Origin of the sequence: Streptococcus sp. AS14, from assembly GCF_000286495.1 — a bacterium.
GTDB classification, from domain to species: domain Bacteria; phylum Bacillota; class Bacilli; order Lactobacillales; family Streptococcaceae; genus Streptococcus; species Streptococcus sanguinis_P.
On sequence record NZ_ALKI01000016.1, the window covers coordinates 173,015 to 215,427 of the forward strand.

39 protein-coding genes, 1 tRNA gene and 1 rRNA gene (1 of these 41 cut by a window edge) are annotated in these 42,413 nt (G+C 42.8%); 37 read left to right on the forward strand and 4 right to left on the reverse strand.

Features of this window, described 5'->3' with window-relative positions:
• The 4 genes from HMPREF1150_RS03155 to HMPREF1150_RS03140 all read left to right on the forward strand — a co-directional run.
• Positions 1-197 carry the final stretch of an ABC-2 family transporter protein gene (locus HMPREF1150_RS03155; RefSeq protein WP_009660115.1) on the forward strand. It extends 622 nt beyond the left edge of the window, so 197 of the gene's 819 nt are visible here — the last part of the coding sequence; the start codon falls outside the window, past its left edge; it ends in the stop codon at positions 195-197.
• Between the two features lies 1 nt (position 198).
• Positions 199-984, forward strand: coding sequence for an ABC transporter permease (locus HMPREF1150_RS03150; RefSeq protein ID WP_002905302.1), 786 nt, complete (start codon positions 199-201; stop codon positions 982-984).
• Between the two features lie 50 nt (positions 985-1,034).
• Positions 1,035-1,493, forward strand: a complete 459-nt coding sequence (locus HMPREF1150_RS03145) for a GNAT family N-acetyltransferase (RefSeq protein ID WP_002902392.1) — start codon at positions 1,035-1,037, stop codon at positions 1,491-1,493.
• A gap of 51 nt (positions 1,494-1,544) precedes the next feature.
• A tRNA-Thr gene (locus HMPREF1150_RS03140) sits at positions 1,545-1,617 on the forward strand.
• Positions 1,618-1,669: 52 nt separating this feature from the next.
• Here HMPREF1150_RS03140 and HMPREF1150_RS03135 read toward each other — a convergent pair.
• Positions 1,670-1,933: a SemiSWEET family transporter gene (locus tag HMPREF1150_RS03135; protein WP_002902394.1), complete on the reverse strand. Its 264-nt coding sequence runs from the start codon at positions 1,931-1,933 to the stop codon at positions 1,670-1,672.
• 272 nt (positions 1,934-2,205) lie between these two features.
• On the opposite strand from HMPREF1150_RS03135, the gene HMPREF1150_RS03130 reads away from it, so the two are divergent.
• From HMPREF1150_RS03130 to HMPREF1150_RS03055, 16 genes are all read left to right on the forward strand, one after another.
• A complete protein-coding gene (locus HMPREF1150_RS03130) occupies positions 2,206-2,652 on the forward strand; it encodes a LytTR family DNA-binding domain-containing protein (protein ID WP_009660036.1) in 447 nt (148 codons plus the stop codon).
• A gap of 5 nt (positions 2,653-2,657) precedes the next feature.
• Complete coding sequence (locus HMPREF1150_RS03125; RefSeq protein WP_002893677.1) at positions 2,658-3,320, forward strand: hypothetical protein; 663 nt, start codon at positions 2,658-2,660, stop codon at positions 3,318-3,320.
• A gap of 126 nt (positions 3,321-3,446) precedes the next feature.
• Positions 3,447-3,635, forward strand: a complete 189-nt coding sequence (gene rpmB, locus HMPREF1150_RS03120; protein WP_001140948.1) for a 50S ribosomal protein L28 — start codon at positions 3,447-3,449, stop codon at positions 3,633-3,635.
• A 142-nt stretch (positions 3,636-3,777) separates the two neighbouring features.
• Complete coding sequence (locus HMPREF1150_RS03115) at positions 3,778-4,143, forward strand: Asp23/Gls24 family envelope stress response protein (protein WP_002893676.1); 366 nt, start codon at positions 3,778-3,780, stop codon at positions 4,141-4,143.
• A gap of 2 nt (positions 4,144-4,145) precedes the next feature.
• A complete protein-coding gene (locus HMPREF1150_RS03110) occupies positions 4,146-5,810 on the forward strand; it encodes a DAK2 domain-containing protein (protein ID WP_009660068.1) in 1,665 nt (554 codons plus the stop codon).
• Between the two features lie 110 nt (positions 5,811-5,920).
• The gene (locus HMPREF1150_RS03105; RefSeq protein ID WP_009660098.1) at positions 5,921-6,529 is read left to right on the forward strand and encodes an SP0191 family lipoprotein; all 609 of its coding nucleotides are present in this window, start codon (positions 5,921-5,923) and stop codon (positions 6,527-6,529) included.
• Between the two features lie 418 nt (positions 6,530-6,947).
• On the forward strand, positions 6,948-7,823 hold the full coding sequence (locus tag HMPREF1150_RS03100; RefSeq protein WP_009660034.1) for an ABC transporter ATP-binding protein: 876 nt from the start codon (positions 6,948-6,950) through the stop codon (positions 7,821-7,823).
• A 10-nt stretch (positions 7,824-7,833) separates the two neighbouring features.
• Positions 7,834-8,568 (forward strand): ABC transporter permease, encoded by a 735-nt coding sequence (locus HMPREF1150_RS03095; RefSeq protein ID WP_009660063.1) that lies wholly within the window; start codon positions 7,834-7,836, stop codon positions 8,566-8,568.
• Between the two features lie 4 nt (positions 8,569-8,572).
• Positions 8,573-9,673, forward strand: a complete 1,101-nt coding sequence (locus HMPREF1150_RS03090; protein ID WP_009660117.1) for a sensor histidine kinase — start codon at positions 8,573-8,575, stop codon at positions 9,671-9,673.
• Positions 9,670-10,269: a response regulator transcription factor gene (locus HMPREF1150_RS03085; RefSeq protein WP_032905608.1), complete on the forward strand. Its 600-nt coding sequence runs from the start codon at positions 9,670-9,672 to the stop codon at positions 10,267-10,269. The genes HMPREF1150_RS03090 and HMPREF1150_RS03085 overlap by 4 nt, the downstream gene beginning before the upstream one ends.
• A gap of 261 nt (positions 10,270-10,530) precedes the next feature.
• Complete coding sequence (locus HMPREF1150_RS03080; RefSeq protein WP_009660088.1) at positions 10,531-12,231, forward strand: acetolactate synthase large subunit; 1,701 nt, start codon at positions 10,531-10,533, stop codon at positions 12,229-12,231.
• On the forward strand, positions 12,224-12,700 hold the full coding sequence (ilvN, locus tag HMPREF1150_RS03075) for an acetolactate synthase small subunit (RefSeq protein WP_002898887.1): 477 nt from the start codon (positions 12,224-12,226) through the stop codon (positions 12,698-12,700). The genes HMPREF1150_RS03080 and ilvN overlap by 8 nt, the downstream gene beginning before the upstream one ends.
• Positions 12,701-12,764: 64 nt before the next feature.
• Positions 12,765-13,787 (forward strand): ketol-acid reductoisomerase, encoded by a 1,023-nt coding sequence (gene ilvC, locus HMPREF1150_RS03070; RefSeq protein ID WP_002916401.1) that lies wholly within the window; start codon positions 12,765-12,767, stop codon positions 13,785-13,787.
• Between the two features lie 99 nt (positions 13,788-13,886).
• Entirely contained in the window at positions 13,887-15,137 is a 1,251-nt protein-coding gene (gene ilvA, locus HMPREF1150_RS03065) for a threonine ammonia-lyase IlvA (protein WP_009660089.1), read from the forward strand.
• A 56-nt stretch (positions 15,138-15,193) separates the two neighbouring features.
• Positions 15,194-16,126 carry an SPFH domain-containing protein gene (locus HMPREF1150_RS03060; RefSeq protein WP_083842670.1) on the forward strand — a complete coding sequence of 311 codons (933 nt, stop codon included), beginning with the start codon at positions 15,194-15,196 and terminating at the stop codon, positions 16,124-16,126.
• A gap of 108 nt (positions 16,127-16,234) precedes the next feature.
• Positions 16,235-16,450, forward strand: coding sequence for a hypothetical protein (locus tag HMPREF1150_RS03055; RefSeq protein WP_002893653.1), 216 nt, complete (start codon positions 16,235-16,237; stop codon positions 16,448-16,450).
• A gap of 94 nt (positions 16,451-16,544) precedes the next feature.
• On the opposite strand, the gene HMPREF1150_RS03050 is transcribed toward HMPREF1150_RS03055, so the two are convergent.
• Together HMPREF1150_RS03050 and HMPREF1150_RS03045 are read right to left on the reverse strand one after the other, a co-directional pair.
• Positions 16,545-17,285: an amino acid ABC transporter ATP-binding protein gene (locus HMPREF1150_RS03050; RefSeq protein ID WP_002893646.1), complete on the reverse strand. Its 741-nt coding sequence runs from the start codon at positions 17,283-17,285 to the stop codon at positions 16,545-16,547.
• Positions 17,282-18,847, reverse strand: a complete 1,566-nt coding sequence (locus HMPREF1150_RS03045) for an ABC transporter substrate-binding protein/permease (protein ID WP_009660092.1) — start codon at positions 18,845-18,847, stop codon at positions 17,282-17,284. Before HMPREF1150_RS03045 ends, HMPREF1150_RS03050 begins: the two co-directional genes overlap by 4 nt.
• A gap of 131 nt (positions 18,848-18,978) precedes the next feature.
• Here HMPREF1150_RS03045 and HMPREF1150_RS03040 point away from each other — a divergent pair, with 131 nt between their 5' ends.
• The 9 genes from HMPREF1150_RS03040 (at position 18,979) to sufB (ending at position 29,232) form a co-directional block, all read left to right on the forward strand.
• Entirely contained in the window at positions 18,979-20,874 is a 1,896-nt protein-coding gene (locus tag HMPREF1150_RS03040) for a DUF2207 domain-containing protein (protein ID WP_002911765.1), read from the forward strand.
• Between the two features lie 139 nt (positions 20,875-21,013).
• Positions 21,014-21,856: an undecaprenyl-diphosphate phosphatase gene (locus HMPREF1150_RS03035; protein ID WP_002911766.1), complete on the forward strand. Its 843-nt coding sequence runs from the start codon at positions 21,014-21,016 to the stop codon at positions 21,854-21,856.
• Positions 21,857-22,031: 175 nt separating this feature from the next.
• A complete protein-coding gene (mecA, locus tag HMPREF1150_RS03030) occupies positions 22,032-22,784 on the forward strand; it encodes an adaptor protein MecA (RefSeq protein ID WP_002911767.1) in 753 nt (250 codons plus the stop codon).
• Positions 22,775-23,941 carry a glycosyltransferase family 4 protein gene (locus tag HMPREF1150_RS03025; RefSeq protein WP_002911768.1) on the forward strand — a complete coding sequence of 389 codons (1,167 nt, stop codon included), beginning with the start codon at positions 22,775-22,777 and terminating at the stop codon, positions 23,939-23,941. The genes mecA and HMPREF1150_RS03025 overlap by 10 nt, the downstream gene beginning before the upstream one ends.
• Positions 23,942-24,030: 89 nt before the next feature.
• Positions 24,031-24,801, forward strand: coding sequence for a Fe-S cluster assembly ATPase SufC (gene sufC, locus HMPREF1150_RS03020; RefSeq protein ID WP_002893635.1), 771 nt, complete (start codon positions 24,031-24,033; stop codon positions 24,799-24,801).
• 41 nt (positions 24,802-24,842) lie between these two features.
• Positions 24,843-26,105, forward strand: coding sequence for a Fe-S cluster assembly protein SufD (gene sufD / locus HMPREF1150_RS03015; protein ID WP_002911769.1), 1,263 nt, complete (start codon positions 24,843-24,845; stop codon positions 26,103-26,105).
• A 40-nt stretch (positions 26,106-26,145) separates the two neighbouring features.
• Entirely contained in the window at positions 26,146-27,378 is a 1,233-nt protein-coding gene (locus tag HMPREF1150_RS03010; protein WP_002911770.1) for a cysteine desulfurase, read from the forward strand.
• Positions 27,365-27,802 (forward strand): Fe-S cluster assembly sulfur transfer protein SufU, encoded by a 438-nt coding sequence (sufU, locus tag HMPREF1150_RS03005; protein WP_002911771.1) that lies wholly within the window; start codon positions 27,365-27,367, stop codon positions 27,800-27,802. Before HMPREF1150_RS03010 ends, sufU begins: the two co-directional genes overlap by 14 nt.
• 17 nt (positions 27,803-27,819) lie before the next feature.
• Positions 27,820-29,232 (forward strand): Fe-S cluster assembly protein SufB, encoded by a 1,413-nt coding sequence (gene sufB, locus HMPREF1150_RS03000; RefSeq protein ID WP_002893631.1) that lies wholly within the window; start codon positions 27,820-27,822, stop codon positions 29,230-29,232.
• A 139-nt stretch (positions 29,233-29,371) separates the two neighbouring features.
• Here sufB and pbp3 read toward each other — a convergent pair whose 3' ends face one another.
• Complete coding sequence (gene pbp3 / locus HMPREF1150_RS02995; RefSeq protein ID WP_009660110.1) at positions 29,372-30,640, reverse strand: D-alanyl-D-alanine carboxypeptidase PBP3; 1,269 nt, start codon at positions 30,638-30,640, stop codon at positions 29,372-29,374.
• Positions 30,641-30,935: 295 nt separating this feature from the next.
• On the opposite strand from pbp3, the gene HMPREF1150_RS02990 reads away from it, so the two are divergent.
• From HMPREF1150_RS02990 to HMPREF1150_RS02955, 8 genes are all read left to right on the forward strand, one after another.
• Positions 30,936-32,891, forward strand: a complete 1,956-nt coding sequence (locus HMPREF1150_RS02990) for a peptide ABC transporter substrate-binding protein (RefSeq protein WP_009660057.1) — start codon at positions 30,936-30,938, stop codon at positions 32,889-32,891.
• Positions 32,892-33,066: 175 nt separating this feature from the next.
• Entirely contained in the window at positions 33,067-35,037 is a 1,971-nt protein-coding gene (locus tag HMPREF1150_RS02985; protein ID WP_009660121.1) for a peptide ABC transporter substrate-binding protein, read from the forward strand.
• 232 nt (positions 35,038-35,269) lie between these two features.
• Entirely contained in the window at positions 35,270-37,255 is a 1,986-nt protein-coding gene (locus tag HMPREF1150_RS02980) for a peptide ABC transporter substrate-binding protein (protein ID WP_002902450.1), read from the forward strand.
• Positions 37,256-37,319: 64 nt separating this feature from the next.
• Positions 37,320-38,816 (forward strand): ABC transporter permease, encoded by a 1,497-nt coding sequence (locus tag HMPREF1150_RS02975; RefSeq protein WP_002902452.1) that lies wholly within the window; start codon positions 37,320-37,322, stop codon positions 38,814-38,816.
• The gene (gene oppC, locus HMPREF1150_RS02970; protein ID WP_002898857.1) at positions 38,816-39,742 is read left to right on the forward strand and encodes an oligopeptide ABC transporter permease OppC; all 927 of its coding nucleotides are present in this window, start codon (positions 38,816-38,818) and stop codon (positions 39,740-39,742) included. The genes HMPREF1150_RS02975 and oppC overlap by 1 nt, the downstream gene beginning before the upstream one ends.
• An 8-nt stretch (positions 39,743-39,750) precedes the next feature.
• Entirely contained in the window at positions 39,751-40,818 is a 1,068-nt protein-coding gene (locus tag HMPREF1150_RS02965; protein ID WP_002893620.1) for an ABC transporter ATP-binding protein, read from the forward strand.
• A 10-nt stretch (positions 40,819-40,828) separates the two neighbouring features.
• Complete coding sequence (locus HMPREF1150_RS02960) at positions 40,829-41,755, forward strand: ATP-binding cassette domain-containing protein (protein WP_004185480.1); 927 nt, start codon at positions 40,829-40,831, stop codon at positions 41,753-41,755.
• Positions 41,756-42,057: 302 nt separating this feature from the next.
• Positions 42,058-42,413: ribosomal RNA gene (locus tag HMPREF1150_RS02955) — 16S ribosomal RNA — on the forward strand; the annotation flags it as partial.

Genomic DNA, 42,413 nt, shown 5'->3' on the forward strand with positions numbered 1-42,413 from the left:
TTGTTTCAAATGTTCTGTCCTTTTTGCCTTTTTCATCCTTGATTTATACTCCAGTCATGATCATTGTTGGGAAATACGATACCAGTCAGATTCTTCAGGCTCTTTCCTTGCAGTTGTTTTGGCTTTTAGTGATGGTAGGCTTGTCTCAGTTGATTTGGAAAAGAGTCCAGTCGTTTATCACCATTCAAGGAGGTTAGTATGAAAAAATATCAGCGCATGCATCTGATTTTTATCAGACAATACATCAAGCAAATCATGGAATATAAGGTTGATTTTGTGGTTGGTGTTTTAGGTGTCTTCCTGACCCAAGGCTTGAACCTCTTGTTTCTCAATGTCATCTTTCAACACATCCCCTCGCTAGAAGGCTGGACCTTTCAAGAGATTGCCTTTATCTATGGTTTTTCCTTGATTCCCAAGGGACTGGACCATCTCTTTTTTGACAATCTCTGGGCACTGGGGCAACGATTGGTGAGAAAGGGAGAGTTTGACAAGTATCTGACTCGTCCTATCAATCCTCTCTTTCACATCCTAGTCGAGACTTTTCAGATTGATGCCTTGGGTGAGCTCTTGGTCGGTGGAATTTTACTAGCGACAACGTTCTCTAGCATTACTTGGACTATTCCCAAGTTCTTGCTTTTCCTAGTCTGCATTCCTTTTGCGACCCTGATTTATACTTCTTTGAAAATCGCGACAGCCAGTATCGCTTTTTGGACCAAGCAGTCAGGTGCTATGATTTACATTTTCTATATGTTTAATGATTTTGCCAAGTACCCGATTTCCATTTACAATTCGCTCCTTCGTTGGTTGATTAGTTTTATCGTTCCTTTTGCTTTTACAGCCTACTATCCTGCTAGCTATTTCTTGCAGGACAAAAATGGGCTCTTTAACATTGGTGGTTTGATTCTGATTTCCCTTGTTTTCTTTTTCATTTCGCTCAAACTCTGGGATAGGGGATTGGATGCCTACGAAAGTGCGGGTTCGTAAGATGGAAAATATGTTTAGTCCTAAAGCTTAAAACATGAAAGGATTTAAAGATGGTAGCGATTGAAGAAGTGAAGGAAGAAAAACAAAAGATGATAGCAGTCAGTGAAGTTTTAAAGGATCTACCAGAATGGTTTGGAATACCTGAAAGTACACAAGCTTACATTGAAGGAGCTAGGGATTTACAAGTTTGGGTTGCTTATCAGGAGAGTAAATTGGCTGGCTTTGTAAGCTTATCTTATTCTAGTGAAGATTGTGCAGAGATTGACTGCTTAGCTGTTAAGAAATTCTATCATAGAGCGGGAATTGGTAGTCAACTTCTAGAAGTTTTAGAAAAATCTGCTCGTCAAAAAGCATCCTATCTGCAAGTAAAAACGGTAGCACCAGGTTATTATCCTACCTATGACAGAACTAACGCTTTTTATCAGGCTCAGGGCTTTAAAAAGTTAGAAATTTTTCCTGAACTTTGGGATAAAAGCAACCCTTGTTTGATTTGGGTTAAGAAATTGTGAAATTCTAACTTGACAAAAAAACTCAAGATGCTAAAATAAAGGGGAAAAGACGCCGATTTAGCTCAGTTGGTAGAGCAACGCACTCGTAACGCGTAGGTCACAGGTTCGATCCCTGCAATCGGCAGAAAGAAAACCAGCAACTTTTTCATGGGTTGCTGGTTTTGTTTATCTAATTCTTATAAAGAAGTAAGAAAAGTTAGACCGCCTAATATCACTCCTGCCGCATTGGGAATGATAAGGATCCAGTCTTTTTTAGGTTCTTTGGTCCAACCATAGATTACCCAAATTAAACAAGAAACTGCTGCGAATAGTGGTTGGAATGGTTGAGCTTTTTCTCCTTGCAAGTTAGCGATAATTTGTGGAATATATGCAATAAAGACAAGAATCCCAATAAAAGCTCCAATAGATCCGACAAAGCGATTAATTTTTTGTTTAGACATATAGTACCTCCTGAGGTACTATTATATCAGAAGGAAAAAAGTTTTCAAATTTGTTTGATCATAAAATAAGACAGATATTCAATATGTGTAAGTCGTGCTTTTATACTAAACGAATCTATTGGAGAGTCTAGGATGAGAAATCAAATTTGCTTAACATTTTTTGAGAAGGGTAAGCTACCACTTAGTTATCAAAAATAACCACTTACTGAAAATGCCTTGTTTCTTTTTTGAAAATTGTTATAATGAAGTCAGAAGCAAGGAAAGGAGTGGCTATGAAGATTAGGATTGAGCTTGATACAGATATGGCAGAAACTGAAGTCGTTATCCGAACGGCTCAATATGGTGAAGAGGTGGCTCGGATTCAAGCAGCTCTTGAACAAGCCAACCGTCAACCGATAGCTTTCTATAAGGATACAAGTGAATATTTTGTCGATTTGAAGAATATTTTATTTTTTGAAACGGATGCTACCAAAATTTATGCTCATAGCAGGGATGATGCTTATGAAGTCAAATTGAAGCTATACGAATTAGAAGAGAGACTTCCGGCATATTTCTGTCGGATTTCAAAGTCCACTATTGCCAATATCAAGGCTATCTATGCTTTGGACAAGTCCTTTTCAGGAACAAGTACCGTCCAGTTTTACAATACCCATAAACAGGTGCATGTGTCTAGGCATTATTATCAGTTAGTAAAAGAAAAGTTAAGTGAAGTGAGGTAATTATCATGAAAAAAACAATTTTTGGAATCGGCTTTCTAGTCTTGGCAGCTTGGGTCCTGTTGCAGGGGAATTTTGGAATTCCTGCCTTCAATTTTAATATTTGGCCCATGCTAGTTGTTGCAATGTTCGCCTATTTTGCCTTGGAAAATTTCTTGGAAAGAGACTTTGGCACTGGGCTGATCATGGCAGTTATTGCGCTGATTATTGCCAATGCCGTTTACCACTTTTTAGCTATTTCAACAGGAACTTTGGTTTTGGGTGGTATTCTGGCTTGTATTGGTCTCAATATGATTTTCAAGCCCCAGCGAATTTTTAAGGGGCGTATCTTCTCGGCTGCCTCTTCTTCCTCAAAAGATGATATTGCTTTTGGCAGTGGCACGCGCTATATCAACTCAGATAACTTCACCTATGAAAAGTTAGACTGTGCTTTTGGCAGTGCATCGGTTTATTTTGATAATGCGACTATCGAAGGAGACTCAGCAACTTTTGAAGTGGATCTGTCTTTTGGCAGTGTGATGCTTTATGTGCCCAGTGACTGGCGTGTAGAGCTGGATGTAGATAATGCCTTTGGCTCTGTCTACAATCCTCGTAATGTCAATGAAAAGAGAAAAACTCTCTATGTCAAAGGCAACGTAGCTTTCGGTTCTTTGAAGATTAGCTATGTTTAAGAAAACGGATTAATTTCGAAAGTTTGGACAAATGTACTTGTCAAACGTCAAGTTTTTTGGTAATATAGGAAAGTATGTGGTGCTAGCACATCCGTAATATTAGATCTAATAGGAGGAAATACGATAATGGCTAAAGTATGTTACTTTACTGGTCGTAAGACTGTATCAGGAAACAACCGCTCTCACGCGATGAACCAAACAAAACGCGCTGTTAAACCAAATCTTCAAAAAGTTACTGTTTTGATTGACGGTAAACCTAAAAAAGTTTGGGCTTCAGCTCGTGCCCTTAAATCAGGTAAAGTTGAACGCGTTTAATCTTTATTTAAAAAGGATGGAATTTTCCGTCCTTTTTTTGCTTTGAAATTTCCGCCTAGACAGTTGATTTAGACCCTTCCTCTTTTACACCCTGTATAAAATATGGTAGAATAAACTATAAAATACTTTTGAGGTACAAATTATGACTGTGAAAATTAATACAAAAGATGGTCAAATTGAGCTGACTGATGATGTGATTGCGACAATCGTCGGCGGTGCAGCGACTGAAATTTTTGGTGTAGTTGGCATGGCCAGCAAAAATGCAATCAAGGATAATTTTCAAGCCCTTTTAGGAAAAGAAAACTATGCTAAGGGCGTGGTTGTGAAAGCGACTGATGAAGGTGATATCGCAGTTGATGTCTACACTGTGTTAAGCTATGGAGTCAAAATCAGCGAAGTTTCCAAAAACATCCAAGAGCGTGTTAAATTCAGTTTGGAAAACAAGCTCGGAATTACTGCCCATGCAGTGAATGTTTATATCCAAAATATTAAAGTCGTAGGAGAATAATCGTGGCAAATATTACTACTAGTTTATTCCAAGAAATGGTGCAGGCAGCATCTACTCGCTTAAATAAACAGGCTGAATATGTAAACTCTTTGAATGTCTTCCCGGTTCCAGATGGCGATACAGGGACCAATATGGGCATGACTATTGAAAATGGCGCCAAGGAAGTGGCAGACAAGTCTGCTTCAACAGTTGGCGAAGCAGCAGGTATCTTTGCGAAAGGCCTTTTGATGGGCGCGCGTGGTAACTCAGGAGTTATCACTTCCCAGCTTTTCCGCGGTTTTTCTCAAAGTGTGAAAGAGCATGAAGAGCTGACTGGTGAAGATCTAGCTCAGGCCTTTCAGTCTGGTGTAGAAGTGGCTTACAAGGCAGTTATGAAGCCGGTTGAGGGAACGATTTTGACTGTTTCCCGCGGTGCGGCTATCGGTGCCAAGAAAAAAGCTGAAGTCACTAATGACGCTGTAGAAGTTATGAAAGCAGCTCTTGAAGGAGCAAAGGCTGCTCTGGCTAAGACACCTGATATGCTGCCGGTTCTGAAAGAAGTCGGTGTTGTGGACTCTGGCGGTCAAGGGCTGGTCTTTATCTACGAAGGCTTCTTGTCTGCTCTTACAGGCGAATACATCGCTTCTGAGGACTTTGTGGCGACACCTGCGACCATGTCTGAGATGATCAATGCTGAGCATCATAAGTCTGTAGCTGGCCATGTGGCGACAGAAGACATCACTTTCGGCTACTGTACAGAAATCATGGTGGCTCTTAAAACAGGACCAACCTATGTAAAAGATTTTGATTATGATGAGTTCCGCAACTACCTCAACGATTTGGGAGATTCCCTGTTGGTAGTCAACGATGACGAAATCGTCAAAGTCCATGTCCATACTGAAGATCCAGGACTGGTTATGCAGGAAGGTCTCAAGTATGGTAGTTTGGTCAAGGTCAAGGTTGACAATATGCGCAACCAGCACGAAGCGCAGGTTGAAAAGGAAGAGCGCTCAGCTAAGCCGGCTCAAGAAAAAGAGTTTGCGATTATCGCTGTAGTGGCTGGTGATGGTCTGGCTGAAATCTTTAAGGCTCAGGGAGTTGACTACATCATCTCTGGCGGGCAAACTATGAACCCATCAACGGAAGACTTTATCAAAGCTGTGGAGCAAGTCAATGCTCGCAATATTATTATCTTGCCAAACAATAAAAACATCTTCATGGCAGCCCAATCAGCAGCCGAAGTGATTGAACAGCCTGCAGCTGTTATTGAGACTCGTACGATTCCTCAAGGCTTGACCAGTCTCCTGGCTTTTGATGGCGGCAAGACTATTGAGGAAAACCAAGAGCGTATGACTGCAGCCTTGGCAGAAGTAGTCAGCGGCAGCGTGACGACTGCGGTTCGTGATACGACGATTGATGGCTTGGAAATTCATGAAAATGACAACCTCGGTATGGTGGATGGTAAGATTGTTGTTTCTAATCCAGATATGCTGGCAACTTTGAAAGAAACGTTCAGCAAGATGCTCAATGAAGACAGCGAGATTGTCTCTATCTATATCGGTGAAGACGGCAGCGAAGAATTGGCTAGCAGTCTTGCTCAAGATTTGATGGAACAATTCGAGGATGTCGAAGTAGAAATTCATCAGGGCAGTCAGCCGGTTTATCCATATATTTTTAGTGTTGAATAGTATAAAAAGGCAATCGAAAGGTTGCCTTTTGTCATTTTGTAGAAAATACTTAGACAAGAAACTGGTATTATGTTATACTGTAACAAATAAAAAGTAAAAAAAGGTGAACTATGAAAAAATTTTTCATTCTTGTTATTTCTGCTTCGGTACTCTTGACGGGCTGTGTGTTTCCTAACTTCAGCAAGCATCGTCCTAGACATTCTTCTGAATCAGCAGCTTCTTCTAGGCGGACTAAATCCAGCTCTAGCTCCAGCTCTAGCAAGTCATCCAGTTCTTCTTCTGAAAGTACAGAGATTGTCTCTAAAACTTTAGTCGGAGACATTGAAGAAATCCATCATCGTGATACAATTACCTATCAGGGCAAGAAAATCTTGAATCTTCGGATGGAATTGCTCACTTCCTTGCCAGAAGAAGCTAGTGCGGCATCAGCTACTTTGACTCCAGAGGAAATGACGACTATCATTCGTGAAGGAATGCAGTCTGATTCAAACTATGTAGCAGCTAAGAGTTTGGAAGGTGTTAATATTGATTATTCAGTTACAGCGGATAAAAAACTGCAGACCTTGATTGAAATTGATTTGCAAAAGGTCAATGTCGAAGAGGTGGAAAAGAACAGTTTCTTCCAAGGCTTTGGACTAAAGGACATTAAGGATATTACACCTGAGATGTTCATTCTGAGTCTGAAGCTCAATGGTCTCAAAGAAGAGGTACAGAGCTAAATTTTAAAAAGCGTTGGTCACCTCATCTTACAAATTGAGTAGCTAGTCTATTGAAAAATTTTTTAGATTAGGCTGCTTTAATTCCAGCTTCTATCTAAATTGCAACAGACATACAATTAGTCGGCGCCTCTCAACGAGGGGGACCGGCTTTTTTGTGTCTTCATGCAGAAGGGATATAATCAGATTATTCAAGTATTTGCTAGCTTTGTGCTCTAAAAGCAGAATAGTGACATTTGTCATGTCAGCTGGTGACAAAATCAACTAGTAGGAAAAATTTCTTTGCCTTATAATATAGTTAACAACATGATAAAAGGTTGCTGTAAGAATTAAAAAAGCATTTGGCTTTCGTTCTTCTTTCGCCTTTGGAAAAATAAAGGAAAGATGCACATACGGTTTATCAAATCAAAGGAGGAGTAAAATGGAACTGATTGAAGTAAAGAAGCTTTCAAAAAGCATTCATGGTAAGGAGATTTTAAAGGATATTTCGTTTGAAATCTCCCAAGGTGATTGTGTGGCCTTGATTGGTCCCAACGGAGCAGGTAAAACGACTCTCATGGATTGTTTGCTGGGCGATAAGTTTCTGACAGCAGGTGAAGCAAGGATTCAGGGACTAAAGCCAACTGATAATCATCTCAAGCAGTCGGTAGCGATTTTACCACAGGAAAATACAGTGGTGGAGGATTTGAAGGTCAAGGAACTCTTGGCGTTCTTCCAAGCTATTTATCCAAATAGTCTGTCCAATCAAGAAATTGATGACTTGCTGCAATTTACAGATAAGCAAAAGAATCAGTTGGCCAGTAAGCTGTCTGGTGGACAAAAACGTCTCTTCTCTTTTGTTCTGAGTCTGATTGGCCGTCCTAAGATTCTGTTCTTGGACGAACCGACTTCAGCTATGGACACTTCCACTCGTCAGCATTTCTGGGAAATTGTTAATCAGCTCAAGCAGCAGGGAGTGACCATCGTTTATTCCTCTCACTATATCGAAGAAGTCGAGCATACGGCAGATCGGATTTTGGTGCTGCACAAGGGCGAGTTGATTCGGGACACGACGCCTTATGCCATGCGCAGTGAGGAGCAGGAAAAACACTTTACCTTGCCGCTGACTTATCAGTCTGTGCTGGAAAAGCTGGATAATGTGACTGATATAGAAATCAAGCAAAAGGCTTTATCTTTTGCTACTAGAGAAGCTGGTCAAGTCTGGCAGGTTCTTCAGGAAAACGGCTGTACAATCGAAGAGATTGAAGTACGTAACCGTACCCTCTTGGATAGTATTTTTGAAACGACACAAGAATAGGAGAGTAATCATGAAAAATATGGCAAGTCTTATGAAGATTGAGTTGATTTTAATGAAGCGGCAGGCTGCTTATTATCTCTTGTCTATTGGTCTGCCCAGCGTCTTTTACCTGATTTTCTCAGGAATGATGTCTGGAAGTGATACGTCTGAACTTGTGCTTCGAGGCTACCTCTTCTCTATGACTCTTTTTAGTATCATGTCTAGTGCCTTCTTTAGCATTCCAAGCACTTTGCAGTCTGATAAAAATAATAACTGGCAAAAAATGATTCAGCACTCGCCGATTTCTATGGTAAAATATTATATATCAAAACTTTGCAGTACGCTGTTGACTTTTATGCTTTCTATTATCGTAGTCTTCTCGATTGGGCATTTTGTTCGCGGGGTTAATCTGCCAATGGTGGACTGGTTTCTTATTGCCTTGATCCTTCTGGTTGGAAGTGTGGTCTTTATTGCCATGGGTGTATTGGTCAGCCTCTTGCCAAGTGCTCAACTCATGTCTGTAGTGGGTAATATTGTCTATATGGCACTGGCTGTTCTGGGCGGTCTATGGTTCCCTCTGACTATGTTTCCAAAATGGCTCCAGCCAATCGGTAAGCTGACGCCTAGTTATCAACTGATGCAGGTTGTGTCTTCTTATCTAGAACACCATCAGTTTAATGGCAAGGCAGCTTTGATTGTTCTGATTTATACGGTTTTGGTCAGCATTCTTGTGCTGCAGCTCAAAAAGCGAATTGAGGTAAAATAAAAGCATGTGGGAAAAACTTAAACAAGTCCACTATATGTTTCATATTGCGCTGGTCTTTATCATCTTTCCAGTGGCGGGAGTAATCAGCGGGGAATACCCGCTTTTCCTCTTGCTCTGGACAGCTATTTTTGTTGTGGCTTACTATGCGGTTTTGCTAAGTAACCATCGCCTTATTCAATTTTTTTCTTGGTGTTTTTTGGTTGCTTACATATACTATGGTTCGGTCTGGTTAAATACAGGATTTACCTGGTATATTTTTTATCTATCTAATCTGCTGATTTATGAGCTGGATGATGTCTCGTTTAAATCTTGGCGTTTTTGGACCTTTATTGATTTGCAGCCTGCTATTGTGCTGACTAATTATTTGATGGGTAATGTTGGTCCAGCAGAACTACTCTTCTTTATTGTCACTTTTCTCTTTTCGGATGGTTTGACTTTTGGTCTCCATCGAATTCAAACGACCGAGCGAATCAAGGAAGAAAAGACCAAACAAAATGCCCAGCTGAATCTCTTTCTAGCAGAAAATGAGCGCAATCGGATTGGCCGAGACTTACATGATAGTCTAGGGCATACCTTTGCTATGCTCAGTGTTAAAGCGGAGCTGGCTCAGCAGTTTTTGCAGATGGAAGCTTACGACAAGGCAGCAAAAGAACTGCAGGAAGTGCAAGAGATCAGCAAGAAGTCCATGGCTGATGTTCGGCGAATTATTAACGATCTAAAGAATCGGACGCTGGACGAGGAACTAGTGACTATTCGAGCCATGCTGGAGATGAGCGGTGTTCAGGTCGAGATAGATAACCAGCTCAATGTTGCCAGTATCCCACCGAGTCAGCAGTCAACGATTAGTATGATCTTACTGGAGGCGGCGACCAATATCATCAAGCATGCCAAGGCTAAAAAGAGTAATTTTTCTTTGGTAAAGAAAAACGAAAAGCTTGTTTTAGACATTCAGGATGATGGTTGTGGTTTTCAGAAGCTGACCGGACGGGAGTTGCATAGTATTCGAGAGCGGCTGTCTGCCTTATCAGGAAAGCTTGAGATTCTTAGCAGCCAAGATCCAACATGGATTCGGATTGAATTGCCATACGGAGGGAAGGAAGCATGAAACTTTTGTTAGCAGAAGATCAAAGTATGCTGAGAGATGCTCTAGCTCAACTCTTGCAGCTGCAGCCAGATGTCAAAGAAGTCTATCAGGCCGCAGATGGGCAGAAGGCTATTGACTGTCTCAAGTCAGAAACTCTTGATGTAGCTATTTTGGACGTGGAAATGCCCCACCAGACCGGCCTAGATGTTCTCGAATGGGTCAAGGCCAATCGACCCAATATCAAGGTCATCATTGTCACAACCTTCAAACGGCCGGGCTACTTTGAGCGAGCTGTTAAGGCGGATGTAGATGCTTATGTGCTCAAAGAGCGCAGCATTGCAGATTTGATGAAGACCATCCACACTGTTCTAGATGGGCAAAAGGAATATTCACCAGAATTGATGGAGGCACTGATGACCAGTAGGAATCCTCTCTCTCAGCAGGAGAGGCTAGTCCTGCAAGCTGCGGCGACTGGCCTGTCCAATAAAGAAATTGCTGAAAAACTCTACCTGTCAAATGGAACGGTTCGTAACTATATGTCTGCTATTTTGACCAAGCTAAATGCTGAAAATCGAACAGAAGCCGTCCGAATCGGGCAAGAGAAAGGCTGGTTATAGCTGGAAGATTCAGCTTCGTAGAAAAGGTAGAATAAGGTAGTTTTTAGCTAAAGTGAACATTTGTGTGAAGAACATTCCAATGAAGTGTCGGAACTATAAATATAGTTCTGACTTTTTATCTTTTATTAGAAAAAACATTCGGATTTAGAGAAAAAATCAAGAAAAAAATTAACTAGCGGCTTGCAATTTTTTTCAAAAATGTTATCATAGTAGAAAGCTTTTTGAATTTTTAGAAAATTGTAAATAAATGAAAGGGGAAGAATGGAGAAAATCAAATTAGAAACTTCTAAGACAGGTTCAGAGCTTGTTTTGGAAACCTTGAAAAATCTTGGTGTTGATACGATTTTTGGCTATCCCGGCGGCGCTGTACTGCCGCTTTATGATGCTATTTATAGTTTTGAAGGCATCCGTCATATTCTAGGCCGCCATGAGCAAGGCTGTGTTCACGAAGCAGAAGGTTATGCTAAGTCTACTGGGAAAATCGGAGTTGCAGTTGTGACCAGCGGTCCGGGAGCGACTAATGCCATTACCGGCATTGCTGATGCCATGAGTGATAGCGTCCCCCTTTTAGTCTTTACTGGTCAGGTAGCCAAGGCCGGAATCGGTAAAGATGCGTTTCAGGAAGCGGATATTGTTGGGATTACGACTCCTATTACCAAGTACAATTATCAGGTTCGGGAGACGGCTGAAATTCCGCGTATTATTACAGAAGCTATTCACATTGCGACGACAGGTCGTCCTGGGCCAGTCGTTATTGATTTGCCTAAAGATGTCTCAGCTCTGGAAACAGACTTTATCTACGATAGCAAGTTGCATCTGCCGAGTTACCAGCCGACTATTGAGCCCAATGAATTGCAGATTAAGAAGATTATCAAGCAGATTTCTAAGGCTAAAAAGCCGGTCCTTCTTTCAGGAGGCGGTATTAGTTATGCCGAGGCAGCAGAGGAATTGGTTGCTTTTGCGGAGCGGTATCAGATTCCAGTAGTCACTACCTTGTTGGGTCAGGGGACTATTGCGACAGACCATCCTTTGTTTTTAGGTATGGGTGGGATGCACGGTTCTTTTGCGGCCAATATTGCCATGACTGAGGCCGACTTTATGATTAGTATCGGCTGCCGCTTTGATGACCGTCTGACTGGTAATCCGAAAACTTTTGCCAAGAACGCTAAAGTAGCACATATTGATATCGATCCAGCGGAAATTGGAAAGATTATCAGTGTAGACATTCCTATCGTGGGGGATGCTAAGAAAGCCCTGCAGATGCTGTTGAATGAAGAGCAGGTGCATAACAATACCAGTAAGTGGATTGAAAAAGTAACGCAGGATAAGGAGCGGGTCCGCTCATATGATAAGAAAGAACGTGTCGTACAGCCTCAGGCTGTCATTGAGCGCGTAGGTGAGTTGACCAAGGGTGATGCCATCGTTGTAACAGACGTCGGTCAGCACCAAATGTGGGCCGCCCAATATTATCCGTATAAAAACGAGCGTCAACTGGTAACATCTGGCGGTCTGGGAACCATGGGCTTTGGTGTGCCTGCAGCGATTGGAGCTAAAATTGCCAATCCGGATAAGGAAGTAGTGCTCTTTGTCGGAGACGGTGGCTATCAGATGACGAACCAAGAGATGGCTATTCTCAATATCTATAAGATTCCGATTAAGGTCATCATGCTTAACAATCATTCGTTAGGCATGGTGCGCCAGTGGCAGGAAGCTTTCTATGATGGTCGTACCTCTGAGTCAGTCTTTGAAACTTTGCCAGATTTCCAGCTCATGGCTCAGGCCTATGGTGTTAAATCCTATAAATTTGACGATCCGGAGACTATTGTCCAGGATTTGGAAGTGCTGAAGGAAGATATACCAATGTTTATCGAGGTGGATATCTCTCGCAAGGAGCACGTTCTTCCAATGGTGCCGGCCGGCAAGAGCAATCATGAGATGTTGGGGGTGAAGTTCCATGCGTAGAATGTTGACAGCTAAACTCCAAAACCGTTCGGGTGTTCTAAACCGCTTCACGGGTGTCCTTTCCAGACGTCAGGTTAATATCGAGAGTATCTCAGTCGGAACGACGGAAAATCCAGAAGTATCCCGTATCACCATTATCATTGATGTGGCTTCGTTGGCAGAGGTTGAGCAGATTATCAAGCAGCTGAACCGTCAGATTGATGTGATTCGGGTTCGAGATATCACGGACCGTCCTCACTTGGAGCGTGAAGTGATTCTGGTTAAGGTCTCGGCTCCAGCTGATAAGCGGGCAGAGATTCTGTCTATTATCCAACCCTTCCGGGCGACAGTTGTAGATGTAGCACCTAGCTCCATTACCGTTCAGATGACTGGTGACGCGGAGAAGAGTGAGGCTCTGCTTCGGGTCATCCGCCCGTATGGTATCAAAAATATTGCTCGGACTGGAGCGACAGGCTTTACCCGAGATTAAATCAAACCTTTAATTTGTTAAAACCGCCTAATAGGCAATAAAAATAGAAAAGAGAGTAAAACTTATGGCAGTAACAATGGAATACGAAAAAGATGTAAAAGTAGCAGCACTTGACGGTAAGAAAATTGCCGTAATCGGCTATGGTTCACAAGGTCATGCCCATGCGCAAAACTTGCGTGATACAGGCCACGATGTGATTATCGGTGTTCGTCCTGGTAAGTCATTTGACAAGGCTAAAGAAGATGGCTTTGATACTTATACAGTAGCAGAAGCTGCTAAGTTGGCTGATGTTATCATGATTTTGGCTCCAGATGAAATCCAACAAGATCTCTATGAAGCAGAAATCGCTCCAAACTTGGAAGCTGGAAATGCTGTTGGGTTTGCTCATGGTTTCAACATCCATTTTGAATTTATCAAAGTTCCTGCCGATGTAGATGTCTTCATGTGTGCTCCTAAAGGTCCTGGTCACTTGGTTCGCCGTACTTTCGAAGAAGGATTTGGCGTTCCAGCACTTTACGCAGTATACCAAGATGCAACTGGTAATGCCAAAAACATCGCCATGGACTGGTGTAAAGGTGTTGGTTCAGCTCGTGTTGGTTTGCTTGAAACAACTTATAAAGAAGAAACAGAAGAAGATCTCTTTGGTGAACAAGCTGTGCTTTGTGGTGGTTTGACTGCCCTGATCGAAGCAGGTTTTGAAGTCTTGACAGAAGCAGGCTATGCTCCAGAATTGGCTTACTTTGAAGTGCTGCACGAAATGAAACTGATTGTCGACTTGATCTATGAAGGTGGCTTCAAGAAGATGCGCCAATCTATCTCAAATACAGCCGAATATGGTGACTATGTATCTGGTCCGCGCGTGATTACTGAGCAAGTCAAAGAAAACATGAAGGCGGTCTTGGCTGATATCCAAAACGGTAAATTTGCTAATGACTTCGTTGATGACTATAAAGCTGGTCGTCCAAAACTCACTGCTTACCGTGAGCAAGCTGCGAATCTGGAGATTGAAAAGGTCGGTGCAGAATTGCGTAAAGCAATGCCATTCGTTGGTAAAAACGACGACGATGCCTTCAAGATTTATAATTAAGATAAAGAGCAGATAAGACATTAGGGGTTGGAATGCGAATTCCCAGCCCCTTGTTTTGCTTGATAGAGAATAAACTGAAAAAACAGGGAAGGAAGAAACATGCTCAGAGCAAAAGATATCACGCATGCTCATAAAGTGTTAAAAGATGTGGTTGTCAATACACCGCTTGATTACGACCACTATTTGTCAGAGAAGTACCAGGCTAAGATTTACCTAAAGAAAGAAAATATGCAGCGGGTGCGCTCTTTTAAACTCCGCGGGGCTTATTACGCTATTTCTCAACTTAGTGAAGAGGAACGTCAGCGTGGGGTTGTCTGTGCTTCTGCGGGCAATCACGCCCAAGGAGTGGCCTATACATGTAAGGAAATGAAAATTCCAGCAACCATTTTTATGCCCATCACGACCCCTCAGCAGAAGATTGGTCAGGTCCGTTTCTTTGGCGGTGAATTTGTAGACATCAAGCTGGTTGGAGATACCTTTGATGCTTCGGCTAAAGCAGCGCTTGACTATACTAAGGCTGAAAATCGCACCTTTATCGATCCTTTTGATAATGAAGATGTCCAAGCAGGTCAAGGGACTGTAGCCTATGAAATCTTAGATGAGGCCAAGAGAGAAGCTATTACTTTTGATGCAGTTTTGGTACCAGTTGGCGGCGGCGGCCTGATATCAGGAGTCTCAACCTATATCAAAGAAAGTCAGCCAACTATCGAAGTTATTGGTGTGGAAGCCAACGGTGCCCGCAGTATGAAAGCAGCCTTTGAAGCAGGTGGTCCGGTCAAGCTTAAAGAAATCGATAAATTTGCTGACGGCATCGCAGTCCAAAAAGTCGGTGCATCAACCTATGAGGTCACACAAAAGAATGTTCAAAATCTTATCGGTGTAGACGAAGGGCTTATTTCAGAGACCATCATTGACCTATACTCCAAGCAAGGGATTGTCGCAGAGCCTGCTGGTGCGGCAAGTGTTGCTGCTTTGGAAGTGCTGAGCGAGTATATCAAGGGGAAGACTATCTGTTGCATTATCTCAGGTGGTAATAATGACATCAACCGGATGCCAGAGATGGAAGAACGGGCACTTATTTATGATGGTATCAAGCACTATTTCGTGGTTAACTTCCCGCAGCGTCCAGGTGCCTTGCGTGAATTCGTAAATGATATTTTAGGACCCAATGACGATATTACTCGTTTTGAATATATCAAGCGGGCAAGCAAGGGAACGGGTCCGGTTTTGATTGGTATTTCTCTGGCAGATAAGCATGATTATGCTTCTTTGATTAATCGTATTGAGCAGTTTGATCCGTCCTTTATCAATCTGAACGGGAATGAAACACTCTACAATATGCTTGTCTGATTGTAAATATATTTTAGCCTAATTTGTATGCTTTCGTTTGAAACTGCAAATTAAATATGTTAGACTATACTATAGTGAATCAAGGAGGCTTGAACATGTTTTTTATTCCATTTTTCTTTATCATATTGATCATAATCTTTATATTCTTGCTGCTTAGTGCAGTCTATGTGGTTCGTCAGCAATCTGTGGCAATCATTGAGCGTTTTGGACGCTATCACAAAACCAGCAGCAGCGGTATCAATTTCCGTCTTCCTTTAGGGATTGACAAGATAGCGGCTCGCGTTCAGCTGCGTTTGTTGCAGAGCGAGATTATCGTTGAGACTAAGACACAGGATAATGTTTTCGTAACCATGAATGTTGCGACCCAGTATCGCGTAAATGAGAACAACGTAATTGACGCTTATTACAAACTTATGCGACCAGAAGCTCAGATTAAGTCCTATATCGAAGATGCCCTTCGATCCTCCGTTCCAAAGCTGACCTTGGATGAGCTCTTTGAAAAGAAGGACGAAATTGCCCTAGAAGTCCAAAAGCAAGTGGCAGAAGAAATGTCGACCTATGGCTATATCATCGTCAAAACCTTGATTACCAAGGTTGAGCCGGATGCGGAAGTCAAACAGTCTATGAACGAAATCAATGCGGCGCAGCGTAAACGCGTGGCTGCTCAGGAATTGGCTGAAGCGGATAAGATTAAGATTGTGACAGCTGCTTCTGCAGAAGCTGAGAAAGACCGCCTGCATGGTGTTGGTATTGCCGAGCAGCGGAAAGCCATTGTGGATGGTTTGGCAGACTCTATCAAGGAATTGAAGGGAGCCAATATTGAGTTGACAGAAGAGCAGATTATGTCTATTCTTTTGACCAACCAGTACCTGGATACGCTGAATAATTTTGCAGATAGTTCGGGTAATAATACTATCTTCCTTCCAGCAAATCCAGAAGGTGTCGAAAGTATTCGGACTCAGATACTTTCAGCCCTCAAAGCTAAGTAAAGAAAATTCAGAATTATTTAATTTGTTCGAATTTGGTTTGTTTAAGTTGACAAACTGTATAAAAACAATTATAGTAGTTGATGTAGCTAGAATAGAGAGGAGTAAGAAATGGCTAAATCTAATTTCGAGAAAGTAGAATCTGTTGTTAGTTGGGTACGTGATAAGAAGATCACCGGTTACCGTATTAGTAAAGAAACAAATGCACGTGAAATGTCTATCATTGCTCTTGCTCAAGGACGTGCAAAAGTGAAAAATATCTCTTTTGAAACAGCTCTTGGCTTGATTGATTTCTACGACAAAAACCATGAAAAATTTGAAGACTAAACTTCAAAATCGTGCAACTGATATTGCTCATTAAATAAAAAAGGAATCTGGACTTAGTTCCAGATTCCTTTTTGCTTTTGAAAATAGAAGTAATTTAGCTGAGGAAGCGTTGCAAGAATTCTTTGGTTCTTTCTTCTTTTGGATTTGTGAAGATATCCTGCGGACTGCCAGCTTCAGCGATGACGCCCTTATCCATAAAGATGACACGGCTGGAAACATCACGGGCAAATTCCATTTCGTGGGTTACGACAATCATTGTCAACCCTTCCTGAGCCAGTTCTTTCATGATCTTCAGAACTTCACCAACCATTTCAGGGTCGAGGGCTGAAGTCGGCTCGTCAAAGAGGATAGCATCAGGATTCATGGAGAGGGCGCGGGCAATAGCGACTCGCTGCTTCTGACCGCCTGAGAGTTGCTTAGGCTTAGCCTGCCAGTATTGCTCGCCCATTCCAACCTTGTTGAGGTTTTCTTTGGCAATTTTTTCGGCTTCTGACCGCTCTTTTTTCAAAACGGTTGTCTGAGCGACGATGGTATTTTCCAGAACATTAAGATTTTCAAAGAGATTGAAAGACTGAAAGACCATGCCCAGCTTTTCACGGTAATGGGTCAAGTCGTAATTCTCGTCCAGGACATTCTTGCCGCGATAGAAAATCTGTCCGCCAGTTGGTGTTTCCAGAAGGTTGATGGAGCGCAGGAAGGTTGACTTTCCGCTACCAGAGCTGCCGATGATGGAAATCACTTCTCCTTTATGAACAGTGAGGGAGATGTCCTTGAGGACTTGGTTTTCACCGTAGGACTTTTTGAGGTTTTTAATTTCTAGAATAGTTTCTGTCATGATTTCACTTCTCCTGTCTGCATTTGATTGGCACCTGTCGTGTAGTTATCTGTGTCAAAGCGTTTTTCAACATAGCGCAGGATGCGTGTCACGCTGAATGTCAGGACAAAGTAGATTACAGCGATGATGGTAAAGGTTTGGAAGTATTGGTAGGTTTGGGTAGCGATGGTATTTCCAGAGAAATAAAGCTCAACTACCGAGATAACGTTCAGCACGGATGTATCCTTGATGTTGATGACAAATTCGTTACCAGTTGCAGGCAGAATATTGCGGACGACCTGAGGCAGAACAATCTTGCGCATGGTCTGGCCATGGGTCATACCCAGTGCTGTTGCAGCCTCGAATTGACCTTTATCAACAGCAAAGATACCACCGCGGACAATCTCGCTCATATAAGCTCCGGTATTGATGGAGACGATGAAAATAGCAGCGATAGTTCGGTCGATAGAAATTCCGAATGCCTGAGCTGTTCCGTAGTAGATAACCATGGACTGAACAATCATTGGAGTTCCACGGAAAATCTCAATATAGACATTTAAGAACCAGCCGAAGATTTTTTGCAGTGATGCTAATAATTTATTCTTAGAAGCTGGTGCCGTCCGATAAACGCCAATCAGCAGTCCGATGATGAGACCTGCGATGGTCCCTGTAATCGAAATGAGCAAGGTCAAACCAGCTCCGCGTAGGAATTGCGGCCAGTTTTCAGCCAGAATCTTCGCCACTTGACTGAAGAATGATTCATTCGTTGTTTCACTATCCGTATCAACAGGCTGTTTCTGAATCATCTCATCCATCAGCTTGACTTGGTCATTGGTAGAAATCTTAGCGATAGCTGCATTGGCTTGCTCGATACGACTGTCATCCTTGCGCATCCCAATGGCAATGGAAGCATCCTCTTCACCGACTTCAAAGCCTTTCTCAAACTGAATCATTTTGAAGTTGGAGTTGGCAGTCTCAGCAGTCAAGGCTTCTGGCCGCTCAGAGATATAGCCATCAATAACTCCTGATTCCAAGGCTTGACGCATCTGGGCAAAATCCCCCATAGCTGTTTCTTTTTTGGCGCCAGGAAGCTGGTCAATGAGATTGTAGAGATATACTCCTTGCTGGGAGGTGATTTTAGCGTCTTTGAAGTCTTCTAGAGTCTTAGCAGATGCATATTTTCCATCTTTACGAACTAGGAGAACTGGTTCGCTGGTGTAGTAACTGTTGGAAAAGGCGATTTCCTTTTTCCGCTCGGCAGTTGGGCTCATACCTGCAATAATCATGTCAATTTTGCCGGAGGTCAGAGCAGGAATTAAGCCATTCCAGGAAGTCTTGACAACTAGAGGTTCCTTGCCCATCTCTTGTGCGATTTTTTTGGCAATCTGCACATCGTATCCATTGGCATATTGGTTGGTGCCTTCGATTTTTACAGCACCATTGGAATCGTCATCCTGAGTCCAGTTGAAGGGAGCGTAGGCTGCTTCCATACCGATTCTCAGGTAGTCATCGGCCTGAATAACATGAACCGTTCCTAAGGCGACCAGGAGGGCTGTAAATAAAGTGAGTAATAATTTCTTCATGGGTTTCTCCTGCTTATCTAATAATAGTTCTTCCTATTCTATCGAAAATTGCTGTTCTTTTCAATCCTAGTAAGCCCTTACTTGATAAAAATGATATAATAGAACAAAATATCTGTAAAGAGAGGTTGAGTATGAAACGATATTTTTGTCTTCTGTTGGTTTTGTTTTCCTGCCTTTGTTTTGGTCGGGTTGTCTCGGCTGTTGACTATGATATTGAATCCTATCAAGGCGATCTGGCCTTGCGTGAGGACAATACAGCTACCTACACAGAGAAAGTGACCTACAAGTTTAATGACGACTATAATGGTCAGATTGTTTCGCTGGGCTCTGCTGGAAAGATGCCTAATGGTTTTGCCATTGATGGGAATCCGACGGTCTCGGTTCTGACGAATGGTGAGGTAGATATGGATATTAACCCCCAAGTCAGAGACTTAGGAGATGGCTATGAGGTCAAAATTTATAATTCAGGAAACGACGGTGACAGAGTTGTTGTCACTGTGACCTGGCAGCTGAGAAATCTCCTTTTTCTTCACAAGGATATTGCTGAGCTCAACTGGACTCCTATCAGCGATTGGGACCAGGGGATAGGTGAGGTCGTCTTGACAGTTTCTGGCTTGAGCAATCCAGATAAGAGCGAGCTTTTTGCTCATAGTGGCTACTTTGGTACTCAGCCTTTCGTGGATAAGAATGGCACCGACTATCTGGTCAAACTCAATGGAATTGGCTCGGGCGATAATGTCGAGCTCCACGGCTATTGGGATCGACAAGCGGTCTCTCTTGTGTCCCAGAACGAAGACGAGAGTGACTACTTGCCAACCTTTAAAGCTCAAGAAGAAAAAATTGCCCGCAAGACGATCTTTTACCGGCAGCTAGGAGAAATTTATATACCCTTGCTGCTCCTATGTGCCATCCTTGCAGCGGCTATTCTTTATTTTGTCTTTGCTAAGAAGATCAAGCCTAAGCAGTCTTATCCCCAGAATGCCCGTCTATACGAAGCTCCTCAGGACTTGGCTCCCCTTGTCTTGGCGGAAAATATTTACGCAGTAGACATGGAGGATGTCGATCCGACTAGGGGCGGCAAGGCAGTGCTGAACTTTGAAAATATGGTCCAGGCGACTTTGTTAGACTTGCTGGATAGGGGCAATCTCCTCCTGCAGGGAGATGCTGAAAATCCTGTTCTGCAAATAGCGACTTATGATGGGCTAGCGGACTTTGAGAGACGTTTTCTGGGCATGGCTTTTAACAAGCAATCCCAAGCCAGAGTGAAAGATCTCTTTTCAGCCTATCAAATTTCAGAAGATATTTATAAGCACAAGTCTTCTGCGGATGAGTCCTATATCCGTAACATTGGTAGCAATATCAAGTCCTTATTTACTAACAGTCTGCGCTCCTTATCTAAAGAAGTGCGCTCTGAAGGCAAGCGTTTGGGTCTCTTTGGTCACTACCGGCCTCTGAAAGTTCAGGAAAAGAGATTGCTGATTACTGCCATCATTCTAGCTAGTGCTGTTTTGTTGTTCTCTCTTGGAGTTTTGTTTGTCTATATGGCCGCTTTTGAAAGTCTTATCTGGATATATATTCCCTTAGCACTGGTGGGACTTGTTATGATTTGCATTTTTGCTAGTAAGGCGCAGCTTTATTGGCGAGATGGTGTCCTGAATGACGAAGGCGCGTATGATTACTATCTGTGGAGAAGTTTTTCCAATATGCTGCGAGATATTGCTCATCTGGACAATACAGAAATTGAAGGTATTATCCTTTGGAACCGTCTCTTGGTCTATGCGACCCTCTTTGGCTATGCAGATCGCGTCAGCCGTGTCATGGCTCTGCGTCAGATTCGCTTGCAAAATCCATCTATGGACAGCTATGTTCAGGCTAACTTGCACTATGCCTTCTATAGCAGTATGCACAGTTTCTCAAACTACGGCCATGTAGCGACCACAGCCAGCAATTTCTCTGTCTCTTCTGGCGGAAGTTCAGGTGGTGGGTTCTCCGGTGGCGGAGGTGGTGGAGGCGGTGGAGCTTTCTGATAGATAAGCTCCCTCCTAGCCAGAAAAGTCTTAGTACTGGCTTTTCCTAGCCTTTAAATTGTGATATAATAAGACCTAATACTCTTTGGGAATTTAATTGCGACTTTCCTTGAGTAGACCCTTGTTTCAGGAGTATTCTATGTTTATCATTGAAATTTTTATCTCTATTATTTTCGGTATCATCGAAGGAATCACAGAATGGCTGCCGATTTCTAGTACAGGCCACCTGATTTTGATTCAAGACTTTATCCAGTTTAAGAATCAAAGTCCAGCCTTTATGGAAATGTTTAATGTCGTTATCCAGCTGGGAGCTATTTTGGCGGTTGTCGTTATCTATTTTGACAAGCTAAACCCTTTTAAACCAGGCAAATCAGCCCGTCAGGTTCAAAAGACCTGGCAGCTTTGGGCTAAGGTCGTCGTGGCAGCCTTGCCGGCTGCTGTTATCGGCTTATTCTTGGATGATTGGTTTGAAGCGCATTTCTACAATCTAGTATCTGTATCAGTGATGCTGATTGTCTATGGGGCGGCTTTTATCTATCTGGAAAGGCGGGAGCATGAGGAGCCTGCTGTGACAGATTTAGCTTCTCTTCCTTACAAGACTGCCTTGCAAATTGGTCTCTTTCAGGTTCTAGCTCTCTTTCCTGGGACTAGCCGTTCTGGTGCCACCATTGTCGGTGGTCTCCTGAATGGTGTCAGTCGTTCTGTCGTGACAGAGTTCACTTTCTATCTGGGGATTCCTATTATGTTTGGTGCTAGTGGCTGGAAAATTCTCAAGTTTATCAAGAATGGGAACAGTCTGGGATTTGGGCAAATCTTCTTGCTCTTAGTTGCCATGGGGGTTGCCTTCGGTGTTAGTCTAGTCGTGATTCGTTTCCTGACAGACTACGTCAAAAAGCATGACTTTACAATTTTTGGGAAATATCGGATTGGCCTAGGCGGTGTGCTTCTGGTTTATGCAGCAATCAAAGCCTTGATGGGTTAAAAAGGTAATTTTAATGTTTCCCTGACTCTTTCTCATGTAATGAAATAATAAGCTCTCGGAATTTTCTGAGAGTTTTTTCTTGCAAATTCCATTTTCAAAGCGTTACTAGCTATTTTTTGAAATACGGGGGATTTTTTAGTATAATAGTAGGACTAGAAGTGTATGAGGTAGAGATATGGAAATGAAACAGATTAGTGATTCGACCATAAAAATCACGATTCAGCTGGAAGATTTGGAAGAGCGCGGCATGGAAATGGCTGATTTCTTGGTTCCCCAAGAAAAGACGGAAGAGTTTTTCTATACCATCTTAGATGAGTTGGAGATGCCGGATAATTTTTTGGACAGCGGTATGCTGAGTTTTCGAGTGACGCCTAAACCAGATAAGGTGGATGTGTTTGTTACCAAGTCTAAGTTGGATAAGAATCTGAGTTTTGAGGATTTGGCAGATTTGCCAGACATGGACGAGCTGTCTCATATGTCTCCAGATGAATTCCTCAAGACATTGGAAAAGAGCATTTTTGAAAAGAGTAAGGAAGACATAGAAGCAGTCCAATCTTTGGAAACAGCCGAAGCAGAGGAAAGGGAGCAGCTTTCTCAGGAGGCGGCTGATGAGCAGTCGGCGGAAAATGCAGAGCGTTACATTTACTACATCCTGCGTTTTGAAGATATTAAAGCTGCTGCGGCTTTTGCCCAGACGGTGGACTATAAGATTGACTTATCAGAGCTTTATAAGTATGATTCAGCTTATTATTTGACGATTTTAGTAGATGTTGAGGGCTTTCCAGAGCGCTATCCAGCTTGGCTCTTGGCCAAGATGCGTGAATTCGCAGATGATTCAGATATCACTCGGGCAGTGCTGCAGGAGCACGGTCATCTTCTTTTGGTGACAGATGCCGTCTCCGGCCTGCAGAAGGTTGAATGCCTATGATTACTTTTCCTTTAAAGTTTATCTTGGTATTGCTGGGAACTTTTTTTATCGGGGTGATTCTAACACCCTTGGTTCGGCTCCTAGCCTTTAAGATTGGTGCGGTAGATTATCCCAATGCTCGTCGCATCAATAAAAAGCCCATGCCTAGCAGTGGCGGGCTGGCGATTGTAGCGGCTTTTTCTATCTCTACTCTGCTCTTGATGCCGCAGATTGTTGCTGTAGATTTTTTTGGACAGACCTATTTTGATTATGTTTGGCCGGTCGTTCTAGGTGGTTTGATTATTGCCTTTACAGGGCTGGTCGATGATATCAAAGAACTATCGCCTATGTTGAAAATGGGTGGAATTGTTCTAGCAGCCAGCCTAATCTGGTGGCTGACTGATTTCCGATTGGATGATTTTAAGATTCCTTTTGGCGGACCTTTCCTGCATTTTGAGCCTTGGCTGTCCTATATTTTGACAGTGGTGTGGATTATTTCTATCACCAATGCGGTTAATTTGATTGACGGTCTGGATGGTCTGGTGAGTGGGGTGTCCATCATCTCCTTGGTGACGATGGGGATTGTTTCTTACTTCTTTTTGCCCCAGCACAATCTCTTTTTGACCCTGACAATTTTCGTCTTGGTCTTGTCAATTGCGGGCTTTTTCCCTTACAATTACCACCCGGCTATCATTTATCTTGGTGATACGGGGGCTCTCTTCATCGGCTTTATGATTGCTGTTCTGTCCTTGCAAGGACTAAAAAATGCGACAGCTGTTGCTGTGGTGACGCCTATGATTATCTTAGGAGTGCCGATTACGGATACTTTTCTGGCGATTATCCGCCGTACTCTATCTGGTCAGAAATTCTACACGCCTGACAAGCACCATCTTCATCATAGACTCTTGTCCTTGGGATTGACTCACCGAGGAACAGTACTGGTTATCTACGGGATTTCGCTGGTCTTTGCCATGATTTCTCTCTTGTTGAATGTTTCCAGTCGAATTGGTGGCGTGCTCTTGATGATTGGCTTACTTCTGGGTGTTGAACTCTTTGCTGAGCTGGTTGGAGTTTTGGGACCTAATCGTACTCCTTTGCTCAATATTCTCCGCTTTATTGGGAATTCCTCCTACCGAGAGGAAGTTCGGCGGAAATGGCGTCAAAAGCGGAATAAATAAGAATAGCTCTAAACAAAATAAAAGCCTTTTGGGCTTTTTTTTGGTATACTAAAGTGTGTAAATCAGCTAAGCAAAGAAAGGAAAAAGAAATGTCTGTCTTAGAAATCAAAGATCTTCATGTTGAAATCGAAGGGAAAAAAATTCTCAAAGGGGTGAATCTCACTCTGAAAACAGGAGAGGTTGCAGCTATTATGGGCCCAAATGGAACAGGGAAGTCTACCTTGTCTGCAGCCATCATGGGCAATCCTAACTACGAAGTGACTCAAGGAGAGGTGCTTTTTGATGGAGTCAATATCTTAGAGTTGGAAGTAGACGAGCGTGCTCGCATGGGGCTCTTCCTGGCTATGCAGTACCCTAGTGAAATTCCTGGTATTACTAATGCCGAATTCTTGAGAGCGGCTATGAATGCTGGCAAGGAAGATGAGGAAAAAATCTCTGTCCGTGACTTTATCATGAAGCTGGATGAAAAGATGGAACTGCTCAACATGAAAGAAGAAATGGCTGAGCGTTACCTTAATGAAGGTTTCTCTGGTGGTGAAAAGAAGCGCAATGAAATCCTGCAGTTGCTCATGCTAGAGCCGACTTTTGCACTCTTGGATGAGATTGACTCAGGTCTCGATATCGATGCTCTTAAGGTCGTGTCCAAAGGAGTTAATGCTATGCGCGGTGAAGGCTTTGGTGCTATGATTATCACCCACTACCAACGCCTGCTCAACTATATCACTCCAGATGTGGTTCATGTCATGATGGATGGTAAAGTCGTTCTTTCTGGCGGTCCCGAATTGGCAGTCCGCTTGGAGAAAGAAGGCTATGCCAAGCTGGCTGAAGAGTTGGGCTTCACCTATACCGAAGAAGCCTAGTCAAACATTCTTTTGACTTTGATAAAAGATAGGAGAATGACATGACTAAAGAATTAATTCAAGAATTTTCACAGCTACATGCGGAGCCAGATTGGCTCTTTCAACTGCGCCAGCAGGCCTTTGATAAAATTGACCAGTTAGAATTGCCGCGTATTGAGCGGGTTAAATTTCACCGCTGGAATCTGGGAGACGGCCGTATTTCAGAGAGTGAGCCGCTGACAAGTGTTCCAGACTTTACAGCCCTAGAAGACAATCTCAAGCTTGTTCAGGTGGGAACTCAGACTGTTCTGGAGCAATTGCCAGCTGACTTGGCAGCGCAAGGTGTGATTTTTACTGATTTCCACTCTGCTTTGGAAGAAATTCCAGAGCTGGTAGAAAAGCATTTTATGTCCGCGGTCAAGTATGATGAGGACAAATTGGCGGCTTATCACACTGCCTATTTCAACAGCGGTGCAGTTCTTTATGTGCCGGACAATGTTGAGATTGACCAGCCGATTGAAGGAATTTTTTATCAGGACAGCGAAAGCGATGTTCCTTTTAACAAGCATATTTTGATTATCGCAGGCAAGCATTCCAAGGTTAACTACTTGGAACGCTTAGAAACTTACGGCGAGGGCTCTGTTCCAGTAACAGCCAATATCACCGTCGAAGTTATTGCTCAGGCTGGAGCTCAGATTAAGTTTTCAGCTATTGACCGCTTGGGCGAAAATGTCACGGCTTATATCAGCCGTCGTGGCAAGCTGGACAATGATGCTATGATTGACTGGGCTATCGGTGTTATGAACGAAGGCAATGTCGTGGCTGACTTTGACAGCGATCTCTATGGTAAGGGTAGCCATGCGGATATGAAAGTGGTGGCTCTTTCAAGCGGTAAGCAGGTTCAGGGAATTGACACCCGCGTAACTAACTATGGCTGCAACTCTATCGGAAATATCCTGCAGCACGGGGTTATCTTAGAAAAAGGAACCCTGACCTTCAATGGTATCGGTCATATTATCAAAGGGGCTAAGGGAGCAGACGCCCAGCAGGAAAGCCGTGTTCTCATGCTATCTGACCAAGCGCGCTCAGATGCTAACCCCATCCTCTTGATTGATGAAAACGATGTGACAGCTGGTCACGCGGCTTCTATCGGCCAGGTGGATCCAGAGGATATGTATTACCTCATGAGTCGGGGTCTTGATAAGGCGACAGCAGAGCGCTTGGTCGTTCGTGGCTTCTTAGGCTCAGTGATTGTAGAAATCCCTGTTAAAGAAGTCCGTGATGAAATGATTGAAAATATCGATATTATTCTCGCAAAAAGATAAAAAGCTGGGCCTTGTCCCGTAAAAGTAGATAGGAGTCTTCATGTCTGGATTTAACGCAGAAGCAATCAAGCAAGATTTTCCCATTTTGGACCAAATTGTCAATGATGAGCCTTTGGTTTATTTGGACAATGCGGCGACAACCCAGAAACCCAAGCAGGTGCTGGCAGCTATCGAAAACTACTATCTTAGAGACAATGCCAATGTCCACCGCGGTGTGCATACGCTAGCCGAGCGGGCGACAGCGACCTATGAAGCAGCCAGGGAAAGAGTTCGTTCTTTTATCAATGCGGCTTCTAGCAGAGAAGTCCTCTTTACGCGAGGAACCACGACGGGCCTTAACTGGGTGGCTCAGTTTGCGGCTGAAAGGCTGCAGCCTGGAGATGAAGTGCTGATTTCGATTATGGAGCACCATTCCAATGTCATTCCCTGGCAGGAAGCTTGTAGGAAGACTGGAGCCAAGTTGGTCTATGTCTATCTCAAGGACGGTGTTCTGGATATGGAAGATTTCCGTGCCAAGCTCAATGAGCGGACAAAGTTTGTCTCTCTGGCTCATGCTTCCAATGTCCTCGGTGTCATCAATCCCATCAAAGAGATTGCCCAGCTGGTTCATCAGCAAGGAGCGCTTTTGGTGGTAGATGGGGCTCAATCCATTCCGCACATGAAGATTGATGTGCAGGATTTGGATGCGGACTTTTTCGCCTTTTCGGGACATAAGATGGCTGGGCCGACTGGTATCGGGGTTCTCTATGGCAAGGAAGAGCTGCTAGAGCAGATGTCGCCAGTTGAGTTCGGCGGCGAAATGATTGATTTCGTCTATGAGCAAGAAGCAACATGGAAGGAGCTTCCTTGGAAGTTTGAGGCCGGCACTCCAAATATGGCAGGAGCAATCGGTCTTGCGGCGGCTATTGATTATTTGGAAGACTTGGGTATGGATGCCATTGCCCAGCATGAGCAGGACCTGATTGCCTACGTATTTCCTAAGCTGCAGGCAGTGGAAGGTTTGACCATTTATGGCTCTCAGGATTTGGTCCAGCGATCAGGTGTGATTGCCTTTAACCTGGGCGGTCTCCATCCGCATGATGTCGCAACGGCTCTGGACTACGAAGGAGTGGCTGTTCGGGCGGGGCACCATTGTGCCCAGCCTTTGCTCACCTATCTGCAGGTGCCAGCGACTGTGCGGGCTAGCTTTTATATCTACAATACCTATGCGGATTGCGACAAGCTGGTAGATGCTTTAGAAAAGACAAAGGAGTTTTTCAATGGCACTTTCTAAGTTAGACAGTCTTTACAAGGCGGTTGTGACGGATCACTCGGCTCACCCCCATCATCATGGCAAGCTGGAAGATGTGGAGCAGGTAGTCCTCAATAATCCAACCTGTGGCGATGTTATCAGCCTGTCAGTGAAGTTTAATGCCGAAAGTCAGATTGAGGATATTGCCTTTGTGAATTCCGGCTGTACCATTTCAACGGCTTCGGCCAGCATGATGACGGATGCGGTTCTGGGCAAGACAAAAGAGCAGGCACTGGAGTTAGCGGAAGTTTTCTCACAGATGGTTCAGGGCCAGGAAGACAGTCGCCAGAAAGAATTGGGAGATGGAGCCTTTTTAGCAGGCGTTGCCAAATTCCCGCAGCGGATTAAGTGTGCGACCTTGGGTTGGAATGCCCTCAAGCGAGCAATTGAAGAAGATAAAAAGTAAGAATGTGAAAGGAAATTATGTCAGAAGAAAGAGTAGAACCAAAACCGATTGATCTCGGAGAGTACAAGTTTGGTTTCCATGACGATGTTGAACCTGTCCTCTCGACAGGGAAAGGGCTGAATGAAGCGGTCATTCGTGAGCTTTCTGCAGCCAAGGATGAACCAGAATGGATGCTGGATTTCCGCCTCAAATCCTACGAGGCTTTCAAGAAGATGCCAATGCAGACTTGGGGGCCGGATTTGTCAGAAATTAATTTCGACGACTTGATTTATTACCAAAAGGCCTCTGATAAACCTGCTAGAAGCTGGGATGAAGTACCTGAGAAGATTAAGGAAACCTTTGAGAAAATTGGAATCCCAGAAGCGGAGAGAGCCTATCTCGCTGGTGCGGCGGCCCAGTATGAATCAGAAGTGGTCTACCACAATATGAAGGAAGAGTTCCAAAAGCTAGGAATCGTCTTTACGGATACCGACTCAGCTCTTAAGGAATATCCAGAGCTCTTCAAGCAGTATTTTGCTAAGCTGGTTCCTCCGACAGATAACAAGCTAGCAGCTCTCAACTCCGCCGTCTGGTCAGGTGGTACCTTTATCTATGTGCCAAAAGGTGTCAAGGTAGATGTTCCTTTGCAGACTTATTTCCGGATTAACAATGAAAATTCTGGTCAGTTTGAGCGGACTTTGATTATCGTTGATGAGGGTGCTAGCGTCCATTATGTTGAGGGATGTACTGCTCCGACGTACTCTAGTAATAGTCTACATGCCGCGATTGTTGAAATTTTTGCCCTCGATGGGGCCTATATGCGCTACACCACTATTCAAAACTGGTCCGATAATGTCTACAACCTCGTGACCAAGCGGGCGCGAGCTATGAAAGATGCGACGGTTGAGTGGATTGACGGGAACCTTGGTGCAAAAACAACTATGAAGTATCCGTCTGTTTATCTGGATGGACCTGGAGCGCGCGGAACAATGTTGTCTATTGCCTTTGCCAATACCAATCAGCACCAAGATACAGGGGCTAAGATGATTCATAATGCTCCGCATACCAGCTCATCTATCGTGTCTAAGTCTATTGCTAAGGGTGGAGGTAAGGTGGATTACCGCGGTCAAGTGACCTTTGGAAAGAATTCACAGAAATCTGTCAGCCATATTGAGTGTGATACGATTATCATGGATGATATTTCAGCATCAGATACCATTCCTTTTAATGAAATTCATAACTCTCAGGTGGCTCTGGAGCATGAGGCCAAGGTTTCTAAGATTTCAGAAGAACAACTCTACTATCTCATGAGCCGTGGCTTGTCCGAGTCTGAAGCCACCGAAATGATTGTCATGGGCTTTGTTGAGCCTTTCACCAAAGAACTGCCTATGGAGTATGCTGTTGAGCTTAACCGCTTGATCAGTTATGAAATGGAAGGATCAGTTGGGTAAAGCTTCGTCTAAGCAAAATTTTGAATCACTGCTTGAAGAACCGCATTGCGAGTTAATATTAGAAGAAGTTTGCTAGTTCTAGTCCAACATTTAGAAAACATACAAAACAGCCACGAATCATTTGATTCGCGGCTGTTTTTTATAGTTTCTCGTTGACATAGCGGACGAAGTCATTCCACCAGACCTTGAAGAAAATACTTTTTTCCACCTCTTGGCCTGCCACCATTGTGACAGAAGGTGCTTTGTTTTCCAGATAGCCTTGGCCGATCGGTTCAGGGTCGGTATAGGTCAGGGTACCAAGTTCAGTATTTTTTTTCAGCGGAGCTTGGAAGCCTTTTTCGTTGGTTGAAAATTCTACCTTGTGCTCAGCCTGATTGGCAATGCGCTCAATGATGGTGAAATCCTTGCTGGCGACGGCTGGAACGGTCTTTTGCTTGCCGTCAATAACTGTTGAATGGCTTTTATTGTAGGCCTCCCCCTCAGCCACAATAGTCGTCTGGGTGAAGTTTTGCGAAACATAGTTCATTAAAGACGCTGTGGCTACAAAGCGTGCGTAGGGGTCGCCGTCAGTTTGCTCAACGTCCAGCACAACTGTAATCATGCGGATGCCATTTTCAGTAGTTGTCGCAACAAAGGAAGAGCCACCCTTATCCGAACTGCCGGCTTTGAGTCCGTCTACACCTGAGCGGAAGTTGGATTGGTTTTCCAGCATGAAGTTATAATTTTCAAGACTCGTCCCTGCGATTTTAGCTGTGGACTTGGAAGTGATCTCTGTCACTTGAGGGAAGTCCATAATCAGATGCCGGCTGATAACAGCCAAGTCGTAGGCACTGAATTTGTTTTCAGTATCCTTGCTTTTTTTAGCTGTGCTAGCTGAGGCGCTATACTCTGTTTCTTCAGTTGCGTATTCTAGAAGAAGAGTATTCAGCCCTGTGGAGTTCACAATAGTAGCATCTTTGATACCCCATTCTTTAAGCTTAGCCTTCATCATCTGGACGAAATTTTCTTCGCTGCCTCCAACCTTCTCAGCCAAGGCAATCGTGGCACTGTTGGAGCTGGACATCAAGGAAGCGGCAATCAAGTCCTTGACTTTGTAACGTTTGGCTTCCAAAGGGACATTGCTGATATTTGGATTAGATATTAGATTGTAGGCGTAGTCTGAGATATCAACATAGGTATCGGCAGTCAGGTCTCCTCTGTCAATGGCTTCATAGACCAGATAGACGGTCAAAAGATTGGTGATGGAGCCGACTTCGATTGGAGTATTAGCATCTTTTTCGTAGAGAATCTTTCCAGAAGTAGCGTCCACAGCTATTGCGCTCTTAGCGGCAATGTTGAAATCATCTGCTGCAACCTTGCTGGCGGTCATTCCGACCAAAACTAGTAAACATAGGAATAATCGTTTCATTTCTTTCCCCTAAAACAAGATATAACCATTGTATCATAAAAAGCTCTTTTCTTTCACAAATGAAGGATAATAAAAATATTACAGAATAGATGTAAAAAGGCGCTGATATTGACTTTAAACGCATTTTTATAAAGTTTAGCATAGAAAAATATGACAATAATTAAAAAATATTTGAAATAACACAGTTTATAAGGCTGAAAAATAGAAAATTATTACTTTTTTACATAAAGCGTTTACTTTTTTAGAAAAATATTGTATAATAATACAATATACTGAATTGAGAAGGAGAATGCTCATGAAAAAATCTAAATGGTTGGCCATTACTGGACTGACAGTCGTGTCAACACTGATTTTAGCTGCTTGTGGAAACTCTAGTGCCAGCAATACCTATTCTTATGTCTATTTGAGTGACCCTGATACTTTGGACTATGTCAATTCAAATCGGGCTACTACGTCCGATGTTATTACAAACTTGGTGGACGGCCTTTTAGAAAATGATAAATATGGCAATTTGGTTCCATCTATTGCGGAAGACTGGACTGTTTCAAAGGATGGTTTGACCTATACCTATAAGCTTCGTAAAGATGCTAAGTGGTACACATCAGATGGTGAAGAATATGCAGAGGTTAAAGCACAAGACTTTGTAGCAGGTTTGAAGCACGCGGCAGATGAAAATTCTGAAGCTCTTCCTATCGTCCAAAGCTCTATCAAAGGCTTGGATGCCTATGTCAAAGGAGAGTCTAAAGACTTCTCAACAGTTGGAGTAAAAGCAGTTGATGACCACACGGTCGAATACACGCTCAACCAGCCAGAAAGCTACTGGAACTCTAAGACGACCATGGGGATTCTGTTCCCCATCAATGAGGATTTCTTGAAGTCACAAGGCAAAGATTTTGGTACCGTAAAACCTTCTTCCATTCTTTATAACGGACCTTATGTTCTGAAAGCATTCACTTCTAAGTCTGTCATTGAATATGCTAAAAACCAGAACTATTGGGATAAGGACAATGTCAAGGTTGAAAATATAAAACTGACTTATTTTGATGGTTCGGATCAGGAATCCTTGATCCGCAACTTCTCAGACGGGGCTTATTCTCAAGCACGGCTTTACCCTACGAGCTCTAACTATGCTTCTGTAGAAAAGCAGTACAAAGACAATATTATTTACACACCACAGAATTCAACTAGTTTCTATTTTGCTTTCAATCTGAATCGTAAGACTTATAATCATTCGTCTAAGACATCAGATGCTCAAAAGGCATCAACTACAGCTGCTATTCAAAATAAAGACTTCCGTCAGGCAATCAACTTTGCCTTTGACCGGACATCTTTTGGAGCTCAGATGAATGGTAAAGATGGGGCGACTAAACTCATCCGTAGCTTACTTGTTCCTCCTAGCTTCGTGCAGGTTGATGGCAAAGACTTTTCAGATGTAGTAGAGAGCAAACTTCCTACATACGGTGATGAGTGGAGCGGTGTCAAACTGACAGATGCCCAAGACAGCATCTACAATGCTGATAAAGCCAAGGCGGAATTTGCCAAGGCAAAAGAAACCTTGCAAGCTGAAGGTGTAGAATTCCCAATCCATATTGACGTCCCTGTCGATCAGTCTGATAAGGTTATGGTACAACGGACGAATTCCTTCAAACAGTCTGTCGAATCAGCGCTTGGCCAAGAAAATGTTGTCATCGATGTTCAGCAAATGTCTACGGACGACTTTGATAACTCAGCCTACTTTGCAGAAACAGCAGCTCAGAAAGACTACGATCTCAACATGTCTGGCTGGTCAGCAGACTACCAAGATCCATCAACTTATCTGAATATCTTTAACCCTGAAACAGGTGATGCTGCAGATAATATTGGTATAGAAAAAGGGAAAAATGCTGATGTGGCAAATAAGGTTGGCTTGAATGAATACAAGGCTCTGCTGGATGAAGCTGATCAAGAAAAACAAGATACAGATGCTCGTTACACCAAGTACGCAGCAGCTCAGGCTTGGTTGACGGATAGCTCCATTGTTATTCCTAGTGTTTCTGGTGGTGGTTCACCAGTCGTTCAGAAGGTTGTGCCATTTACCAAGTCTTACTCTTATGTCGGAATTAAAGGAGATGCCTATGTCTTTAAGAACATGGAGCTCCAAAATGATATTGTGACAGCCAAAGACTATGAAGCAGCTCTTAAGAAATGGGAAAAAGAAAAGGAAGCATCCAATAAAAAAGCCCAAGAAGAGCTAGAAAAACATATCAAATAAGATTCTGAACAGCAAAAGTTTGACACTTTATTAGCTGTCTTGAATCAAGTTGTTTAGTTGAGAGAACATTTTTGTTCTCTCTTTTTTATATCGGCCTCCATTACATTGAAGCGTTTACATCCTGTCGCAGAAATGCTATAATGAAAGTAATCTTAATGAAAACTGGAGGAAGTTTATGAAAACATCTAAGTTAGCTGCAGCTGCTGGGCTTGTCATTCTCTCTGCAGGAATTCTGGCTGCCTGTTCGTTTGGTGGCTCCAATTCATCTGGGAAAAACTATAGCTATGTTTATACCGCAGATCCAGATACGCTGGATTACACTGTGTCCAATAAACGAGCAACCAATGAGATTATGGCTAATGTAGTGGATGGTTTGCTGGAAAGCGATAAGTATGGTAACTTAGTGCCTTCTTTGGCAGAAGATTGGACCGTTTCAAAAGATGGTCTGACCTATACTTATAAGCTTCGTGAGGGAGTGAAATGGTATACTTCTGATGGTGAAGAGTATGCAGATGTGACTGCTAAGGACTTTGTAACCAGTCTGAAGCATGCCGCTGACAGCAAGTCTGATGGTCTTTATATCGTTCAAAAATCCATTAAAGGCTTGGACGACTATGTCAATGGTAAAATAACTGACTTCTCCCAAGTGGGTGTCAAGGCGGTGGATGATTCTACTGTTCAATACACTCTCAATCAGCCAGAAAGTTTCTGGAATTCTAAGACAACCATGGGGATTCTTTTCCCGATCAATGAAGAATTTCTGAAATCAAAAGGTGACAAATTTGCTCAGGGAACGGATCCGACCAGTGTCCTCTATAACGGTCCGTTTATCTTGAAATCCATCACTTCGAAATCTCAAATTAGCTTAGAGAAAAATCCAAACTATTGGGATAAGGAAAAGGTAAAAATTGACACTGTCAAGTTCTCTTACTATGATGGTCAAGATACAGAATCTCTAGTGCGTGGCTTCTCTGACGGCAATTACACCATTGCTCGTCTTTTCCCAAATAGCTCCAACTTTGCCAGTGTGAAGAAACAGTATGGTGACAATATCGTCTACACTCCTCAAGGTTCAGGAACCTTCTTTGTTACAACTAATATCGACCGTCAGTCTTACGAGCATACTTCTAAGACAACGGATGCACAGAAATCGTCCACTAAGAAAGCACTGCTCAATAAAGATTTCCGTCAGGCTCTGCTTTTTGCCTTTGACCGTACTGCCTATTCTGCCCAAACCAATGGCGAAGAAGCAGCAGACAAGCAACTTCGTAATACCTTTGTTCCGCCAACCTTTGTTCAAGCTAATGGTAAAGAGTTCGGCAGCATTGTAGAAGAAAATCTAGCTAGTTACGGTGATGAGTGGAAGGGAGTCAAATTAGACGACGCTCAGGATGGCTTTTATAATCCAGAAAAAGCCAAGGCAGAATTTGCCAAAGCTAAAGAAGCGCTGCAGGCAGAAGGAGTGGAATTCCCAATTCATCTGGATATCCCGGTCAGCTCAGCAGATACCAATGGTGTTAAGAGTGTTCAGTCATTGAAGCAGTCTATTGAAGCCAACCTTGGCTCTGACAATGTAGTAATTGATATTCAGCAGATGACAGATGATGAGTTGAATAATATCACCTACTTTGCGACCTCTGCATCCCAAGAAGACTGGGATTTGAATAATAATCTCGGTTGGAGCCCAGATTATAACGATCCATCTTCTTATTTGGAAATCACTGGTTCTAAGACAGGTGAAAATGTTGACAGCTACTTTGGATTTGATCCTGGTACGGATAATGCAGCAGCTAAAGAGGCTGGCTTTGAAGAGTATGATAAACTCTTGGAAGACGCTGCTTCAGAAAACGAGGACATTAACAAACGTTACGAAAAATATGCAGCAGCTCAGGCTTGGCTGACAGACAGTGCCCTGTTGATGCCGGCATGGTCATCTGGTGCAACACCAAGTGTCCGTAAGGTTGTTCCATTCTCAGGACCATTTGCTTGGACTGGAAACAAGGGTGAATACAGCTTTAAATATGTTGAAATCCAAGATAAACCAATAACGACTAAAGAATATGAAAAAGCGCGTGAAAAATGGGCAAAAGAAAAGGAAGAATCCAATAAAAAAGCTCAAAAAGAACTCGCAGAACATATCAAATAAAGCAAGAAAATCCCATTGTAGCAACAGTGGGATTTTTGATGATTTTAGAGGCGGAATAGGCGAGACTAAAGTTGTCTAATCCTAGATGACAGACATGCGGGAAACCTAATTACATAAACATCTGAGGGTGCCAGTGAGCTAACTTAATATTCTGAAAATTTATTTTACTTTTAGTACTATCTATGCTATAATCTTAATTAAATCTAAAAATCTAAAAGATGGAGAAACCCATATGAAACAAAGTAAAGTCCTTGCGCTAGCAGGAGTTACTCTTCTTGCAGCTGGCTTTCTTGCAGCTTGCTCAGGCTCTAAGCCAAACACAAAGTCAGGCAGCTCAGACTCTTCTAACACCTTTAATTATATCTACGAGACAGATCCTGAAAACTTGAACTATCTCACTTCAAGTAAGGCTGCTACAACAGACTTGACAGCCAATGTCATTGACGGTCTTTTAGAAAACGACCAATATGGAAACTTGGTTCCTTCAATGGCAGAGGAATGGACTGTATCCCCAGATGGGAAAACTTACACTTACAAACTTCGCAAAAATGCTAAGTGGTATACTTCCGAAGGTGAAGAATACGCAGATGTCACAGCAGAAGACTTTGTTACAGGTCTTAAGTATGCAGCAGACAATAAATCTGAAACACTGTACTTGGTTCAGGATTCTGTCAAAGGGCTTAAGGACTATATTTCTGGGAAGATTGATTTCTCAGAAGTAGGGATCAAAGCGGTCGATGATCATACCGTTGAGTATACTCTTAATGAGCCAGAAAGCTTCTGGAACTCTAAGACTACAATGGGGATTCTCTACCCAGTAAACAAAGACTTTTTGGAAAACCAAGGCGATAAGTTCGCTCAAGCAACTGATCCAACAAGCTTGCTTTATAACGGACCTTTCTTGCTTAAATCATTGACTTCAAAATCTGAAATTCAATTTGAGAAGAATCCTAATTATTGGGACAAAGAAAATGTTCACGTAGATGCAGTTAAACTCTCTTTCTATGATGGACAAGATCAAGGGAAACTAGCTGAGCAGTTCAGCCAAGGCGCATTGACAACAGCCAGACTTTTCCCAACTAGTGCGACTTATGAAAAGGTTGAAAAAGACTTTAAAGATAATATCGTCTATACACCTCAAGATGCTTCAACTTTCTTGGTAGGCACAAACATTGATCGTCAGTCTTACAACCATACTGCTAAGACATCAGAAGCTCAAAAGACTTCAACTAAGAAAGCCTTGCTTAACAAGGACTTCCGTCAGGCTTTGACCTTTGCCTTCAATCGTGAGTCCTATGCATCTCAGATTAATGGTAAGGACGGAGCAGACAAACTTCTTCGTAACCTTTACATCCCACCTACATTTGTGCAGGCTGGTGACAAGTCCTTCGGTGACTTAGTTAAGGAAAAAGTAGTAACTTATGGCGACGAATGGAAAGACGTTGACTTCTCAGATGGTCAAGATGGTCTCTATAACGAGAACAAAGCAAAGGCTGAATTCGCTAAAGCAAAAGAAGCTTTGAAAGCTGATGGAGTGGAATTCCCAATTCATCTGGACATTCCGGTTGATCAAACAGCTACTTCTAAAGTACAGCGCGTTCAATCCCTCAAGCAATCCATTGAGAAGACTTTGGGAACAGATAATGTTGTGATTGATGTTCACCAATTGTCTAAGGATGAAGTGACTAACATTACCTTGTTTGCTCCTTCTGCTGCTGAAGAGGACTGGGATATTTCAGATAATGTCGGCTGGTCTCCGGACTATCAAGATCCATCTACCTATCTTGATGTTATCAAACCTGGTGGTGAAAACACCAAGACCTTCTTAGGATTTGATGGCACAGATAATGCCGCAGCGAAACAAGTTGGTTTGGATGAATATACCAAGCTGGTTGACGAAGCTGGTGCAGAAAAGCAAGATTTGAACAAGCGTTATGAAAAATATGCGGCTGCTCAGGCTTGGCTGACTGATAGTGCTTTGTTGATTCCGGTAACTTCTAGAACAGGTCGTCCAACCTTGACTAAGGTAGTGCCTTTCTCAGCACCGTTTGCTTGGTCTGGTGCTAAGGCGCGTGAAGCAGCAAGTTATAAATACATGAAATTGCAGGATGAGCCTGTAACGACAAAAGATTATAATAGCGCTCAGGAAAAATGGAATAAAGAACGTGCTGAATCTAATAAAAAAGCTCAAGAAGAATTAGCAGACCACGTGAAATAAGCTTGCTAAGAGAACTTTCTCTAATAGAGGAGAAAGTTCTTTTGGAATTTAAAGGAAACGATAAATGAAAAAATATATTTTTATGCGTATCTTACGCTCAATTGTGTCGATTTTCTTGGTGACGACCCTGACTTATGCCATTATCTATACTATGGTGCCAAGAAGGTTGATTTTCAAGCAGGATCCTAACTATAATAAGATAGCGACCAATAAAGATAAAAAGACTAACTATGAAAACACCATCTTTGAGCGGATGGGTTACATTGACTATTATGATACCAAGGAGCTGCAGGAGAAAGCCAGTAAGGAAGATTCTTCTGTTACCACAGAAGCTACTGAAGCAAACGAGAAGATTTATCAGAAGTATATTGATAAACTCGGTAATGGCTGGAAATTGCAGAAATTCCCACTGAGCGGAGAATTCTATGCTGTACGTGAAGTACCTGTTTATGAACGTGTCTTTGAGTTCTATGCTAATTTGATTCAAATTGACCATCCAAATGTTATCCAAGATGAGGAGAATCCAAACCTAGAGCGTTATATCCGGTTTGAAAATGATCCTTCTGTTGGCTGGTCTCTTGTGGGTTCTGGTACTAAGCATAAATATTTGCTTTACTTTAATGGTCAGTTTCCATTTGTCCACCAGAACTTTATTACCTTTAATTTAGGTAATTCTTATCCAACCTATGCCAATATCCCTGTTCTGCAGGTTATTACACAAGGGCAAGGACAAACTAAGTCTTCCGAAGTTCAATTCCCAACAGGTAAAAAGACATCGTCTGTTAATATTTATTCTCGTACTTACAAGACGCCAAGCAAAGCCGATTCACAGGACATTGCTAAGTTTGGTAAGGGAGATGCCTATACAGCGACTCAAAGCAACTATCAAAATCCATCCATGATTACCAGCTCAGCCATTATCGGTTTGATTGGTGTGGCTCTGTCTTATCTGATTGCTATTCCACTCGGTTCCTACATGGCTCGACTCAAGAATACATGGTTTGATAGCATTTCTACAGCGGGCTTGACCTTTATGATGTCACTGCCAACCATTGCCTTGGTTTACATTGTCCGTTTGGCGGGGTCTGCTGTTGGTCTTCCAGATTCCTTCCCAATCTTGGGTGCGGGAGATTGGCGTTCTTATGTTCTGCCAGCTGTCATTTTAGGGCTTTTGAGTGCTCCTTGGACAGCAGTTTGGATTCGCCGGTATATGATTGACCTGCAGTCTCAGGACTTTGTCCGCTTTGCGCGTGCAAAGGGACTCTCTGAAAAAGAAATTTCTAACAAGCACATCTTTAAAAACGCTATGGTGCCGCTGGTATCTAGTATCCCAGCTTCTATCGTTGGTGTTATTGCAGGTGCGACCTTGACAGAAACAGTCTTTGCTTTCCCTGGTATGGGTAAGATGCTGATTGATTCCGTCAAGGCATCCAATAACTCTATGGTTGTTGGTCTTGTATTCATCTTCACATGTCTGTCTATCTTTGCTCTCTTGCTGGGTGACATTCTGATGACTGTACTGGACCCACGTATCAAGTTAACATCAAAAGGAGGTAAATAATGGCTACAATTGATAAAAGCAAATTCCAATTTGTCAAACGTGACGATTTTGCCTCTGAAACGATTGATGCTCCAGCCTACTCTTACTGGAAATCAGTCATGCGTCAATTTCTGAAAAAGAAATCAACCATTACCATGCTGGGGATTCTGATTGCCATTATTCTTATGAGCTTCATTTATCCTATGTTTTCAAACTTCGACTTTAATGACGTGAGCAAGGTAAATGATTTTAGCATGCGTTATATCAAGCCAAGTGCCCAGTACTGGTTTGGAACAGATAGTAATGGTAAGTCTCTCTTTGACGGTGTTTGGTTTGGTGCCCGTAACTCTATTCTTATTTCGATTATTGCGACGGTTATTAATCTGGCTATCGGAGTTATCATTGGCGGCATCTGGGGAATTTCCAAAACAGTTGACCGTGTCATGATGGAAATCTACAATATCATTTCAAATATCCCAGCCCTCTTGATTGTCATTGTCTTGACCTACTCTATCGGTGCTGGTTTCTGGAATCTTATTTTTGCCATGACGATTACTGGTTGGGTCGGTATTGCCTACACTATCCGTGTGCAGATTATGCGCTATCGGGATTTGGAATACAACCTTGCCTCTCGTACTCTTGGTACACCAACTCTCAAGATTGTAACGAAGAACATTATGCCGCAGTTGGTATCTGTTATTGTGACCACCACTTCACAAATGTTGCCAAGCTTTATCTCTTACGAAGCCTTTCTGTCCTTCTTTGGATTAGGGCTTCCTGTAACAGTGCCAAGTTTGGGACGCTTGATTTCAGATTATTCACAAAACGTGACGACAAATGCTTACCTCTTTTGGATTCCACTCACAACTCTGATTTTGGTATCCCTTACTTTCTTCGTAGTTGGTCAAAACTTAGCCGACGCCAGCGATCCACGTACACATAGATAGGAGTAAATATGACAAAGAATGAAAATGTAATATTGACTGCTCGCGATATTGTCGTGGAATTTGATGTTCGCGACCGAGTTTTAACAGCCATTCGCGGAGTCTCTCTGGACTTGATTGAAGGCGAAGTACTGGCTATTGTTGGTGAATCTGGTTCAGGTAAGTCTGTCTTAACCAAAACCTTTACTGGTATGTTAGAAGAAAATGGCCGTGTAGCCCAAGGAACCATTGACTACCGCGGCAAAGATTTGACAACTCTTCGGAGTAATAAGGATTGGGAGCCGATTCGCGGTGCAAAAATTGCAACTATCTTCCAAGATCCGATGACGAGCTTGGATCCCATTAATACGATTGGGAGCCAGATTACAGAGGTCATTATCAAGCACCAAGGAAAATCAGCCAAAGAAGCTAAAAAAATGGCCATTGACTACATGAGTAAGGTCGGGATTCCAGATGCAGAAAAACGTTTCGAAGAATATCCTTTCCAATACTCAGGTGGTATGCGTCAGCGGATTGTAATTGCTATTGCCTTGGCTTGCCGCCCTGATATTCTTATCTGTGATGAGCCGACAACGGCCCTCGATGTAACGATTCAAGCGCAGATCATTGACTTGCTCAAATCATTGCAGCAAGAATATCATTTCACAACTATCTTTATTACGCACGACCTTGGTGTTGTGGCTAGTATTGCAGATAAGGTTGCGGTCATGTATGCCGGTGAAATTGTAGAATACGGTACAGTTGAAGAAATCTTCTACGAGCCAAAACATCCTTATACATGGAGTTTGCTATCCAGTTTACCTCAGTTGGCAGATGCGAATGGTGCGCTCTACTCGATTCCTGGTACTCCGCCGTCACTTTATTCACCAATCAAAGGGGATGCCTTTGCATTGCGTTCTGACTATGCCATGTCAATTGACTTTGAAGAAGAAGCACCAGCTTTCAATGTGTCAGATACTCATTGGGCTAAGACTTGGCTGCTGCACGAAGATGCACCTAAGGTTGATAAACCAGAGATCATCGAAAACCTGCATGAAAAAATTCGTTCAAAAATGGGCTTCAATCAATTAGAAGCTTAGGAGGAAGGAAATGACTGAAAAATTAGTTGAAATTAAAGATTTAGAAATTTCCTTCGGTGAAGGAAGTAAGAAATTTGTGGCAGTTAAAAATGCAAATTTCTTCATCAACAAGGGGGAAACTTTCTCTCTTGTAGGGGAATCAGGCTCTGGTAAGACTACTATTGGTCGAGCTATTATCGGCCTTAATGATACCAGTGCAGGCGATATCTTCTACGAAGGCAAAAAGATTAATGGTAAAAAGTCAAAAGCAGAAGAAGCAGACTTGATTCGCAAGATTCAGATGATTTTCCAAGACCCAGCAGCTAGCCTGAATGAACGTGCAACGGTTGACTATATCATATCTGAGGGGCTCTATAATTACCATTTGTTTGATAGCGAAGAAGATCGTCAAAGAAAAGTCAAAGATATCATCAATGAAGTTGGTTTGTTGGCTGAGCATTTAACTCGCTATCCTCACGAATTCTCTGGTGGACAGCGTCAGCGGATTGGGATTGCTCGTGCTCTGGTCATGCAACCAGACTTCGTTATTGCTGATGAGCCGATTTCTGCCTTGGACGTATCTGTTCGGGCTCAGGTTTTGAATCTTTTGAAAAAATTTCAAAAAGAGCTTGGCTTGACCTACCTGTTTATTGCCCATGACCTTTCGGTAGTTCGTTTTATTTCTGATCGTATCGCCGTGATTTACAAAGGTGTCATTGTAGAAGTGGCAGAGACAGAGGAATTGTTCAACCATCCTGTCCACCCTTATACACAATCCCTGCTCTCAGCTGTTCCAATTCCAGACCCAATCTTGGAGCGTAAAAAAGTGTTGAAGGTCTATGATCCTGAACAGCACGATTATTCTGTTGACAAACCAGAAATGTCTGAGATTCGTCCAGGACACTACGTCTGGGCTAATAAAGCTGAACTCGAAAAGTATAAACAAGAACAAAAATAGAAAAAATGTCCGAAAGGGCATTTTTTGCGCCTTTAAAAGAAAGAATGTAGGTCAATTTACCATCCTCAAAGGTATGTAAAACTATTCACCAATTTAAAAATAATAATTTTTTAATTTTTTTCAAAAAAGGTATTGACAGTTGGGTGGTATAGGTGATATACTAATATAGTTGTCGCGAAAGACAAAGCCCTTTGAAAACTGAACAAGACGAACCAAGTGCAGGGTGACATAGAGATATGTAACCTGTCAAAAAAACGAAAATAAATCTGTCAGTGGACAGTAATGAGTGCGAACTCAAACTTTTTAATGAGAGTTTGATCCTGGCTCAGGACGAACGCTGGCGGCGTGCCTAATACATGCAAGTAGAACGCTGAAGAGAGGAGCTTGCTCTTCTTGGATGAGTTGCGAACGGGTGAGTAACGCGTAGGTAACCTGCCTGGTAGCGGGGGATAACTATTGGAAACGATAGCTAATACCGCATAACAACAGTTGTTGCATGACAGCTGTTTAAAAGATGCAATTGCATCACTACCAGATGGACCTGCGTTGTATTAGCTAGTTGGTGAGGTAACGGCTCACCAAGGCGACGATACATAGCCGACCTGAGAGGGTGATCGGCCACACTGGGACTGAGACACGGCCCAGACGCCTACGGGAG

What these genes read in the sequence shown, in the direction of transcription:
- HMPREF1150_RS03150 (WP_002905302.1), top strand. Translation starts at nt 199, where the DNA reads ATGAAAAAATATCAGCGCATGCATCTGATTTTTATCAGACAATACATC.
- HMPREF1150_RS03145 (WP_002902392.1), top strand. Translation starts at nt 1,035, where the DNA reads ATGGTAGCGATTGAAGAAGTGAAGGAAGAAAAACAAAAGATGATAGCA.
- HMPREF1150_RS03135 (WP_002902394.1), bottom strand. Translation starts at nt 1,933, where the DNA reads ATGTCTAAACAAAAAATTAATCGCTTTGTCGGATCTATTGGAGCTTTT.
- HMPREF1150_RS03130 (WP_009660036.1), top strand. Translation starts at nt 2,206, where the DNA reads ATGAAGATTAGGATTGAGCTTGATACAGATATGGCAGAAACTGAAGTC.
- HMPREF1150_RS03125 (WP_002893677.1), top strand. Translation starts at nt 2,658, where the DNA reads ATGAAAAAAACAATTTTTGGAATCGGCTTTCTAGTCTTGGCAGCTTGG.
- rpmB (WP_001140948.1), top strand. Translation starts at nt 3,447, where the DNA reads ATGGCTAAAGTATGTTACTTTACTGGTCGTAAGACTGTATCAGGAAAC.
- HMPREF1150_RS03115 (WP_002893676.1), top strand. Translation starts at nt 3,778, where the DNA reads ATGACTGTGAAAATTAATACAAAAGATGGTCAAATTGAGCTGACTGAT.
- HMPREF1150_RS03105 (WP_009660098.1), top strand. Translation starts at nt 5,921, where the DNA reads ATGAAAAAATTTTTCATTCTTGTTATTTCTGCTTCGGTACTCTTGACG.
- HMPREF1150_RS03100 (WP_009660034.1), top strand. Translation starts at nt 6,948, where the DNA reads ATGGAACTGATTGAAGTAAAGAAGCTTTCAAAAAGCATTCATGGTAAG.
- HMPREF1150_RS03095 (WP_009660063.1), top strand. Translation starts at nt 7,834, where the DNA reads ATGAAAAATATGGCAAGTCTTATGAAGATTGAGTTGATTTTAATGAAG.
- HMPREF1150_RS03090 (WP_009660117.1), top strand. Translation starts at nt 8,573, where the DNA reads ATGTGGGAAAAACTTAAACAAGTCCACTATATGTTTCATATTGCGCTG.
- HMPREF1150_RS03085 (WP_032905608.1), top strand. Translation starts at nt 9,670, where the DNA reads ATGAAACTTTTGTTAGCAGAAGATCAAAGTATGCTGAGAGATGCTCTA.
- HMPREF1150_RS03080 (WP_009660088.1), top strand. Translation starts at nt 10,531, where the DNA reads ATGGAGAAAATCAAATTAGAAACTTCTAAGACAGGTTCAGAGCTTGTT.
- ilvN (WP_002898887.1), top strand. Translation starts at nt 12,224, where the DNA reads ATGCGTAGAATGTTGACAGCTAAACTCCAAAACCGTTCGGGTGTTCTA.
- ilvC (WP_002916401.1), top strand. Translation starts at nt 12,765, where the DNA reads ATGGCAGTAACAATGGAATACGAAAAAGATGTAAAAGTAGCAGCACTT.
- ilvA (WP_009660089.1), top strand. Translation starts at nt 13,887, where the DNA reads ATGCTCAGAGCAAAAGATATCACGCATGCTCATAAAGTGTTAAAAGAT.
- HMPREF1150_RS03060 (WP_083842670.1), top strand. Translation starts at nt 15,194, where the DNA reads ATGTTAGACTATACTATAGTGAATCAAGGAGGCTTGAACATGTTTTTT.
- HMPREF1150_RS03055 (WP_002893653.1), top strand. Translation starts at nt 16,235, where the DNA reads ATGGCTAAATCTAATTTCGAGAAAGTAGAATCTGTTGTTAGTTGGGTA.
- HMPREF1150_RS03050 (WP_002893646.1), bottom strand. Translation starts at nt 17,285, where the DNA reads ATGACAGAAACTATTCTAGAAATTAAAAACCTCAAAAAGTCCTACGGT.
- HMPREF1150_RS03045 (WP_009660092.1), bottom strand. Translation starts at nt 18,847, where the DNA reads ATGAAGAAATTATTACTCACTTTATTTACAGCCCTCCTGGTCGCCTTA.
- HMPREF1150_RS03040 (WP_002911765.1), top strand. Translation starts at nt 18,979, where the DNA reads ATGAAACGATATTTTTGTCTTCTGTTGGTTTTGTTTTCCTGCCTTTGT.
- HMPREF1150_RS03035 (WP_002911766.1), top strand. Translation starts at nt 21,014, where the DNA reads ATGTTTATCATTGAAATTTTTATCTCTATTATTTTCGGTATCATCGAA.
- mecA (WP_002911767.1), top strand. Translation starts at nt 22,032, where the DNA reads ATGGAAATGAAACAGATTAGTGATTCGACCATAAAAATCACGATTCAG.
- HMPREF1150_RS03025 (WP_002911768.1), top strand. Translation starts at nt 22,775, where the DNA reads ATGCCTATGATTACTTTTCCTTTAAAGTTTATCTTGGTATTGCTGGGA.
- sufC (WP_002893635.1), top strand. Translation starts at nt 24,031, where the DNA reads ATGTCTGTCTTAGAAATCAAAGATCTTCATGTTGAAATCGAAGGGAAA.
- sufD (WP_002911769.1), top strand. Translation starts at nt 24,843, where the DNA reads ATGACTAAAGAATTAATTCAAGAATTTTCACAGCTACATGCGGAGCCA.
- HMPREF1150_RS03010 (WP_002911770.1), top strand. Translation starts at nt 26,146, where the DNA reads ATGTCTGGATTTAACGCAGAAGCAATCAAGCAAGATTTTCCCATTTTG.
- sufU (WP_002911771.1), top strand. Translation starts at nt 27,365, where the DNA reads ATGGCACTTTCTAAGTTAGACAGTCTTTACAAGGCGGTTGTGACGGAT.
- sufB (WP_002893631.1), top strand. Translation starts at nt 27,820, where the DNA reads ATGTCAGAAGAAAGAGTAGAACCAAAACCGATTGATCTCGGAGAGTAC.
- pbp3 (WP_009660110.1), bottom strand. Translation starts at nt 30,640, where the DNA reads ATGAAACGATTATTCCTATGTTTACTAGTTTTGGTCGGAATGACCGCC.
- HMPREF1150_RS02990 (WP_009660057.1), top strand. Translation starts at nt 30,936, where the DNA reads ATGAAAAAATCTAAATGGTTGGCCATTACTGGACTGACAGTCGTGTCA.
- HMPREF1150_RS02985 (WP_009660121.1), top strand. Translation starts at nt 33,067, where the DNA reads ATGAAAACATCTAAGTTAGCTGCAGCTGCTGGGCTTGTCATTCTCTCT.
- HMPREF1150_RS02980 (WP_002902450.1), top strand. Translation starts at nt 35,270, where the DNA reads ATGAAACAAAGTAAAGTCCTTGCGCTAGCAGGAGTTACTCTTCTTGCA.
- HMPREF1150_RS02975 (WP_002902452.1), top strand. Translation starts at nt 37,320, where the DNA reads ATGAAAAAATATATTTTTATGCGTATCTTACGCTCAATTGTGTCGATT.
- oppC (WP_002898857.1), top strand. Translation starts at nt 38,816, where the DNA reads ATGGCTACAATTGATAAAAGCAAATTCCAATTTGTCAAACGTGACGAT.
- HMPREF1150_RS02965 (WP_002893620.1), top strand. Translation starts at nt 39,751, where the DNA reads ATGACAAAGAATGAAAATGTAATATTGACTGCTCGCGATATTGTCGTG.
- HMPREF1150_RS02960 (WP_004185480.1), top strand. Translation starts at nt 40,829, where the DNA reads ATGACTGAAAAATTAGTTGAAATTAAAGATTTAGAAATTTCCTTCGGT.